Source organism: Pseudoxanthomonas sp. X-1 (assembly GCF_020042665.1).
Taxonomy (GTDB): Bacteria; Pseudomonadota; Gammaproteobacteria; order Xanthomonadales; family Xanthomonadaceae; genus Pseudoxanthomonas_A; species Pseudoxanthomonas_A spadix_A.
Window position 1 is genome coordinate 527,068 of record NZ_CP083376.1, and the last position, 57,671, is coordinate 584,738.

At 64.7% G+C, this 57,671-nt stretch carries 49 protein-coding genes (1 of these 49 running past the window's edge); 28 read left to right on the forward strand and 21 right to left on the reverse strand.

Features of this window, described 5'->3' with window-relative positions; genetic code table 11:
- Positions 1-4 precede the first annotated feature (4 nt).
- Together LAJ50_RS02310 and LAJ50_RS02315 are read left to right on the forward strand one after the other, a co-directional pair.
- Complete coding sequence (locus LAJ50_RS02310; protein WP_138652040.1) at positions 5-682, forward strand: type 1 glutamine amidotransferase domain-containing protein; 678 nt, start codon at positions 5-7, stop codon at positions 680-682.
- Positions 679-984: a putative quinol monooxygenase gene (locus LAJ50_RS02315; protein ID WP_130550412.1), complete on the forward strand. Its 306-nt coding sequence runs from the start codon at positions 679-681 to the stop codon at positions 982-984. Before LAJ50_RS02310 ends, LAJ50_RS02315 begins: the two co-directional genes overlap by 4 nt.
- Positions 985-1,025: 41 nt before the next feature.
- On the opposite strand, the gene LAJ50_RS02320 is transcribed toward LAJ50_RS02315, so the two are convergent.
- The 3 genes from LAJ50_RS02320 to LAJ50_RS02330 form a co-directional block, all read right to left on the reverse strand.
- Positions 1,026-2,399, reverse strand: a complete 1,374-nt coding sequence (locus LAJ50_RS02320) for a sodium-dependent transporter (protein ID WP_138652042.1) — start codon at positions 2,397-2,399, stop codon at positions 1,026-1,028.
- A gap of 4 nt (positions 2,400-2,403) precedes the next feature.
- Positions 2,404-3,795: an aldo/keto reductase gene (locus LAJ50_RS02325; RefSeq protein ID WP_205961512.1), complete on the reverse strand. Its 1,392-nt coding sequence runs from the start codon at positions 3,793-3,795 to the stop codon at positions 2,404-2,406.
- Between the two features lie 171 nt (positions 3,796-3,966).
- Entirely contained in the window at positions 3,967-4,896 is a 930-nt protein-coding gene (locus tag LAJ50_RS02330) for a LysR family transcriptional regulator (RefSeq protein ID WP_165424085.1), read from the reverse strand.
- 1,008 nt (positions 4,897-5,904) lie between these two features.
- On the opposite strand from LAJ50_RS02330, the gene LAJ50_RS02335 reads away from it, so the two are divergent.
- Positions 5,905-6,417: a hypothetical protein gene (locus tag LAJ50_RS02335; RefSeq protein ID WP_138652044.1), complete on the forward strand. Its 513-nt coding sequence runs from the start codon at positions 5,905-5,907 to the stop codon at positions 6,415-6,417.
- Positions 6,417-7,682 carry a DNA sulfur modification protein DndB gene (locus LAJ50_RS02340; RefSeq protein ID WP_138652046.1) on the forward strand — a complete coding sequence of 422 codons (1,266 nt, stop codon included), beginning with the start codon at positions 6,417-6,419 and terminating at the stop codon, positions 7,680-7,682. Before LAJ50_RS02335 ends, LAJ50_RS02340 begins: the two co-directional genes overlap by 1 nt.
- 105 nt (positions 7,683-7,787) lie before the next feature.
- Here the strand turns inward: LAJ50_RS02340 and LAJ50_RS02345 are convergent, their stop codons facing one another.
- The 3 genes from LAJ50_RS02345 to LAJ50_RS02355 form a co-directional block, all read right to left on the reverse strand.
- On the reverse strand, positions 7,788-8,591 hold the full coding sequence (locus LAJ50_RS02345; RefSeq protein WP_138652048.1) for a hypothetical protein: 804 nt from the start codon (positions 8,589-8,591) through the stop codon (positions 7,788-7,790).
- 63 nt (positions 8,592-8,654) lie between these two features.
- Positions 8,655-9,938 (reverse strand): type II toxin-antitoxin system HipA family toxin, encoded by a 1,284-nt coding sequence (locus tag LAJ50_RS02350; protein ID WP_138652050.1) that lies wholly within the window; start codon positions 9,936-9,938, stop codon positions 8,655-8,657.
- Positions 9,935-10,126 (reverse strand): type II toxin-antitoxin system Y4mF family antitoxin, encoded by a 192-nt coding sequence (locus tag LAJ50_RS02355; protein ID WP_205961513.1) that lies wholly within the window; start codon positions 10,124-10,126, stop codon positions 9,935-9,937. The genes LAJ50_RS02350 and LAJ50_RS02355 overlap by 4 nt, the downstream gene beginning before the upstream one ends.
- A gap of 221 nt (positions 10,127-10,347) precedes the next feature.
- Between LAJ50_RS02355 and LAJ50_RS02360 the strand changes: the two genes are divergently transcribed.
- The gene (locus LAJ50_RS02360; protein ID WP_138652054.1) at positions 10,348-12,792 is read left to right on the forward strand and encodes a DEAD/DEAH box helicase family protein; all 2,445 of its coding nucleotides are present in this window, start codon (positions 10,348-10,350) and stop codon (positions 12,790-12,792) included.
- The gene (locus LAJ50_RS02365; RefSeq protein ID WP_138652056.1) at positions 12,785-14,056 is read left to right on the forward strand and encodes a hypothetical protein; all 1,272 of its coding nucleotides are present in this window, start codon (positions 12,785-12,787) and stop codon (positions 14,054-14,056) included. Before LAJ50_RS02360 ends, LAJ50_RS02365 begins: the two co-directional genes overlap by 8 nt.
- A 292-nt stretch (positions 14,057-14,348) precedes the next feature.
- On the opposite strand, the gene LAJ50_RS02370 is transcribed toward LAJ50_RS02365, so the two are convergent.
- The 5 genes from LAJ50_RS02370 to dndB are packed head-to-tail and all read right to left on the reverse strand — an operon-like array spanning position 14,349 to position 20,799.
- Positions 14,349-15,818, reverse strand: a complete 1,470-nt coding sequence (locus tag LAJ50_RS02370) for a DNA phosphorothioation-associated putative methyltransferase (RefSeq protein ID WP_138652058.1) — start codon at positions 15,816-15,818, stop codon at positions 14,349-14,351.
- 9 nt (positions 15,819-15,827) lie between these two features.
- A complete protein-coding gene (gene dndE, locus LAJ50_RS02375; protein WP_138652060.1) occupies positions 15,828-16,208 on the reverse strand; it encodes a DNA sulfur modification protein DndE in 381 nt (126 codons plus the stop codon).
- Positions 16,198-18,192, reverse strand: coding sequence for a DNA sulfur modification protein DndD (dndD, locus tag LAJ50_RS02380; RefSeq protein WP_138652062.1), 1,995 nt, complete (start codon positions 18,190-18,192; stop codon positions 16,198-16,200). Before dndD ends, dndE begins: the two co-directional genes overlap by 11 nt.
- On the reverse strand, positions 18,192-19,751 hold the full coding sequence (gene dndC, locus LAJ50_RS02385) for a DNA phosphorothioation system sulfurtransferase DndC (RefSeq protein WP_138652064.1): 1,560 nt from the start codon (positions 19,749-19,751) through the stop codon (positions 18,192-18,194). Before dndC ends, dndD begins: the two co-directional genes overlap by 1 nt.
- Positions 19,720-20,799, reverse strand: coding sequence for a DNA sulfur modification protein DndB (gene dndB / locus LAJ50_RS02390; RefSeq protein ID WP_138652066.1), 1,080 nt, complete (start codon positions 20,797-20,799; stop codon positions 19,720-19,722). The genes dndC and dndB overlap by 32 nt, the downstream gene beginning before the upstream one ends.
- A 36-nt stretch (positions 20,800-20,835) precedes the next feature.
- Between dndB and dndA the strand changes: the two genes are divergently transcribed.
- The 7 genes from dndA (at position 20,836) to LAJ50_RS02425 (ending at position 29,003) form a co-directional block, all read left to right on the forward strand.
- Positions 20,836-22,041, forward strand: coding sequence for a cysteine desulfurase DndA (gene dndA / locus LAJ50_RS02395; RefSeq protein WP_224096441.1), 1,206 nt, complete (start codon positions 20,836-20,838; stop codon positions 22,039-22,041).
- Positions 22,042-22,669: 628 nt separating this feature from the next.
- Complete coding sequence (locus LAJ50_RS02400) at positions 22,670-23,017, forward strand: DUF2958 domain-containing protein (RefSeq protein WP_138652068.1); 348 nt, start codon at positions 22,670-22,672, stop codon at positions 23,015-23,017.
- A gap of 276 nt (positions 23,018-23,293) precedes the next feature.
- Entirely contained in the window at positions 23,294-23,803 is a 510-nt protein-coding gene (radC, locus tag LAJ50_RS02405; protein ID WP_138652070.1) for a DNA repair protein RadC, read from the forward strand.
- A 280-nt stretch (positions 23,804-24,083) separates the two neighbouring features.
- On the forward strand, positions 24,084-24,479 hold the full coding sequence (locus LAJ50_RS02410) for an ATPase (RefSeq protein WP_138652072.1): 396 nt from the start codon (positions 24,084-24,086) through the stop codon (positions 24,477-24,479).
- Positions 24,480-24,926: 447 nt separating this feature from the next.
- The gene (locus tag LAJ50_RS02415) at positions 24,927-25,754 is read left to right on the forward strand and encodes a DUF932 domain-containing protein (protein WP_138652074.1); all 828 of its coding nucleotides are present in this window, start codon (positions 24,927-24,929) and stop codon (positions 25,752-25,754) included.
- Positions 25,755-25,835: 81 nt separating this feature from the next.
- Positions 25,836-27,857 (forward strand): ParB/RepB/Spo0J family partition protein, encoded by a 2,022-nt coding sequence (locus tag LAJ50_RS02420; protein WP_138652076.1) that lies wholly within the window; start codon positions 25,836-25,838, stop codon positions 27,855-27,857.
- 834 nt (positions 27,858-28,691) lie between these two features.
- Positions 28,692-29,003 (forward strand): DUF736 domain-containing protein, encoded by a 312-nt coding sequence (locus LAJ50_RS02425; protein WP_138652078.1) that lies wholly within the window; start codon positions 28,692-28,694, stop codon positions 29,001-29,003.
- Between the two features lie 65 nt (positions 29,004-29,068).
- Here the strand turns inward: LAJ50_RS02425 and LAJ50_RS02430 are convergent, their stop codons facing one another.
- Positions 29,069-29,488: a hypothetical protein gene (locus tag LAJ50_RS02430; protein WP_138652080.1), complete on the reverse strand. Its 420-nt coding sequence runs from the start codon at positions 29,486-29,488 to the stop codon at positions 29,069-29,071.
- 488 nt (positions 29,489-29,976) lie between these two features.
- Between LAJ50_RS02430 and LAJ50_RS02435 the strand changes: the two genes are divergently transcribed.
- The 8 genes from LAJ50_RS02435 to LAJ50_RS02470 all read left to right on the forward strand — a co-directional run bounded on the left by LAJ50_RS02435 (position 29,977) and on the right by LAJ50_RS02470 (position 36,589).
- A complete protein-coding gene (locus LAJ50_RS02435; protein ID WP_224096442.1) occupies positions 29,977-30,720 on the forward strand; it encodes a DUF2285 domain-containing protein in 744 nt (247 codons plus the stop codon).
- 117 nt (positions 30,721-30,837) lie between these two features.
- On the forward strand, positions 30,838-31,119 hold the full coding sequence (locus LAJ50_RS02440) for a helix-turn-helix domain-containing protein (RefSeq protein ID WP_138652083.1): 282 nt from the start codon (positions 30,838-30,840) through the stop codon (positions 31,117-31,119).
- A complete protein-coding gene (locus LAJ50_RS02445; RefSeq protein WP_224096537.1) occupies positions 31,116-31,964 on the forward strand; it encodes a replication initiator protein A in 849 nt (282 codons plus the stop codon). The genes LAJ50_RS02440 and LAJ50_RS02445 overlap by 4 nt, the downstream gene beginning before the upstream one ends.
- Positions 31,965-32,238: 274 nt before the next feature.
- A complete protein-coding gene (parA, locus tag LAJ50_RS02450; protein WP_138652084.1) occupies positions 32,239-32,877 on the forward strand; it encodes a ParA family partition ATPase in 639 nt (212 codons plus the stop codon).
- Positions 32,874-33,116: a chromosome partitioning protein ParB gene (locus LAJ50_RS02455; protein WP_138652085.1), complete on the forward strand. Its 243-nt coding sequence runs from the start codon at positions 32,874-32,876 to the stop codon at positions 33,114-33,116. Before parA ends, LAJ50_RS02455 begins: the two co-directional genes overlap by 4 nt.
- Positions 33,113-33,646 carry a DUF2840 domain-containing protein gene (locus tag LAJ50_RS02460; RefSeq protein ID WP_138652087.1) on the forward strand — a complete coding sequence of 178 codons (534 nt, stop codon included), beginning with the start codon at positions 33,113-33,115 and terminating at the stop codon, positions 33,644-33,646. The genes LAJ50_RS02455 and LAJ50_RS02460 overlap by 4 nt, the downstream gene beginning before the upstream one ends.
- Positions 33,643-34,173 carry a S26 family signal peptidase gene (locus LAJ50_RS02465; RefSeq protein ID WP_138652088.1) on the forward strand — a complete coding sequence of 177 codons (531 nt, stop codon included), beginning with the start codon at positions 33,643-33,645 and terminating at the stop codon, positions 34,171-34,173. The genes LAJ50_RS02460 and LAJ50_RS02465 overlap by 4 nt, the downstream gene beginning before the upstream one ends.
- Before the next feature lie 436 nt (positions 34,174-34,609).
- Positions 34,610-36,589: a relaxase/mobilization nuclease and DUF3363 domain-containing protein gene (locus LAJ50_RS02470; protein ID WP_138652092.1), complete on the forward strand. Its 1,980-nt coding sequence runs from the start codon at positions 34,610-34,612 to the stop codon at positions 36,587-36,589.
- Between the two features lie 45 nt (positions 36,590-36,634).
- Here the strand turns inward: LAJ50_RS02470 and LAJ50_RS02475 are convergent, their stop codons facing one another.
- The 3 genes from LAJ50_RS02475 to LAJ50_RS02485 form a co-directional block, all read right to left on the reverse strand.
- Positions 36,635-37,099: a hypothetical protein gene (locus tag LAJ50_RS02475; protein ID WP_138652094.1), complete on the reverse strand. Its 465-nt coding sequence runs from the start codon at positions 37,097-37,099 to the stop codon at positions 36,635-36,637.
- A gap of 50 nt (positions 37,100-37,149) precedes the next feature.
- A complete protein-coding gene (locus tag LAJ50_RS02480; RefSeq protein WP_138652096.1) occupies positions 37,150-38,061 on the reverse strand; it encodes a hypothetical protein in 912 nt (303 codons plus the stop codon).
- A gap of 1,048 nt (positions 38,062-39,109) precedes the next feature.
- A complete protein-coding gene (locus LAJ50_RS02485) occupies positions 39,110-40,012 on the reverse strand; it encodes a LysR family transcriptional regulator (RefSeq protein ID WP_138652098.1) in 903 nt (300 codons plus the stop codon).
- 81 nt (positions 40,013-40,093) lie between these two features.
- On the opposite strand from LAJ50_RS02485, the gene LAJ50_RS02490 reads away from it, so the two are divergent.
- Both LAJ50_RS02490 and LAJ50_RS02495 read left to right on the forward strand, forming a co-directional pair.
- Positions 40,094-41,314 carry an MFS transporter gene (locus LAJ50_RS02490; RefSeq protein ID WP_224096443.1) on the forward strand — a complete coding sequence of 407 codons (1,221 nt, stop codon included), beginning with the start codon at positions 40,094-40,096 and terminating at the stop codon, positions 41,312-41,314.
- A 268-nt stretch (positions 41,315-41,582) separates the two neighbouring features.
- Complete coding sequence (locus tag LAJ50_RS02495; RefSeq protein ID WP_138652100.1) at positions 41,583-42,848, forward strand: hypothetical protein; 1,266 nt, start codon at positions 41,583-41,585, stop codon at positions 42,846-42,848.
- Between the two features lie 81 nt (positions 42,849-42,929).
- Here LAJ50_RS02495 and LAJ50_RS02500 read toward each other — a convergent pair whose 3' ends face one another.
- The gene (locus tag LAJ50_RS02500; protein ID WP_138652102.1) at positions 42,930-44,297 is read right to left on the reverse strand and encodes a DUF1566 domain-containing protein; all 1,368 of its coding nucleotides are present in this window, start codon (positions 44,295-44,297) and stop codon (positions 42,930-42,932) included.
- An 89-nt stretch (positions 44,298-44,386) separates the two neighbouring features.
- Positions 44,387-46,402 carry a winged helix-turn-helix domain-containing protein gene (locus tag LAJ50_RS02505; protein WP_138652104.1) on the reverse strand — a complete coding sequence of 672 codons (2,016 nt, stop codon included), beginning with the start codon at positions 46,400-46,402 and terminating at the stop codon, positions 44,387-44,389.
- 470 nt (positions 46,403-46,872) lie between these two features.
- Between LAJ50_RS02505 and LAJ50_RS02510 the strand changes: the two genes are divergently transcribed.
- Positions 46,873-47,910 (forward strand): tyrosine-type recombinase/integrase, encoded by a 1,038-nt coding sequence (locus LAJ50_RS02510; RefSeq protein ID WP_171044555.1) that lies wholly within the window; start codon positions 46,873-46,875, stop codon positions 47,908-47,910.
- Between the two features lie 30 nt (positions 47,911-47,940).
- On the opposite strand, the gene LAJ50_RS02515 is transcribed toward LAJ50_RS02510, so the two are convergent.
- Genes LAJ50_RS02515 through LAJ50_RS02525 form a run of 3 tightly spaced genes read right to left on the reverse strand, consistent with a single transcriptional unit; the run spans position 47,941 to position 49,921 of the window.
- Positions 47,941-48,327 carry a hypothetical protein gene (locus LAJ50_RS02515; RefSeq protein ID WP_138652108.1) on the reverse strand — a complete coding sequence of 129 codons (387 nt, stop codon included), beginning with the start codon at positions 48,325-48,327 and terminating at the stop codon, positions 47,941-47,943.
- A gap of 5 nt (positions 48,328-48,332) precedes the next feature.
- Positions 48,333-49,055, reverse strand: a complete 723-nt coding sequence (locus LAJ50_RS02520) for a hypothetical protein (RefSeq protein ID WP_138652110.1) — start codon at positions 49,053-49,055, stop codon at positions 48,333-48,335.
- Positions 49,052-49,921 carry a transglutaminase family protein gene (locus LAJ50_RS02525; protein ID WP_171044556.1) on the reverse strand — a complete coding sequence of 290 codons (870 nt, stop codon included), beginning with the start codon at positions 49,919-49,921 and terminating at the stop codon, positions 49,052-49,054. The genes LAJ50_RS02520 and LAJ50_RS02525 overlap by 4 nt, the downstream gene beginning before the upstream one ends.
- A 267-nt stretch (positions 49,922-50,188) precedes the next feature.
- Here LAJ50_RS02525 and LAJ50_RS02530 point away from each other — a divergent pair, with 267 nt between their 5' ends.
- From LAJ50_RS02530 to LAJ50_RS02545, 4 genes are all read left to right on the forward strand, one after another.
- On the forward strand, positions 50,189-50,845 hold the full coding sequence (locus LAJ50_RS02530; RefSeq protein ID WP_138652114.1) for an RNA polymerase sigma factor: 657 nt from the start codon (positions 50,189-50,191) through the stop codon (positions 50,843-50,845).
- A gap of 7 nt (positions 50,846-50,852) precedes the next feature.
- The gene (locus LAJ50_RS02535; protein WP_138652116.1) at positions 50,853-51,830 is read left to right on the forward strand and encodes a FecR family protein; all 978 of its coding nucleotides are present in this window, start codon (positions 50,853-50,855) and stop codon (positions 51,828-51,830) included.
- A 106-nt stretch (positions 51,831-51,936) separates the two neighbouring features.
- Positions 51,937-54,597, forward strand: coding sequence for a TonB-dependent receptor (locus LAJ50_RS02540; protein WP_138652118.1), 2,661 nt, complete (start codon positions 51,937-51,939; stop codon positions 54,595-54,597).
- Between the two features lie 87 nt (positions 54,598-54,684).
- Positions 54,685-56,739, forward strand: a complete 2,055-nt coding sequence (locus tag LAJ50_RS02545; RefSeq protein WP_171044557.1) for an Atxe2 family lasso peptide isopeptidase — start codon at positions 54,685-54,687, stop codon at positions 56,737-56,739.
- A 17-nt stretch (positions 56,740-56,756) separates the two neighbouring features.
- Here the strand turns inward: LAJ50_RS02545 and LAJ50_RS02550 are convergent, their stop codons facing one another.
- Positions 56,757-57,671 carry the 3' portion of an asparagine synthase C-terminal domain-containing protein gene (locus LAJ50_RS02550; RefSeq protein WP_138652122.1) on the reverse strand. 831 nt of this gene lie beyond the right edge of the window, so the window shows 915 of its 1,746 coding nt (coding positions 832-1,746); the start codon falls outside the window, past its right edge; the stop codon is at positions 56,757-56,759.

Genomic DNA, 57,671 nt, shown 5'->3' on the forward strand with positions numbered 1-57,671 from the left:
CGCCATGAGCGTCAAGCATGTCCTGTTCGTTATGACAAATGCCGGCGAGATCGGCCCGCATCATCGGCCTACCGGCTATTTCTTTCCGGAAGTGGCGCACCCGTTCGAGGTCTTCGACCAGGCCGGTATCGCCGTCGAGTACGCGTCTCCCGCCGGGGGCGAAGTGCCGGAAGACGGCTACGACGCTTCGGACGCAGCGCAGCTGGCGTTCCGCCAGGCCAAGGCCATCCGCCGCCTGTCCCGCAGCCGCAAGCTGTCCGAGGTTGACGTGCTGGATTACGACGCGGTGTTCGTGCCCGGCGGCCTGGGCCCGATGGTGGACATCACCGGCAACCGCGAAGTGCAGGCGGTGATCAGGCGCGCCTGGGACGCGGGCATGCCCGTCGCGGCGGTCTGCCACGGGCCATCGGCGCTGCTCGGCATCCAGCGCGATGACGGCACACCGTTGCTTGCGGGCAAGCGCGTGACCGGGTTCTCGACCTCAGAGGAAGACGGGTATGCGCGCGCCGATGTGCCCTTCGACCTGGAAACGGCCCTGCGCGGCGAGGGCGCGCTGTACACCTCGGCGTCGGACTGGCAGCCGCATGTCGTCGTCGATGGCCGGTTGATCACCGGGCAGAACCCGGCGTCCGCGGGTCCGCTCGCCCAGGCCGTCGTCGCGGCGCTGGAGGGCCGGGCATGAGCGCGTCCCAGGCGCCGATCGTGGTCGTGGCCCGCTGGACGGTCGCGGCCGCGGCCATCGCCGAGGTGCGTGCACTGCTGCCGCAGCTGCAGCGACAGTCGCTGGCCGAGCCGGGGTGCCTTGGCTACGAGGTGCTGGAGAGCGGCGCTGCGCCGGAAGTGATCGTGCTGATCGAACGCTATCGCGATGCCGCCGCGATCGATGCGCACCGCAACACCGCGCACTACCGCGAACTGGTCGCCTCGCGCATCGTGCCGCTGCTGGTCCAGCGCCAGGTCGATCTGCTGACGTCCGTCGGGTGAGGGGCCCGGCCATGGCCGCCGTCGGCGGCCGTGGCGCGGCTTCAGCCCTGGATCGAGATGAAGATGATCACCAGGCCGATCGGCACCACGTAGCGCACGGCGATGCGCCAGGCGGAAAACAGCGCCGGATGGGTCATGCGCAGCTCCTTGGCCACCACCTCGCGCGACAGCGCCCAGCCGGCGATCAGCGCCACCATCAGTCCGCCCAGCGGCATCAGGATGTTGGAGGTCAGGTAATCGAGCAGGTCGAACGGCGTGCTGGTCGAGGCCACGCCCAGCCAGGTCAGCGGGTGCACGTCCTTCCAGCGGTTGAAGGAGAACACGGTGATGAAGCCGGTCAGCCAGATCGCCAGGCCCGAGAGCCAGGCAAGCCGACGGCGCGAGGCGCCGGTGCGCTCTTCCAGCCAGGCCACGATCGATTCCTGCATCACGATCGTGGCGGTCAGCGCGGCGAAGGACAGCAGCATGAACAACAGCGCGCCGAACACCGCGCCGCCGGGCATCTGCGAAAACGCGACGGGCAGGGTCACGAAGATCAGGCCCGGGCCCTGCGCGGGCGCCAGGTCGAACTGGAACACCAGCGGAAAGATCGACATGCCCGCCAGCAGCGCCACCAGCCCCTGCGCCATCGCCACGGTGACCACGGCCCTGGAGATCGAGTACTCCGACTTCATGTAGGCGCCCATGGTCATCATCACGCCCACGCCGATGCCCAGCGAGAAGAACGCCTGGCCCACCGCGGCGATCACGATGTCCCAGCTGATCAGCGAAAAATCCGGCACGAACAGGAACCGCGCGGCCTTGCCGGCGCTGCCGTAGACCACCGCGAAGACCAGCAGGCCGATCAGGATCAGAAAGCGAAGCGGCGTCAGGATCCCGGCCACGCGCTCGATGCCCTTGTTGACGCCGAAGCTGATCACGAAGGCGGTGGTGGCGACGAAGAAGCCCGAGCACGCCAGCATGGCGATGGGGCTGTCCATCATCGTGGCCTGCATCTGCGTGGCGCTCTCGGCGGTGACGCCGGAAAAACCGCGGGTGATGGACAGCACGAAGTAGTACAGCATCCAGCCGCAGACCACGAAGTAGAAGCTCAGGATCAGGAAGATGCTGATCAGCGCGAGCCAGCCGAACGACTTCCATGCCTTGCCGATGCCATAGCGTTCCACCAGTACCTGCATGTTGCCCACCACGCTGCGCCCGCCGATGCGGCCCAGCAGCATCTCGGCCATCAGGGCCGGGATGGCCAGCACCATCAGCGCGATGAAGTACAGCGCGACGAACAGGCCGCCGCCGTTGACCCCGGCCAGGTAACTGAACTTCCAGACATTGGCGATCCCTGCCTCGGTGCCGATGGCGGCGATCAGGAACAGCAGGTTGGACGACCAGGCGCGGCGTGCGGGGGCGGCGATGCTCATCGGGTCACTTGTGCAGGTCGTACTTCATGATGCGGCCGTGGCGGCCTGCGATGTCGCGCTCCAAGCCGTACACATCGCCCAGCGGTCCGACCCGGCGCGCGGTGACGGCCTGGATCAGGGCGAGGTCGTCGGCATCCAGCGCCACGCTGCCCACCCGGCGATGGGCGTCCAGATGCGCGGCGCTGGTGGCGCCGACGATCGCGGCGGCCACGTTGGGGCGGGTCAGCACGGCGGCGCTGGCGATCGTGGCGATGTCGCAGCCATGCTTGGCGCCGACGGCGGCCAGGGCCTGCAACAGGTCCTGGTACAGCGCCCAGCCGCCGAAGTCCTCGATGATGAGCTTGTACTTGACCAGCGAACGGTTGGCGAAGGTTTCGGTCGGCTCCGGCTTGCCCAGCCAGCGCTCGGACAGGAAGCCGCCGGCGACCGTGCCGTAGCACAGGAAGGCGATGTCGTTGGCCTGGCAGAACGCGGCCATGCCGTGCTCGGGGCGGTGGTCCAGCACCGAGTACTGCACCTGGTGGCTGAGCACGCGCACGCCAGCATCGAGCAGTTCGGCCAGATGCGGCACGTCGAAATTGGTCACGCCGATATGCTGGATCTTGCCGGCGCGCTGCAGGCGCGCCAGTTCCAGCGCGGCTTCCACATAGCCGGGAATCCCGAAGTTCCACCAGTGGAACTGCACCAGGTCCAGCGATTCCTGCTTGAGGCGGCGCAGCGAGCGGTCGATGCTCGATTCGACCAGCGCCGGGTCGACGCGGTCCAGCGCGGCCAGGTCCGGCACGAACTTGGTGTGCACGCGCACCGACTTGGCCAGCGCGGGATAGGCGGCGCGGAAGTCCCCGATCATCTCCTCGACGCCGGTGTAGATGTCGGCGCAGTCGAAGGTGGTGATGCCGGCCTCGACGAAGCTGGCCATGTCCTTGAGCGCCTGGTCGCGATCGATCGCGCCATGGTCGCCGGACAGGTGCCAGCCGCCCTTGATCAGGCGCGAGATGTCATAGCCCGGCGCCAGCGTGGCGCGCGGCACGCCGGTGGCGGCAGGCGCGGACGCGGGCAGGGCGACGGCGGTGGTGTCGGCGCGCCTGAAGGTGCGCTTGCCGGTGCGGGTGATCCTCAGGCGCACCGGGCAGTTGGGATCGGGATTGGCGATTTCCTCGTCGGAGGTCATCCAGTCCAGCGGCGCGGTCTCGCGCTGCTTGGCCGCCAGCAGCGGCAGCACCGCCGACAGCGAGTAGATCGAGAATCCCTGGCCTGGCGGCAGGTAGAGCATCTCGCCCTTCAGCTCGAAGTAGTCGCCCGGCTGCGCGCCGCTGTAGACCTTTGCGCCCGGTGGGGCCACGGCTTCGACCTTGAGGTCGTAGAGTTCAAAGCTGTCGTTGTGTTCTGCAGCCACGGATTCCTGTTGCTCCATTGGGGCGAAAACGCGCCGGTCCCGATGCCCCGGAGCGGGGCGGCGGCGCCATTTCCAAAAGGTGGTTGGGCCAGGAAAGCATCCGTGAATCGGGTTGGCATTAGGGGCTGAGTTAGTTGCCGCGGCTGCAACGTTCTGCCGCCCAGGCGCAGGTCAGGGCGCGATGCGACCCTTGTCCAGCTGCGGCAGGCCGCGCAGGTAGCTTTCCAGCATGGTCATCAGCTGCGCGGGGCCGGGCGGCAGGCGCCGGCCCAGGCGCCGGATCAGCGAGACCGGCGTCTGTTCGCTGAAGGCCGGGTTGTCCAGCGGCAACGCCACGAACTGACCCTTGGCCAGTTCCTTGGACGCGGCCAGGACGGAGAACAGGGTGATGAACTGTCCGGAGTGCAGCAGGTCGCGGATCATGTTGATCGAATTGGAGGTCACGCACGGCTCCAGCGTGATCTGTTCGGCGGCCTCGCCCTGGCGCAGCAGCTGGCGGGTGCGGTTGGACGCCTCGGGCAGGCACAGGTTGTAGCTGGCCAGGTCGGCCAGTCGGACGCTGTCGCGGCTGGCCAGCGGATGGTTGTGTTTCATCACCACGCACAGCGGCTGCGGTACGGCGTGCTGGATACGGATGCGCGGATCGTCGGTCGGCCCGTAGATCAGGCCGAGGTGGGCCTCGTCCTCGGCCACCATGCGGGTGACCTCGTTGGAAGACACCACCATGTGGACGCTCAGGGTGATGCCGGCGTGGCGTTTGGTGAAGGCCGAGACCACCTCGGTCAGGCCCTTGCCGATGAAGCCTTCGCCCAGGGCCAGCTTGACCCGGCCCGAGCGCAGCGACTTCAGGTCGGCCAGCTGCGACTCGAAGTTCTCGCCGTGAGCCAGCTGTTCCTGGTAGAAGCGGACGCCCAGCTCGCCGGCCTCGGTCAGGATGATGTTGCGGCGGCCATGCTCGATCATGGTCACGCCGGCCTCCGCTTCCAGCTGCGCGATCTGGCGGCTGATCGAGGACACCGCCACCCCCAGCTTGTCGGCCGCCGCGCGCATGGAGCCCAGGCGATGGGATTCGTAGAGATAGCGGAAATTGAGGCTGTGCATGGCGGCCGGCGGCGGGGATCGCGACGCCGCTTTTATAGCAGGCACGGATCGCCCGCGCCGGCCCCGGCGCGCGCGGGATGGCCTGGTGCGGCATCCAAGATGGCGGCGCAGTTGTGCTGCCGAAACCTTGGGCAACGGCATGCATTTGTCGTTGCCGACTTGTCCCCCGTGGCGCCTTCCAACCAGGGTCGGATGGACTCATTGTTGGGTGTCCACCTCGCCACCAGATCCTGCAGAGACCTTCCGGCCGCATCGCGCTGGCAACCGGGGTCGAGCTACCCTGTATCAGCGCCGCGGTGCCCGGCCCGGATCGACCGGCTCCCGGCAGCGCTGGCCCCCTTGCGGGCATCTGCATGACGCAGGAAAGCCTCGCTCGCATACGATGGCGCGCGTCGAACCTGGAACTTGCCATCCAAAGAGGAAGCCGGCGATCGTCGCCATTTCGCCTGCGCTCTGGGTGCAAGGGCGCGCCGTAGTGAGGCGTCTGGCGCGGGAACGCGTGCGCGCAGCCTGTTCATGTCATGGATTTCACGAGATAAGCAATTGATGTACCAAGGGAAAACGTTGTCCGTTGCGCCCATGATGGAACGGGGAGAAAATTCTTTGATATCAGTGGCTTACATGGCGACGTGTGCGATTCGTGTGCAGCCATTTGCACACATGACACGTCCGTCGAGCCAGCGCTCAACATTGCGAATCGCCATTGCCGGCAGTGGAATGCAATCAAGTGCGCGCGTCGCGAGCAAGAACATCTGAGGACTGGAACGTGCGGATAGCGTGGATTCGATCCGCATCCGCTCCTCGGCAGAGCAGTCCAATAGAGCAAATTACGTACGCTGCGACGTGACGGAGGGTGGATACTGGACTGAGGCTTGGTGAAGGTAGGGGGCTGACAATACTGGGGGTGCTGTTCCTGCGAGAAAGTGAAATGCTGAAACTAAACTCCTTTTTGGCCCGCTTCTCACGGCCAGAAAACTTGATTCGACCGCGCCATCTGGGGAAGGATGCATGGTTTCGCGAAAGAAGCCGTTTGACATCATAGACGCTACGAAAGAACTCAAGGCAGGCACCTGGAGTTTTTTCTTGGATCTCAAGAGTTGGAAGGCCTTCAGGGATGCCTATGGATTGACTTGGCACAGTGTCCCTTTCACTCCCGCGAACAAGACTAAAGTTCCAAAGGTGCGCGGAATATACGTTTTCAGCGTGGAACTTGGTGACCACAATCTGCCACCGCACGGTTATGTAATGTATGCCGGTGTTTCTGGTCTAAAAGGAAAGGCGCACCTTCATACGCGCTACGGGCAGTACCTAAACGAACACAAACGACGGAAGGCAAGGCCGAGCGTGGTCCTTATGCTTCAGAACTGGAAGGAAGGGCTAACTTTCAGCTACGCGCAAATCACGGATCGCCGTGTAAGTCTGAAGAAGCTCGAAACTTCGTTCTTGAATGCAGTTCAGCCGCCAATCAATCTCATGGATTTTTCCGCCGAGATCACGAAGGTAAGAAAGGTGAGGTTCTAATGAAGAAGGAACCTATGGTGCTCCCAGCCTTACGCGGGCAATTTGGAGATTGGGTGTACTACACATGCCTGTTCCCCATCAGAGAGTTGGGGCTGCGGGTGGACTACGCCCACGACATACACAAGGATAAAGAACTGTCCCGACTGATTCAACGCGTGCTAGAAGGACGTCGCGCCGATCGCATTGCACAGTACCTAACGGAGAACTCAGAAAGATTCTTCAGTTCACTGGTGCTGGCGACTTATGGGGGGGACCCTCATTGGCTGGAAATTGGGCATCTTAAGGCGCACAGTCGAAATAAGATTGTGGACGCGGTTCCAGGTGATGCAACGGACAATTTGGGATTTTTATATCTTACTGGCAAGGAAAGCATGTTTGCCGTAGATGGGCAACATCGTCTTGCGGGCATAAAAAAAATACTGTCTGACAAGCAGGCGATTCATGAAGATTTAGTGCCTGTCATTGTGGTCGGTCATAAGAAGACCCGGGCAGGTCTTCAACGAACACGTCGGCTTTTTACTACGCTCAACAAGACGGCCGTACCGGTAACCAAGCGAGACATTATTGCGCTGGATGAGGACGATGTGATGGCCATCACTGTGCGCAGGCTCGTTGAGGATGAGGCCTGGTTCAGCTCGCCGAAGATCGCTGTCGTGACTAGTCATAACCTGACGGGCGCCCATCGCGGGTCCCTTACGACGATCTCAAATCTATATGACGTGCTCAAGCGAATTTTTGTACATGATCTTGCTCGTGGCAGACTTGGCGAAAGACAAAGAGTCGAAGTGAAGTTGCGCTTCAATAGGCCTAGTGACGAGCGGTTAGATTACTACCGAGAAGTTGCAATGACCTTCTTCGAGGCATTATCAACCACCTTTCGACCGGTTAGGACGCTGTTTGTATCGAAGTCTCCAGAGCGCGTGACGCCACGCTATCGCCACGAACAAGGCGGTCACTTGCTTTTTAGGCCTGTTGGCCTGGAGATCATTACGCGGCTAGCAATCGAGTATGCGCAAGAGCACGATAGCGATTTGCCGACAGCTATAAAGGCATTCTCAGAGTTTCCGGTCGAACTCAGTCAACCACCTTTCCGGGATGTCATCTGGAATCCAAGTCGTGGTGTAATGAATCTTAAAGGGAAGGAGTTGGCGCTGGATTTGGGGAGACACATGATGAGATTGCCCATGAAGAGGCAGCAGTTGCTCGAGCGCTATCGTGCATTCGTCGAGGATCCCCGACGCCGACTACCTAATCCGGTGCTCTAGGTCGACTATTTCGTCTCTGTAGGTCTCTGGGTCAGGCTCAATTCGCATGCAGGCTATGCTGTTCCTGCGGATTGTCGAGTAATGTGATTTCGTATGCGGCGACCACTACAGCTGGAACAGTAGCCACGGAATATCTTCCGCGGTCAGATCGTCGCGATCCCTGAGGTCTTCAATGTTCGCGACTAGCTCAATGTGTCTAGGCGGAATGTCTCGCGTTGTGGAAATGCATTCATGGCTCCCGACCATTCTGTAGTCGCCTGGATTGAAGAAGCGAGTGGTGATTGCTGAGAGCAGAATGTCCTTGGTTAGAGTGGTGATTTGATCGCGGTCCAGCCATGCCCAAGGCAGGTTGCATGCCAAGAGGTATCCGTGTCCGGGCAGTTGCTCCTCGATTCCGCTCCTCATGGCCACGGCTGCGAGAAACTCACCGCCATGCAGGGCGAATGACGGGACCTTCCCCGACCGGTCTTCGTGCGGCGTACCAAGCGCATGCTGAAGCGAAGCGAACGAGTACACTCGGCCACCGCGATGTCGGGGATTGCAGTGCTCGATGGCTATTCCCAGTCGCCTGCCGTCTGCAGCGCCACTGAACCGTTCCAGTGCTTGCTCGGTCAGTTCCTGCTCGGACCACGCCCGCAGTCCATGTTCTCGCACGGAATCTAGGCTAACCAGACGGGTGGCGTGGATAACCTTCACGCCGGCATAGCGACCTCTGACTACCTGCTCAAACAGCGCGACACTATCCAGATGATTCCCGTCGATTTGCGCCTGTCGAAGATCCAGCCAATCGAGCCAATCATGTTCGACGTTCGAATCGAACTGCTCTAGAACTTCGGTATCAAAACGCTCCTCCAGCCAAGTCGCTAAGTCCGGTGCCCAGCGACGCCAGTCATCCAACGCGATGTACATAGGCATTGCCCTCATGTGGCACGAGAAGGGGGTGGCAAGTGAGTAGCCGACACCGGGAGGGAGTCAGTTTGCCGTAGGTCCGGCGATGCGGTCTCGAGTTCGTCGGGCGTTCTCGGCGATGGTATGCGCCGCCCGTTTGACGCGTGCTTCGCCGCCGCCATGCTGGACGATGCTGGCGGCTGAGGTCGATAAATGATTGAGAGTTGCATCGGCCAATTCGACGACACGACGCAGAACGAAGCGCGACCCGTACCCGGCCTGTGAGGCGAAGGCGCGCCAGTCATCCGCGGAAATATCGTCGATGCGTCGTGCCTCGCCGATACGCAGCGCAGGCGTGCGGTCGATCAGGCTCTCCGGTAGAGCAAGCGTCGGCACCAGGTCGTAGAACGGCGCCAGCTGGCGGCGTCCGTTGTTGTCGCAAAGCAGCGCCAGGTTCTTGGCGTGCGCGTCGGCGTTGCCGATCAATGCATTGAACGCAACCCAATCCAACAAGCCCTGCACCGCGATGGGGCCAAGCCCCAACTGCCGAACCAGTCGGGAGCACGCGAGCAGGCCAGGGCCGCCCTGAACTTCGTACTTAAGTTCGCTTGGGTAGCCCAGGGCTTGGCAGAAGTCTTCCTGATGCAGGCGCTGCGTGTCTCCTTCTGGATCAGTCTTCCGATCGTAGCGTTCGATCAGGAGGGCGGGGCGGTTGGCCACCTCGATCGGCACGACATACGCGGCATCAAGGCCGATTGCGCGGGCCAGCGTGAGGCCCAAGGCTTCGAGATCGCGAAGTCCGCGGAACCGGCGGCTATCCGGTTTCAGGATATGCGTACTGGATTCGCCAAGTCGCGGCAGGCGCAGGCGGCCATCCGGTTCCACGATTACGGCGATCTTGTCTTGCGCGCCGGCCAGCGACAGCCGTAGTGGCGTTCCTACCAGCGCCCAGGATCCTTCGCCAGCGTCCTCGCCCTGCAGGTAGAGCAGGGTTTCCAGGTCGGTTTCCTCGTCCTGAAGTCGGACGGGCGCGGCATCCGGGGTGCGAATGCTGACCGCACCCGCGCACTCGCCCCCAATCGCGGCAAGCAGGGCGAAATCGTCGCGATCGGGAATCCTTAGCCGCGCAACGACCGCTTCGCGCACCGCGCCCTCCGGCAACAGATTGCAGAACCAGTTGCGTACGGCGGCGCCGGCATGAGGTTCACGACGCAGCGGTAGAGAGACCGAGAGCGCCACCGGATTGGCCGAGGCGAGGTAGTCCTCGCGATAGGCGAACGTCCAGTCCTCGGGGCTGCGTAGCGGGCCGGAGATCGCAATCGTGCCCGCGGGACGGCCGAACAGCTCAACTTCCAACCGGTTACTCACGGTTCGGCCTCGACGGCTTGCAGGCGCAGCCCGAGCACCGCCAGCACGGCCAGCACCTTGTCCAAGGCGACGTTCGGCTTACCGCGTTCCAGCTCGCTGACGAAGCGCACGCCGGTACCGGCCAAGCCAGCCAGCTGGGATTGGGTCAGGCCATGAGCCTTGCGCACCTGACGCACGACAGCACCCACGACGGCGGCATCGCTTATCTGAGGAATTTTTCCCGTTCGGGAACGACTTGTAGACATTGCCTAGGCTGGCACGAAAATGACACCGATCGGTAAAATTATCGGAGAACCACGCTGAGTGCAAGTGCTTTATTCCCGGTCGGGCACATTGATCCTACCGATTCCGAAAAAACGGAAGTTGACAATTTGATTCCGTTATTACAGGATTCACTCAGAGGTGATGAATGGCCAGGCTCAGTATCAGCAGCGAACAGGTTCGGAAGTTGATTGGCGCGAAGGTGCTGCCTTTGCTGCTGGCCTCCGGCAATGTCGCTGCGTTGGCGAAGCAGCTCAATGATGCGCTTCAGACGTCTGGTCAGGCTGGGCGAATCCACGCCAATCGCCTCCACGCGCTCCTTTCGGACGATCCAGGGCGTTCGCTCAATGAAGCGTCCGTGGCGCTGATCGAGCTGGCTGCCGATGTGGTTCTTGCGACTGACCAATCTATCTCGGGGCGAGCAGCAGAGGCGCTGAAATCGTTGGTGGAGGAAGCAAAGGCTCTGCACACCTTCTCGACGTTGTCAGTCGAGGAAATCGCGGACCGGATGTCGATTCCGCCCGCCCTTGCGGCAAAGCTGCTGGAGTCTCATCAGGCGCCCGCGGCGCCGACCCGGAACTTGGCGTCGCAGGGTGTACCCACTGCTGGGTTCGCTGCGGAACCGCCTGATTGGGCATATCAGGACGTTGCCGTTGCGCGATCTCTGGATGCTTTCAATCGCCGGCCCAACGGGCGGATCGGCTTGATCCTGCCAACGGGGGCCGGAAAGACTCGCACCGCGCTGCGGATCGTTTTGCGGATGCTGGCAGCAAGCGCTAACGTCAAGGCGCCAGCATACTGGGTCACGCATCGTCGCAACCTGCGCGAGCAGGCGTACCGGGAGCTACAGAAACTGATTGCTGCGCAGGACAACGCCGAAGCGGGAATCGACCTGACGGAACTCGCCAATCGGATCAAATTCGTGATGGTGGGTGACCTCGGCTCCGTACTGGCCGATACCGCGACGCGTCCGGTTCTCGTCGTAGTGGACGAGGCGCATCATGCGGCAGCACCCTCGTACCAGCCGATTTTCGACAACCAGTGGGGCGCACCGGTCCTGCTCCTGACGGCGACGCCCAACCGCGGGGATCGCCTTCCGATCGGCATCGATGAAATCGCCTTTACGATCACTTATCGCGAACTTGCGGAACGCCGTGCGGTCCTGACACCGACGTTCGTCGATTTCCCAGTGGAAGACTTCGACTGGTCCGCGGACGCACTCGCCGACTTGGCGGACTTCGTGGTCGATCGAACTGCCGCGGAATTTACCAAGGTACTTGTGCTGGCACCGCGCATTGACCGGGTCAAGGAATTTTACGACGCGCTGATGGACAAGCTTCCAGGCAATCACCCGCTGGATGCAGATGATATCGGGTTCGTCCACGGCGAAGGCAATTCTCTCGATATCGACAACGAGGATTTTCTGGCTCGCTTCGCCAACAAGCCGCGAGCCGTCCTGGTGTCGGCACAGCTGCTCCTGGAGGGGTTCGACGATCCGGGAATCAATGCCGTCGTCCTGACATACCCGTCCACGAGCGTGATACGCCTGATGCAGGCGGCAGGGAGGTGCGTTCGCTTCGCGCCGGACAAGCGCGCGGCCTACGTAGTGCAAGCCAAGAACGAATCCTTGGCGTATCACTTCGATCAACGATGGTTGTATCAGGAAATCGATGATTTCCTGCGTCCGGAACTGCGAGATCTTGATTACGAGAGCAAAGAGGACATGCTCGCCAAGGTCCGCGCAATTCTTGCGTCTCACCGTGTGGACGCACGGCAGGCCAATCGTGTGCTGGCTCGACTCGAGTCATTGCTGCCGGGGGAAACGTGCCGTCTGTTTCTGTATGGATTGCCCTACTACGAGGCGCTCGATCGCTTCCATGACGAGGCGCGGTGGGGAAGCATTCTCGAAACGAGCGAAAACTCGCACCAGATCCGGAGCATCTTCAACGAGTTCTGCGAACTGGGAGCGGATCTTTCCGATCCATCGGATTTCCTGCACAAGCATGGCACTCCGCACGGCTTGGGCAAGGACCTGACCCCGGGGAGCCGATGGATGGAGATGACCGGCTTGCTGACGGCCGCGTACTTCGCCAAGCGCGAAGTGCATGGTCCATCAGCGATCGATGCCGCTGGGCATCGGCCGTACAAGCAGCACGGCGCGACAACCTGGCTCAAGTACGTATCGTTGACCTATCGCCCTGCGGTGCCGGCAGTTCTGGCCGATTTCCTTCGGGATTGTCACAACGCGGTAGAGATCGAAGCGCAGTACCTGCAGTCGCCATCTGCGTTCCATTCCATTGTCAAGGTTCCCCTGCCTCTCTCCGGCTCGGAAGCGTTCCTCTTGGACTCCGATTCGAGCAGAGAGCTGTGGGAACTGCTTGAGGACCTGCGACAGCGCCTCGCACAGGCGTCGCCTAGGGAACAGTTCGGGGTCCTGGCGTCGGCCTTGGCGAGCGAAAGTCGCCAGTGCTTCCCCATCCGGCTTCACCATCGAATCGAGTTCCTACTCGACCCATCTGCCCGTGCATCACGAATCCTCGTCTTGAACAGCAAAAGCGTCTCAGATCCTCCTCAGGAGCTTCCCAATGTCTAGCCCGTCAACGTCCATCAGTGAACTGCAAGATGCGCGGCTCGTGCCTTTCGACTCTATCTTCATCGACCCAAACAACCCGCGGATTGCGCCGGAAACGCCCCCTGGCTACGAGGACGCCGCTGCATTGTTCGACCCGGATATGCAGCGTGCTCTGGAGGAGCGAGTCAGGCAGGTGTACGACGTTGCGAATCTCGAGGAGTCAATCCTGACGCATGGATGGGTGCCGATCGACTCGATCATCGTTTGGGAGCACCCGAAGCGACCGGGAAGCTACGTGGTTGTCGAGGGGAACACGCGAACCGTGGCGCTGCGTACCCTGCGCACTGATCGACTGGAGCGCGAGCGGAAGAAGCTGGATCGGCTGAAAAAGAACCCGAGTCGATTCCAGGAGGAAATGCGTGTACAGCAGGAGACCGTGGATCGCCTTGAATCCATCCTAGAGCAGACAACCCAGCTGCGCGTCTTCCCTGTTGCGGCGAAAGCGCCTGACGATCTGCAGGCGATTCTGCCGCGACTGCTGGGTGTGCGTCACATCACGCATGCGCAGAACTGGAATCCGTACGCCACCAACCTCTATATTCTTTCGCTGTATGAGCGGCTGTTCCGCAAGCGACACGGCGACGAAGGTGCGCTTCGCTTGGAGGACGATTTGGTTAACGAGGTTTCGGCGATGGTGTCCTTGGGCGCGACGAAGACGCGGAGAAACATCCAGGCGGCATCTGCATTCACGCATTTCAAGCGCGACTTCGAGGACCGGTTGCCTGAAGGCGAGAGCTTCTCCGATGAGGACCACTACTTCTTCGAATTGATTCTCCAGAACGCGTATCCGAAGGAGCAGTTGGGCGTAAGCAAGGATAGCCTGCGTCTCCCAAAGGAGTCGGAAGAAGTACTGTTTCAGTGGGCTTTCTCGCAGCCAAGGTCGGGCAAGGAAGAGGACAATGAGAATGTCTTCTACAAGGCGGAGAGCATCCGGCTGTGGAATCAGATGGCGACCTATGACGGGAAGTCCGGTACCAACTTTGCCAAGCAACTGGACGTCAATGCACCGGACGAGGCGCGCCCGATTCGAGTGATCGAGGCCGAATTCCTGCAGCACAAGACGCAGAGGACGCCGATTGATGCACTAACTGCCTTGCTGAAGGCGCTGCAGGATCTCAAGGTGGATACGCTGGTGTCTCAGCAGGAGCACCTGGTACCTATTCTTGCGAAGATCGGGCAGCATATTTCCAGCTATCAAAAGATGATGGATGCGGTCAAACAATAGCGATACGTTCCGATACGCGGTTCAACTACGTCAATGGGGAATGAGATGACTTTAGTGGAAGCCATCAAAACCGTAATGAGAGAGGCAGGAGACCCACTGACCGCCAAAGAGGCGTACGCAAGGATCGTGGCCAAGTCGCTGTACGCCTTTCGAGCCGAGAATCCGTAGCACGTCGTGACGACGCAAATCCGTCGGCACTGCATGGGAATTGATTTGCCCGCTGCATCATTGGTGAAGCACTTCCGAGCACAAGGACAGAATAAGTTCAGCCCGCTCGATGCGCCGGTAAGGATCAGCTCCCCGAAGTCGGAATAGCTCTTCGCTTGATCAGTCTGTGCCCGCGCAATGCCAGCCCGTGTTCCCGTAGGGTCAACAGCCAGCCGTCGCGCGTGCCGATTCTCGCGGTGTCTTCAAGGAGCCCCTTGGCCTCTTCGGCTTTGGTGAGCTTGGCGTACTTCTGCCAGTGGGGGTGGTCGGTTGCGAGAAAGGTCTCCTTGCGATGGAGAACAGGTGGATTCCGAAAGCCGGTGTAGGTTCTGAGCTTGCTTCGAAACGTCTGAAGGTGGACGCCGTAAGCAGCCGCAAGGGCTGGGTGCGGATCCTTGTCGAACGTCGGATAACTCAGATAGGTGATCCTTGGTTCGTTTCGTACGAGCTTGACCAGTGTTGCGCCGGGGACCTCACCGAGATATCCGCGTGCACAGCCCTCGTAGAGTCGTAACAGCAACGGCAATTTTGGTACGGCCGACACATGGGCGTACAGCGCCGTCGGCAGGATCTTTCCCAAGGGCGAAGCGGCGCATGCCTCGTTGACGCGGTCAGGATGCCCGAGGGAGAACAGCAGGTCGTCCGCTCTGCGGCATGCTTCGGTGTAGGTGCCGAAGAAGGCTTTGACATCGAGTTGCATGTCCAAGGGCAGTTCGGCGAACTTTGGTCGTCCGTCGAATCGGGAGAGGGCCACGAAGACCAGCAGATCCTCAGTGCGGGACACCTGCGCCTGCTCCCAGACCATGGGGTCGCTGGACTGACGAAGTAACCGGAATGCCTTCTTCAGGCTGCCTAGGGCGTCCTTGAGCGCACGTGCGGCGGGCAGCTCCTCGAAGGCCGGCAGGCGCCCGCGCTGGCAAATGAAATTGGCCAACTGCTCAAAGAGCTCCCGGTGCTCAGTGAGCAGGCGCTCGCCGGCGCGCAAGCGGGGAGGTGCGGTGCTGCGCCGAAAGCGCGATGCCAGGAACTCCGCGCGCTCCGCGGCATCGCGAAAGACATAGAAGATGCCGGGGGCAGCGGCAATGCAGGGCGTTTCCAGCACCTGCTCTATCCAGGTACGAAGCTCCTGCTGTTCGAAAAACTTCTGGAACGTACCGAGTCGCGTCACGATGCCGTCACCGTACCTCCGACTGGAGGCAGCATCCGGCGCTTCGTCCGTCAGCCTGGCCGATACCACCAGCGTTCGCCTGGTGAGAGCCCAAGCCCTGGTCAGGGTGTCGCGCCTTTCTCTTGGGTTCTCGATGACATTGACGACGTAGCCGAGATTGACGACATCTGCATCCTGCAGTTCGCCTTTGGGGGCGTGGACAGGATCCCACCCCGAGCAGGAGATGCCGGCATCGGACAGCAGGCGGACATCCTTGCCGCGCCCGCAGCCATAGTCCAAAAGCGTCCGGTCGGCATTGAGAAGGCCGTCAGCCATCGTTCGCTGCAGGGGACGGGACAGTCCACTTCGGCTGATGGCCGTCTTGTGGCGGGGGATCTCGGCAGCCACGTGTCGCGCTTACCGGATGGCTTGGGAGACAAACGCCCCGATGCCATCACGTTGCTTTCGGTCGTTTGCCAGATACGCAATGCCGCGGTGCAAATGGAGACGGAACTGGGTGGCCAGAACATCGTCCTCGATCCCGAGTCCATCCTTCAGGCATCGTTCCTTCAGTAGCGCTAGATAGATTTCCTGGTATCGGCCGCCGAACACGCGCCAAGTCAGTTCGACATTGCTGTCCGCAGGGATCTTGGTCGGAGGCGGCATGGTGGGTTCGGCAAGCGACCGGCAAAAGGCCCAGCGACACAACACGTTCCAGTGCTCGATTCCGGTGTAACGTTTCAGCCGGATGAGCTGTTCCCTGGCCTGCTTGGAGAGACGAATGTGCTCAATGAACATTGTCTTGTTCCTTGCCCAGATAGCCAGGTTCGATCACGGTGCGGTTCTGCTGTTCGTCGAATCGGAGGTGGTAGGTTCTGCCGACCGATTGACTTAGGGCATCGTAATAGGGCCCCGTAATCTCCTCATCCGTGGACAGCAGGAGAACCTGGTGGCTGGCCTGAGGGAAGTAGCGCTTGACCAGATGGCCACGATGCACCGAATCCAGTCGTCCCAGCGGTGTATCGATCACCGTGGGCAGCGGACGCCCGGATGCTTTGCCCAAGCCCCACAGGATGGCGATGGCCAGCAGCTGGCGCTCACCGGCGGACAGCCGATCCGGCGTGGTCGGATTATCGTTGCCGTCGCGGATGTCCAACGCGAATGTCTTGGGATCAATCCGAATCCCTCCGATCAGGTCTCGCTTGCGTATGAGCTGGTGGAAGCTCTCGAGTACCAACTTCTCGATCCGTGCGACGTGGCGTTCCACGACCGCTTCCCGAAACTTGGTCAGCGTGTCCCGGACCTTCGCCGAGTGAGCCAAGATTCTCCGGGTATCGTCGCTGGCAAACTCTTCGCGCGCCCGCGCTTCGGCCATCCGGGCCTCACGTTCCCTCAGTTGAGCGAGCTCGCGATCACATCGAACGAGTTCCTGCTCTCGCGCATCCTGCTCATGGCGAAGGCGGGCGATCTCTGCGTGGGCTACGTCGCGCGCGGCAGACACATCGGCGATGACGTCGTAGGTGGGAGAAGAAGCCAGCAGACTCTGAACATGCGCCAGGGATGCGGAGGCATGCTGCTCGCGCTCTACCGCTGACTTCAGCTGCTCATTTGTAAGGTCGAGTTCCGAGGAGATCAGACTGGCGAGAAGAGATCTGGCCTCCGGATGCAGGTCAAGGCATATAGGCCGCGCTGCCTGCGAGGCTCGCTGCTCCAGCCGATTCCTCAGCGTGGATTGGATCTTCCGGCGCAGCGGTTGCGGGACTTCACCCAGGGCGGGCAGCGCCAGGATGGCCTCGTATTCTTCGGCGATGGCAGCCGACGTATCCCGGTTCCGGCGTGCGGCCTCCTCGTCTCGATCGCGCACGACGATCGAACTGACGAGGTCGGGCACGAGCAGGAGCGGAGCACTATCGGCGGCAAGCTCACGTAGTTCCCGCTGCGCTGCGGCGAGCTGCTGTTCGTGGGCGGCAGCACTGCGTTCCAGGTCTGTTCTCTGCTCGAAGATGCTTCCACCTTCACGGCGGAATCTCTCTTCGATGGCAGCAAGCTCCCGCTCTCGGCGATCAAGTACGTTGGTTGCGCTGGACTTATCCCGCAGCAGCTGCTGGCGCGAGCGGCTCAGCGATTCGATTCTGTCCCGTAGCTCATCGTCCTCCTTGCTCTGGGCAGGAGTGCTCGATTCCGAACGCTTCCTGCGTTCGAGTACTGAAAGATCCGTAGCCAGACGTTCGACGATGTCGAGCCCGAGCAGGTTCTGAACTGCTGTGGCGATCAGAGCAGGCGCGCTATCCAGCTCCGCGTAGCCCTCGATCTTCTCGCCATCAAACAGAAACAGATGCGCGATACGCGCCGGAATGAACTCCTCGACGTGCTCCGCCCAATGCTCCGTGGCAAGCTTGTCCATCTGGCCGTCGCGCAGAACGTGGAATCGTTCGCGGCAACCCGAATCCGTTACCTTCCAGGAGCGGTGGATGCGGTATTGCTGCTCTTCCCCATCGACGGTGTGCCGAAATACGAGTTCAATAGCCGCTTCTCGAGAGTCGGCGTCCCGATGAATGCATTTCGTCAGATAGTCGTTGTAGGCAAGCCCGTTTCGATTCGAGCAACGTGCGGCGTTGCCGAACAGGCAGAGCTGCAGTGCATCGAGTAAGGTGGTCTTGCCCCCACCGTTGAGTCCGCCGAACAGGATGATGGGCCGATTGGGATGGGTCGGCGTGAGTGTGACGGACTGTCGCCCTCCATAAACGCCAAAATTGTGAAGTACGAGTTCATCGAGCACCATTAGCTAATCGCTCCGGGAACGGATTCGTCCTCGCGCTCGTCGATAAGCTTCAGGTTCAACAAATCGTGTTCCTCGTCGTTGCTGCGGGCGCTCTTGAGAATTTCCTGTCGCCTCAAGGCGCGTTGTTCCGCATCCTCGGCGCTGTCGTAGAATCCCCTGCGGAATGCCTTCTCCAGTGACTTAAATAGCCCTGCGCGGCGAGCCATCGTTCGACTTTGCCGCTCGATATCCAACAGCTCCCGCGTCAGCTCGAAATGGATCTGGTCGTCGCCACAGATCTCCTTCAGAACACGCATCTCGTCCGCCCCAAGCACCAGATTGTCATCGAGGCGCGGGCCGGGGTAGGGGGCGCCCACGGCCTGCTCGTAGATGGCAGGCAGGTTGTCCTCGAGCTCGTGCTTCTCGAGAACCCACAGGCGCCGGATCTCCGCCAGTTCTGGCAATGTGATGAGCTCGATCGAACGAACGATGTCGGGGCCGTGTTCGCGGATATGCTTTTGCGCCTGCAGGACCTTGCGCAGCCAATGTTCCCGCGCCTGCTGCGTGTACGGCCCTGGGATTACCCGGTCCTTGAAGAGCTGCACTGCGCCATTCATTCGCCTGAAATCACGCAGCTTGCGATCGTCTGCATCGAGCTCGTTGCGCAGTTCCAGCAAGGGGAGCATCCACTCCTTCTCCTGATCGTTCTGGATCATGGCGTGCATCGACTTGTCTTTCTCCACAAGCGTGCAAACCCAGCATCCGAAACGACTGTCTCCGCAGCTGGGCGTCGACGAATCGATCACCAAGGGGCACTCGCCATCGGCTGAGGCGCCTTGGTACATGGTGAGTAGGTCCTTGTTCGGAAACCCCCAGGGGTTCTTGACCTGCATGAGGAACGTCCAGACGTCATCGTTGGTCCAGGTTTCCACGGGCGTGTAGACGTAGGAGTTCTGCAGGTTCGCGTTCGGCGACAGGCGCTCGCGGATGCGCTGACCCTCCAGGCGGTCCATCACGCGCGCGCGCGCATGGCTCTCGGCCTTGCGCATGCCCAAGACGAGAATCGCCTCGCCGCTTCTCTTCACGACGTCGGAAATGAATCGGTTCGAAGGATGGATCTTGAGCCGCTCCGTGCACCATCGGAACTTCGGGCGGGGCGCGGGATAGCCACGGCCGATCAAGTTCACCCAGAACGTGTTCGTCGGGTCCGGGGTCAGGCGATGCGTGGTGAATGGCAGCCCTTCGGCTGCGGCGCGGTCGGCCATGTGATCGAGGGATCGCGCCACCCAAGCGGCGACGATGGGATTCTCGACCAGCGTATCGGTGCTGATCACATACACGGGCTTCGTGCGCTCTTCTGCCGGCAGCTTGGACAACGCCAACCAAACCAACTGCAAGGTGGCAGTGGAGTCCTTGCCCCCACTGTAGCCGACGACCCAGGGAATGGAGTCGGCCCGATAGAGCGCGGTGATCTCTTCTAGCAGCAAAGAAATGGTTTGCTTGAAGCCTAGCTCCGCAAACGCACTCGCTACCTTCGCTGTCTTGGCCTTAGGCTGCACGGTGTCCCCTTGCGTGCGCATCCTCGTGCCGCTGCTCTTCTGGTGTGAGTTTCATACCCATTTTGGTTTTTATGAGGTTGGTGGTGAGGACCACGTTCTGGAACGACTTCGACACATTGCCGCCGATCGTGGCGCGGCCTTCCCATTCAGAGCTGGTCCGCTGCCAGTCAATCTGCCGTAAGCCCTTCAGCTTCGTTTTCCATGAGCCGCGCTGGGGCAGCATGTGGCCTGCGACACGGCCGAGCGCATGCAGCACGACGCCGTGCGCATGCAGGTACTGGTTTCGAAAGGCACCGGACGTCATGCTGCCTTGCTGGACGGCCTGCCATTCCGGGAACTGCGCGTAGATTTCTTGCCAGAACGAGACGACGAGCTCCTCGCGCTCCTGGGTGTCCAGGTCGTGATTGGCCAGCATCGCTCCAGTCGCGGTGGAGAGCGCGCTCAGCGTGAACAATGCCTTGGACCCAGGGGACAGGCTGGAGCGTTCCAACTCGATCAGAGGTTTCAGTTCGGGCAGCCGCTCGACCACAAGCTTGGCCAACAGCGCTTTCTCGTCGCGGTGGTCGTAGAGGACATTGAGGGAACGTGATGGCCGGATCGCATAACGATTGAGATCTGCGAACATTTGTTGGCACCGTGCTAGCCCACGATCCATAAAGAAGACGACGGCGATGCTCTCGTCCGCCAATTCCGGGCTTTCCTGGAGGGCCATCTCGATGGCAGCGCGGCGGTGCTGTCCGTCGTTGATGATGAATCGGGCCTTCATGGGGACGTGCAGCACGCCGAGGTCATCGCCATTGGGAGCGGCGTCGAAGCGGACATCGCCATCGAGCGAAGCGGTGATGGCAGAGAACACGTAACTGTCGCGGTTGCCGGAGATGTACTTGGCGATCTCTGGAAGACGTGCGCGATTCAACTGCCTCTGGGCACGAAGCTCAGGGACGAGCTCGGCTTCATTGAACAGGAACAGCTTGGGCAGAAGCCTGAGGGGGCACATCGAGACGTAGAACTCGCGCCCGGCCTGGATGCCGCGGATCGCAGGAAAGACGTACTCGAAGGCGCGGTCCATGGGATAGACTTTGTGGCTAGGGGCGCCCAATACTGTATGATCGGTGCCAAACTACGTCAAGGAAAGAAACGTAGTTTGTTACCAAGAGGCGACACAATGATGGAGAGGCCCCTGTACCTGGACTGCGCGGCAACGACGCCGGCCGACCCGCGCGTTGCGGAGGTCGTCGCACGCCTGCTGGTCGAGGAATTCGGCAATGCGGGCAGCCGCACGCACGAGTACGGGCTGATGGCCCATCGCGAAGTGGGACGGGCGCGAGATCGGGTCGCCGGGACATTGGATGCCGCCCCGGACGAGGTGATCTTCACCAGCGGTGCAACGGAAAGCAACAACATCGCCATTCTGGGTCTAGCCGCACCCGGTGTTGCCCGCAGCAAGCGCCACATCGTCAGTACTGCCATCGAGCACAAGGCCGTACTGGAGCCGCTGGCGCATCTTGCTGAAAACGGGTTCGATGTCACGCTCGTGAAGCCCGACCGGGCGGGACACGTCGACGCCGATGCATTGTTGGCCGCCATCCGTCCGGACACGCTGCTGATATCGGTGATGCACGGCAACAATGAGACAGGCGCGCTGCAGCCCATCACGGCGATAGCCGACGGTCTGCCTGAGGACGGTCCTTATTTCCATGTCGATGCTGCGCAGACCTATGGGAAGGAAACGCCTGCGCTGCGCCATAAGCGGATCGAGCTGATCAGTGTGAGTGGCCACAAGGTGTTCGGACCCAAGGGAGTAGGCGCGCTGCTGGTGCGGCGCCGTCGCGGGAATCGAATTCCCATACAGCCCTTGATGTGGGGTGGGGGGCAGGAACGGGGTCTTCGCCCCGGCACCCAGCCGGTGGCATTGATCGCCGGTCTAGGCCTGGCTGCGGAACTGGCGGAGAAAGAAAGAACCCGTCGGATGGAGATCTGCCAGCGCATGCGCAAGCAGGCCATCGCCGAGCTATCGCCGCTGGCTCCTACCATCCATGGCGATCCCCAGCGCGGTGTCCTCCCCCACATTCTGAGCATCGCGCTGCCCGGCATCGATTCTGAGGCGATCATGGTCGCGCTCAAGCACGTGGTGGCGGTCTCGAATGGATCTGCTTGCACATCGGCAAGCTATCAGCCGAGCCATGTTCTTGAGGCGATGGAGCTTTCGGAGGATGAGGTCGCCGGCACTGTTCGGCTTTCCTGGAGTCACCTCACCGGTGAGGTGCCATGGAACACGATTGTTTCAATCCTCGCTGACTTGCGTCTTTGAGTGCCGGATGGCCAACGCGGTATCGGTGGTAGGACGATCGGCGTTGCGCGTGTGACCTCCCATGAAGAGCGAGATCCGCCCCCCGTTCGCTGACTGGGTCATCCTTTAGATCCGGCGGTGATGCGGAAACTTTAGTACTGAGCACACACCTTCCGACCGGTTGAGCGCCGTCATCGTGGCGCCGATCGTTCCTCGCGGCGCCGAGTACGAGCTAGGTGCGAACTGAGCGATTCGCGCGCTGACGCTGGCAAGGTCTTGCCGAATGCGCACACGGACGCTGCCGCTCTCGTCGCCAAGCACGCGGGTCAAAAATGCGCAACGTCTGCAATAGCGTCCCGGCGTGCCGCCGTCGGGCTCGCGGGCTGCGCCCCACGCCTCGTGCCGAGTCGCGGCCATACGGCTTTGATCCCTGACGCCTTCGGCCCTAGTGGGCCTGCGCGCTCCCCTTGCCGCAGTGGGGTATGGGGCGGTCTTGCTGGTCCCTGCACCGTACCACGGCGTGCTCGCCGTCAAGGGCTACGCGTGCTCGCACGCTGGCGGCCTGCGGCCGTCTTCGACCCCTGACGGCTTGCGCTGCGCCGTGCTGGACCGACGCCGGGCAATTCCGCCCGAGCAACCGGAGACCCTCATGAGCGCATTCATTACCGACGAGCAGCGCTGCCTGCTGTTGGCCAATGGCCGCGAATCCCTTCAAAACCCGAGCTTTGACCCGAAACCCGTGGTCAAGCTTTTCACGCCGGATGCCAGCGCGACATGGCTGCTGTCCGAGATCGATCCGGACGATGATGATCGCGCATTTGGCCTGTGCGACCTCGGTCTGGGCAGGCCCGAACTCGGCTGGGTCAGCTTGCAGGAGCTGGCGGCGGTCCACGGACGGCTTCGCCTGCCGATCGAAGTGGACGTGTACTTCCGTCCGAATAAGCCGTTGAGCATCTACGCGCGTGATGCGCAAACACTAGGACGAATCGTCGTGTGAAAACTCGCGAGCGCGTCGTCCTTGGGCGGCGCGCTTGCCTCTGCTGTCTGGCCAGACTGCGAATTAGCCCTACTTCTAAGCAGGTGACATCGAGATTGTGTGAGTGAACGATGGCGGTCTTGCTGGTTGTTGCAGCCTACCACGGCGTTCTCGCCGTCAAGGGCTGCGCGTGCTCCCACGCTGGCGGCCTGCGGCCGTCTTCGACCCCTGACCGCTTGCGCTGCGCCGTTCTGGCCCGGTGCCGGGCAATTCCGCCCGAGCAACCGGAGCACGAAGATGTCGCACGAATCCATTTCGCTGACTGCCTTGCTGATGGTGCGGGACGCACGAGGCCGTCGCTATCGTCCGGCGACCGATGAGCAGATCCTCGAAGCGGCGCGCCAGGTGGTCGACCGCAAGATGCAGCGCGGCCTTGCGTTCAAGTCGCCGGCGGACGTCCAGGCGTATTTGCGGACCAAGCTGGCCAGCTTGGAGCACGAAGTGTTCGCGGTGTTGTTCCTCGATCAGAAGCATCGACTGATCGAGTACGTCGAGATGTTCCGCGGCACGATACATGAGGCGGTCGTGCACCCGCGCGAAGTCGTCAAGATGGCGTTGCGGCTCAACGCGGCGGCGGTGATCGTCAGTCACAACCATCCGAGCGGTGACCCGAGCCCGAGTGGCGCGGACCAATCAGTCACCTGCCGCCTCAAGGACGCGCTAGAACTCGTGGACGTGCGGCTGCTCGATCACATCATCGTCGGCGGTCGGTCTTCGGTGTCCATGGCCCAGCGTGGCCTGACCTGACCAGAGGGGGCTCCGGCCCCCTTTTTTTTTGCTTCGCCCTTTGCGGACGGGCGATTCGCCTTGGGAGCCGACACACGCTACGTGCGTGCCAACGGTGCGGATCGTGAGCGGCATGGGGCGATCTTGCTGGTTCCTTTACCGTATCACGTCGTTCTCGCCGTCAAGGGCCGCGCGTCTCGCACGCTGGCGGCCTCCGGCCGTCTTCGACCCTATGACGGCTTGCGCTGCGCCGTGCTGGCGCCGGTGCCGGGCAATTCCGCCCGAGCAACTGGAGAACGTCATGAACGACAAATCGCACGTCTCGCTCGAGCAGCGCGTCTGCCTTGTCTGCGGGGTCTCATTCGACACCGGGAGTGTGTTGTTGGACCTGCGGGTGCGCGCGCGTTTGGAGCATCGCACGACGACCGGCTGGGGGATGTGCATCGAGCACCAGCGGCTGGCCGATGAGGGCTACGTCGCGTTGGTCGAGTGCGATCCGGAGCGCAGTGGATTGTCGACGAGTGAGGATCGGGTCATGCCCGGTGACGCGTATCGGACCGGGCGCGTGGCCCATCTCAAGCGCGAGGTGTTCGCCAGGGTGTTCGCGAGGCCGCTCGCGCCGGACCAACCGTGCGTGTTCGTCGACGCGCGAGTGATCGAGCGATTGCAGTCGCTGGTGGCGCTGACGCCGAACTGACTGCGTTCCGTGCCTGCGGTGCGTCGCCCTTGCGGGCGGCGCACCTTCTTCTTTCTGCTGCGTCCTTGGGCGGGGCCTCCGCGCCTTCGGCGCTGCGCGCTTCGCTTGCGGGGGACGGCGCCATGTGCAGCCGTTGCCGACCGCGCCGTCTTTCCTGACTCCATCACCTTGTCGCGACTGTAGCGCGCGGCCACGCGCCATCAAGGCCCGCGCCGGGGCCGTGTCCTCGGCTGCGCCTGCGGGCCGCACCACCCCGTCGCTTTCCGCCTTGACGGCGCGCGGCCGCGCGCTCCTGGCCGTCGCGGGCGATGAACTCAGGAAAGACGGGGCAACGAGGCCGAGCCCGGGTCTCCGCGCCGACCCCACCGGACAACCGCGAAAAGCGGGCTCCGAATCTAGGAATCCGGTGGCGGTGTTTCGACAGCCAACCACGTCAGGAGAACCTTCATGCAACTGGCATCCCGCTTCGCTTCCCACTCTCCCGCGCTGCGCTCGGACGATCCGCTGTCCGATGACCAAATCCGTGCCGTGGTGCCTTCGATCTTCGCCGAGGCACCGCACGAAAGCCGCTCGCACCGCTACCGCTACATCCCCACGGCCGCCGTTCTCGCCAAGCTGCGCGGCGAAGGCTTTCAGCCCTTCATGGTCTGCCAGACCCGCGTGCGCAGCCATGACCGGCGCGACTACACCAAGCACCTGATCCGGCTGCGCCATGCCAGCCAGATCGCCGCCAGCGGCGAAGCCAGCGAAATCATCCTGCTGAACTCCCATGACGGCACGAGCAGCTACCAGATGCTCGCCGGGATGTACCGGTTCGTCTGCCAGAACGGTCTGGTCTGCGGCAACACCGTGGCCGACGTGCGTGTGCCGCACAAGGGCGACGTGGCCGGGCAGGTCATCGAAGGCGCTTACCAAGTCCTGCACGGCTTCGAGCGCGCCGAGACCTCGCGCGATGCGATGCGGGCCATCACCCTCGATGCCGGCGAGTCCGACGTGTTCGCGCGCGCCGCGCTGGCACTCAAGTACGACGCAGACGCACGGCCACCCATCACCGAGCGCCAAGTCCTGACGCCACGCCGCCACGAGGACGACCGCCGTGACCTGTGGAGCGTGTTCAACCGCGTGCAGGAACACCTGACCAAGGGCGGCCTGTCCGGCCGCAGCGCCAATGGCCGCCGCCAGACGACCCGGCCGGTGCAGGGCATCGATCAGAACGTGCGGTTGAACCGCGCGCTGTGGCTGCTCGCCGACGGCTTGCGCCAGCTGAAAGCCTGAAAAACCCCATGCGGCAGGGGCCAGCAGCCGCCCTTGCCGCTCTTCCCATGGCTGCATCCCCTGAACCGAAAGGAGCCATCCATGAACGCCATCACCCAAACCGAAGCCCGTGCCATCGAAACGGCCGCTCCGCTGGAAGTCGCCGACCCGACCCGTAACCTGATCCTCGTTCCGCTCTCGCAATTGCTGCCGCGCCGGTCCGCGCGCAACGCGCGCAAGACCGCGCGCGTGTCGATCCCGGAACTGGCTGCCAGCATCGCCCGCATTGGCTTACTCCAGAACCTCATCGTCATCCTCGCCGCAGATGGCGAACACTATGAGGTCGTGGCCGGAGACCGCCGCCTGACCGCATTGAAGCTGCTGGCAAAGAAGAAGCGTATCGGCACCGACCATGAGGTGCCGTGCCTGCTGGTCGCGGACGGTAGCGCCCGCACCATCAGTCTCGCTGAAAACCTGCTGCGCGAGCAGATGCATCCGGCTGACCAGTTCGAGGCGTTCGCCGCACTGGTCAAGGAAGGTCGGCCCGTCGAGGACATCGCGGCCGATTTCGGCGTGACGCCGCTGGTGGTGCAGCGGCGCTTGAAGCTCGCCAATGTCTCTCCGCGCCTGCTGACCGACTACCGCGCAGGTGACGTGACGCTGGAACAGCTGATGGCGCTGGCCGTGACTGACGACCATGCCGCCCAGGATGCCGCCTACTACGATGCGCCGACATGGCAGCGCGATGCGACCGCGCTGCGGGAGCGTCTGACCGGCGGCGAAATCAACGCCGCGCGCGACCCGCTGGCGCGCTTCGTCGGCGTCGATGCGTACGAGCAGGGTGGCGGCATCGTGCGACGCGACCTGTTCCGCGAGGACGTCTACCTCGCCGATGCCGCCCTGCTGGAATCGCTTGCGCGTGACCGGCTCACCGATGTGGCCGAGAAAGTCCGCGCAGAGGGGTGGGCATGGGTCGATGTCGCGCCGCGCGTCACGCATGCCGACTTGCAGGCGTTCCGTCGCGCCACGCGCGAGCAGCGCGAGCCGAAGCCGGCCGAGGCCAAGCGCATTGCCAAGCTGGAAGCGCGGGCGCAGGTTATCGAGACGCAGCTGGATGCCGAGGAGGACATGGACGAGGTGGCTGCGCAGGCACTGTACGACGAGCACGACCGCATCAGCGCTGCGCTCGCCGCCATCGCCGACTCCTTGCAGACCTACAGCGCGAAAGTGCGCGCGTTCGCCGGTGCCGTCGTCTCCGTCGATACGCAGGGCGATGTCGTCGTGCATCGCGGGCTACTGCAGGAGGATGTTGCTAAGGTGCTGCGCACGCTCGAACGCGATGGCGCTTCGCCCGAGGACGTGGCCGACGCTGCGCATGCAGCGAGCGCCGCCGCTCCGGCCAAGGGCGGCATGTCGGAGGCGCTGGCGCGCCGTCTCAGCGCGCACCGCACGGCGGCGTTGCAGGTCGAGTTGGCACGCAGGCCGCAAGTCGCGCTGGCCGCGCTGGTGTCCGAGCTGGCAGGAAGCCTGCTGCTGGACGGCGAAGGCACCGGCCTGCCCATCGGCGTGCGGGCCAGCGAGCCGGCCGCGCTTACGCGGGTCGCCGACGATCTTGCGCAGTCCGACGCGCTGCGCACATTCGACGCCTTGCGCGAGCGCTGGCGGCAGCGTCTGCCGGAGGACGGCGACGGTCTGTTCGACGTGCTGCTGGCGATGTCGGCCGAGCAGCTGGTCGAGCTGCTGGCGTTGTGCGTGGCGGCCACGGTCAACGTGGTCACGCCGAACGAGCACAGCGACAACGCCGACGTGCTGGCCCGCGCGGTCGCGCTGGACATGCGCGCATGGTGGACTGCCACGGCCGAGGGCTACTTCAAACACATTCCGAAGGCGGCCATCGTGACGGCGGCACCGCAGTTCGCCCCGAACTACGGGGCGCGACTGTCGGTGCTCAGGAAGGGCGAGTTGGCGGCCACCGCCGAGCGGTTGGCGGCTGGCACGGGCTGGCTGCCGCCGATGTTCGCGCGGCAGTCCGCGTGGATCGATCCGCCGCCAGCAGAAGGCGATGGCGACGAGAGACCGGAGGTCGAGGCCGCCCCGGATACGCCGCACGCGCTGGCCGCGTGAGTCCCGCAGCAATAAGCGCCCCGGCAGCGATGCCGGGGCGTTTTCGTTGTAGGGCGGCGGCGCGCCGCGGTCGGTCCCTGCGCGAGGCGCCGGGGGCGTGGCCGGACGCCGGGCGGAGCGCCGAGTCACCGCGCCCGGCTTGAATGCGCAAAGAAAAATCCGCCACGTCGCCGCCCGTGATCGGGCGGCGACGTGGCGTCCGCGCAAGTGCCTTGCGCGCGGTAGGGCGATCGGTGCCCGCCAACGCGGGCAGGATCTCGACGCGCACCGCCGCCGTGGGCGGGGCGCGTGGTGCGGTCTACGCCCCGCTGCGCTGTGACAGGTTGTGCGCGCCTTCACTGCCCTCGACGCTGGTGGGCGTGGCCGTCGATCGCGAAGGCCACGCCACCGACAGGTAGGGCCGCACTGCTAGTTATGGAACTTCCACGCCGCGCCTGGTACCGGATGCCGTGGACTGCGGCATGGGCGTCCTCGCTGCCCTTGTCGTTGGGGCACGGCCCTTGACCGCGTCAGGGAGCGAGCCGGCCAAGCCGATGCGCGGTGATGCCTAGTTCGCCACCGGTCCTTCCGGGAAGGAAGGCGTCGCACCCATGCGTCCTTTCAGCGTTGTGCATCCTGGCAGCGGATCGCTGCGCTTCGGTCCTCATGGCCGCAACCCTGCGCCGCAAACAATGTCCTCGGCGCTGCGCGCCTCATCGCCAACACATTCTTTGCGTCTCCAGGTCCTCCACTGCGTTGCGGTCGCTACGCGATGCAGCCGGCCCGACCCCTGCCTGCCGGATCACAACAAGGACGCAATGTCGCGGCCTTGTTCAACCCGAAAGGAGAAACGTCATGGCCAACATCGGCACCTTCACCAAGAGCGGCAACGGCTTCGCCGGCACCGTCCGCACCCTGAGCCTCAACGCCAAGGTCAAGCTCATCGTCAACGACAAGACCAGCGAGAACGCCCCGGACTTTCGCATCCAGACCGCGGGCGGATACGACCTCGGCGCGGCGTGGAAGAAGACCAGCGAAGCCGGCCGCGATTACCTGTCGGTGACGCTCGACGATCCCTCGCTGCCGACGACGATCTACGCCGGCCTGTTCGAGGACGATGAGGGCAAGTACACCCTGATCTGGTCGCGCAGCAAGTCGGCGGGCTGACCCGCCTCACGCGCCCCGCCCACGGCGGCGGGGCGCTTCGCTGTTGGGCGTATCGAACGCGGCAGCTACGCCGCTGCCGCCATCTGCGGTGCACGCGCTTGCGCGCACACCTGATCGAGCTGTTCTTCGACCAGCTCAAGGAGATCGACCACCTGCTCATCACTCAGCTCACTGGCGCGATCGGCGGTGGTGTAGTGGAGGGCCAGCAGGCCCACGAGCGCGCGTGCGCGCGATGCGTTGACGTCAATTTTCTCGAATCGCTCGATCACGGTGGATGGCAGCATCGCAGCAGTACCTTTGTCATGACGTGAGGCCGCGGCCGAGCGCCGCGGCGACGCGACTATACGCAGCTGATCGCCTCGACTGTAGCGCTGCCCGTTTCGGCCGCCGAGCCGCCATCGACGGGGCTCCTTGCCGGCAACCCACGCACGAGCTTTTGCCGTTGATCCGCTTTTGCGGATCGGCGTAAAGCCGGCGATCCGCATTCGTGCCTTTCCTGCATCGCGTAAGGCCGGCATTGCGGATACGTGTCTTTGCGGATTCCGTCGATTGCGGTTTTACGATTGCACATGCATGCGCGAATGCGGATCGCCAGCTGCGTGCATCGGCGAATCGACGGCAAAGATCGCCTCGTACTCGATCTCGGCCAAGCGCGATCAGGCGCATTGAGACCGGCTGGGTCTTACTCAAGACCGCGTGCGTCTTAATCAGGTTTCCGAAATGTTGCAGCGCCATGAAAACTGCAAAATCGATCCATGAACGGACGTGCGTTTTGTTGCAAGCTGACTCTGCCGTGCAGCGCATGCGGAAGCGCGGCCGTCGCATTCGGACGAATCCTGCAACGCTTCGGAGCCAATCGGTCTTGATCCTGCGCTTTCATCCAGTCCCCCCGAACGATCCGCCATGAAGCTGTAGCCCTCAACGCCCGCTGTGACGTGTCCTGCTGCTGATGACAGGAGGTTGCGTCGTGGGTGTGAGCATCGCGTTCTGCATTCCCATCGCTGCATATCTGTACGCGCTACACCTGGACGGGCCAGGGCTGGCGTGGGAGTACCTGCGTCGGCATCCGGACTACCGCCGTGACTGGCAGCGCCGCCGCCGACGCGTGGAAGCCGCGTGCCGCTGGGGCCTGCGTCTGCTCGAGGACCCTGATCTGGACGCACGCGAAGCGCATCCGGCCTGGTGCTCAGATCCCGCCTCGGTGCTGCTGCAGGCCGACGCCGATCCGCCGGCCGACGCGACCGCTTTTGGACTTTGGCAGCTCCCCGGCAGCAAGCAACTGCTCCACGACGGCTGCCGCTTGCTGCTGACTACGCGCTGGCCTGGCGGCCAGGTGCGCCTGGTCGTCGCACCGGGGCTGGACGACGGCATGGCCTACGTCTACGCGCTCCGCAGTTCGGCCGATAGTGGCGAACGCGCGCGCACGCTCGCTGGCGAACTCGCCAAGCTCGCCGCTGGCACCGAAGGTGTGTCGGCGGCCATCTCCCGGCCACGGCCGACCGCCGCCGCGCTGCTGGAATTGCACACGCTACAGGCGCTCGACGCCACCCTGGCGGGGGCGTCCTCGCGCGAGGTCGCCGAAGGCCTGTTCGGCGCCGAGGCCGTGGCCGAGGGCTGGCACGCCGATGGCGGGCTGCGCTCGCGCGTGCGCCGCCTGATACGGCGTGGCTGTGCGCTGATGCGCGGCGGCTACCGCCGCCTCGCCCAGCTTCGCTAGGGCCGTTTTGCCGGGTGCGCGAAACGACCCTGCGCAGGCCGCGCTGCATTTCTGACATTGCCTCCACTCGGCTGCACTGCTGCGGCCGGGGCTCCCGACCGATGGAGGCTCCCTCTCATGAGACCGGCTCCCTTGCGGCCTGCTGCCGCCGCCGCGGCTGCGCCCGCGCAACCCCCGCGCTACCTCAACAACGACGAAGCAGCCGCGTATCTGCGGCTGTCGCCGCGAACGCTCGAGAAGCAGCGCGTGATTGGAGGCGGCCCGCGCTTTCGCAAGTTCGGCCGCCGCGTCATGTACGCCGTCATCGACCTCGACGCCTGGGCTGATTCGCGCAGTTTCGAGGCCACGTCCGATCCCGAATATGCAGAGCATCACTCTGCCGACGGCCGTGCGCGCTGACCGGCGCGGGGCCGGAGCCGGTCTTGGGACGCCGCGAACAACTGGACCTGTTCCAAGCGCTGCCCGGCGACATGGCGCCGCGCGACAGCCAGGACCTCATGGCGTATCCCTTTTTCTCGCTGGCCAAGTCGCGGCGCACGGCGCCGATCGACTTCCGCAGCGGCGGCGTGACGGTGCGCGTGGAGGGTACCGCGGAGCACGGCATCGCATCGATTTGGGACGCCGACGTGCTGATCTGGGCAGCATCGCAGATCGTCGAAGCGCGCGATGCAGGCATTCCGACGTCGCGGCTGATGCGCGCGACGCCGCACGAGATCCTGCGCTTCATAGGGCGCGGGGTGTCGGTGCGCGACTATCAGCGCCTGAAGGCCGCGCTCGACCGGTTGCAGTCGACGACGGTCGCGACCTCGATCCGCGAGACCACCGGGCGGCGCCTGCATCGGTTCTCGTGGATCAACGAGTGGCGCGAGCGCGCCGATGCGCGCGGCATGCCGCTCGGCATCGAGCTGATCGTGCCGGACTGGTTCTACGCCGGCGTGCTCGACGCCGCCCTCGTGCTGACGATCGATCCTGCGTACTTCAGATTGACGGGCGGCATCGAGCGCTGGCTGTATCGCTTGGTGCGCAAGCACGGCGGGCGCCAGGCGCACGGCTGGCAGTTCGAGTTCGCTCATCTGCATCGCAAGTCCGGCAGCACGGCCAAGCCCCACGACTTTGCGTGCGATCTGCGCGCGCTGGTCGCGCGGCAGTCGCTGCCGGGCTACGTCCTCGGCATCGAGCGGATGCCGGGCAGTGGCGCCGAGTTGCTGACGTTCCGGCCCGTGCCGCCGACGGCACGGGGATAACCGGGGGACAGGCTGTGGACGGCATCGTGCTATCAGGCGTGCGAAGGCTCGTGCTATCAGGCGTGTCCGACTCGTGCTATCAGGCGTGCCGATGCCCCGTAAAGCAAGTAGCGGCGCGGGTTTGCGAGCCCTCTAACGTATCTAACTCAAAAGCTCTAACTTTTGGTGGAGCCGCGCCGGGCCGGTGGACAACTGCCGGACGGCGCCCGCAACGGCAACAGCGACAGCGGATGACACGCCGTTGCGCCAGGCGCGAGCCTGCGCGAGGTGCGCCGTGATCGTCGCCGTTCTGAACCAGAAGGGTGGCGTCGGCAAGACCACACTGGCCACCCATATCGCCGGTGAGCTGGCGCTGCGCGGCCAGCAGGTCATTTTGCTCGACGCCGACCCGCAAGGCTCGGCGCTCGATTGGACACAGCGTCGCGCCCAGCAGGGCTTGCCGCGGCTGTTCGGCGCCGTCGGCCTCGCCCGCGAGACCGTGCACCAGGAGGCGCCGGAGCTGGCCCGCCGCGCCGATCACGTCGTGATCGACGGCCCGCCGCGCATCGCCGCATTGGCACGCTCGGCGCTCCTCGCGGCCGAGCGCGTGCTGATACCGGTGCAGCCCAGTCCCTACGACGTATGGGCGTCCGCGGAGATGGTCGCGCTGGTCCGCGAGGCGCAGGTGTTCCGACCCACACTGCGTGCGGCCTTCGTGGTGAATCGACGCGTCGTGCGCACGGTCATCGGGCGCGAGGCACGCGGCGCGCTCGCCGATCAGCCGCTGCCCGCGCTGCGCGCCGAGGTGCGTCAGCGCATCGTCTTCGCCGACAGCGTGGCCGCGGGCCGTCTCGTGCGGGAGAGCGCGCCCGACAGCGCCGCCGCGCGCGAGATCACAGCGCTGGTCGACGAGCTGCTGCGGTGGCCGTCATGAGCGGCAAGCGCATCGGCATCGGCGCGCGCCCGCCGACGAATCCGCACGCCGAGGCGTGGATTCGGGAGGGCGATGGCGCCGCATTGCAGAAGGCCGACGTCTACACGGCGCGGCTGACGCTCGACATCACGCCGGCGCTGCGCGCGCGCATCAAGGTCTCGGCGTTCACGCAGGGCGTAACCGTCGCCGAACTTCTGCGCGGGCTGCTCGAGCGTGCGTTCCCGGAGGACAGGCCATGATCGCTTCCGCAGTCACGATGACCGACGCACCGATGCCGGCGCTTGCCGCGCTCGCCGGCCAGGGCGGCGAGACGCCGCTGACGCGCGTCTCGCTGGCCTATTACGACCAGCGGCTCAAGGTCTATCTGCGTTTCGGCGAGCCGCTGCACATCACCAGGATCGACCGCTGGCGCCGCGTCGCCGTGTTCGCGCCGCGCGCGGTGCTCGCGCGCGTGCGCTGGCAGGCCAACGCGTACGGCACCGTGCGCTGGCAGCTGATGGTGTTGCACACCTGTAGGCCGGACGAGATTGCGCAGCGCATCGCCGGCGTGGTGCCAGGCGCACGCCTGCTGCTGCATGTCGAGGGGGATGCCGCCGTGCGCGCCGTGCTTGCGCAGATCGACTCGATCGAGGCACTCGGCATCGCGCCGGCGGACGCGGCGCCGATGTACTGGCGCACGCTCGGCAACCGCCTCACCGCGCGTTTGCCGCTGCCGGCCTACACGACCGAGCGACACGCGGCCTGGCTCGCCGGGAAGGCGCTGCGATGACCGCCCGCATGCACGGCCGCCTGCTCGTCGCGCTGCTGGCCGCCGCGGGCCTCGCTGCGCTCGCCTGGGCGGCGTTCGTGCCGCCGGTCGCGCACCTGGTCTACAACCCGACGCCGAGCGTGGCGACCGGCTGGTACCGCATCGCGCCCGCCGACCTCACGGCACTGCGCGCCGGCGACGTCGTGCTGGTACGGCTGCCGCCTGCCGTCGCAGCGCTGGCCGAACGACGAGCCTATCTGCCGTCGAATGTGCCATTGCTCAAGCGCGTCGGTGCCGTCGCGCCGCAGCGCGTGTGTGTGCTCGGCGATAGTGTCAACATCGACGGCGTGCCGGCTGCCGCGGTGCTGCGCTCCGACCGGCGTGGCCGGCCGCTGCCGGCCTGGCGTCAGTGCCGCGCGTTGCAGGACGGCGAGGTGTATCTGCTCGGCACACATCCGGCTTCATTCGACAGCCGCTACTTCGGCCCGATCGATGCGTCCGCCGTGCTTGGGCGTGCGCAGCCGTTGTGGGTGGACGCGCCGCTATGAGCGCGGCCGACGCGCTGCGCGTCGTCGTGCCGCGCCACCGTGCAGCGCCGTGTCGACGCGCGTGCAGTTCGGGCGCCGCGGCGGCGCATGGCGCGCTGCCGCCGAGGCTGGTGTCCCGCGTGCAGGCCGCATGCCTCGCACGTGCCCGGCCGATGGCCGCGGCCGCGCTCGCCGGCGGTCCGGCAGTGCGATGCACAGCGCCGCCGGTCCGCCGTGGTCGACAGCGAAGGGCAGGGGCGAAGGCGAGAGCAACGGCGGAAGGCAAGACAAAAGGGGGCGGCACGCCGCCGCCCGCAAAGGCTGTCTGCACGTGGGGTAGATGCGGCACGTCGCGGCTACGCCGCCGTGCCGCGTCCGGCGCGCAGGGCGCGCCCGCACAGCGCAAATCACGTGCTTTGCACGCCGGAGCACGCCGCAGCGCGCCTTGGTGCGGGCCGTGAGCCGGCGCCGCGACGACGAGTTCCGGCCGCGCCCGAGCGCGCCGAAGGACCGCGGCCAGGCGTTCGTGACGCGGGTACTCGAGCAGGTCGGGCGCGCCGGCGGCAAGACCGCGGTACGCACGCCGGCGCTCGGGAAGGGGCGAGCTTCCGGTACCGGTCGGCGCCCCGGTTCGCGCCTCGGACGCGGGCATACCGCCGCCCGCTTCGCCGGCACCTCGCTGACGCCTAACGCCCGCCGCGTGGTCATCCAGACGCTGCTGGTCAACCAGCGGCTGGCGAGCCCGCAATCGCTCGCCAAGCACCTGCGCTACATCGAGCGCGACGGCGCCGGCCGCGACGGCGAGCCGGGCCGTGCCTACGGGCCGCACACGGACGACGCGGACCTCGATGCCTTCAAGGCGAGGTGCGCGGAGGACCGGCACCATTTCCGCTTCATCGTCTCGGCCGAGGACGGGGAACAGCTCGAGGATCTGCGCACTTACACCCGGCACTTGGTCACGCGCATGGAGGCGGACCTGGGCACGCGTCTGGACTGGGTAGCAGTCGATCACTGGAACACCGACAACCCGCACACGCACCTGGTGGTGCGCGGCCGCGACGACACCGGCAAGGACCTCATCATCGCCGGCGACTACATCGCCCATGGCTTCCGCCACCGGGCCGCCGAGCTGGCGACCGAATGGCTCGGCCCTCGTACCGAGCTGGAAATCCAGCGGACCTGGCAGCGCGAAGTCGAGCAGGAACGCTGGACCGGCCTGGATCGCACGCTGCATCGCGCGGCCATCGAGGGGCACGTCGCGATCGAACGGCTCAACGAACCGGCGCTCGCGCGTCAGCGGCAGCCGTTGCTGGGGCGCCTGCAGCAGCTGCAGCGGCTCGGTCTAGCCGACCAGCCGCAGCCCGGCGTCTGGCGGTTGTCGGCCGACGCCGAAAAGACACTGCGCGCGCTCGGTGAGCGTGGCGACATCATCCGCACGATGCAGCGGGCGATGCGCGGCCAGCCGCGCGAGCTGGCCGTGTTCGCGCCGGGCGATGGCGGCCCCGGCCTGATCGGCCGCGTGGCTGCCCGAGGCGTCGCCGACGAGCTGCGCGACAGCGGCTATCTGGTCGTTGATGGCCTCGACGGCAAGGCCCACTACGTCGCGCTGCCACCCCGGTCGGAACTGGCGCAGTACCCGGCCGGCGCGATCGTCGACGTCCGGGGCGCGACCGAGGTGCGGGCCGCCGACCGCACCGTCGCCGCGCTGGCGGCCGATGGGCTCTACCGCACCGATCATCACCTGGCGATCGCCCAGGGCCAAGCCGCTCCCGGCCGCGACGCGCACGAGGTGGTCGCCGCGCACGTCCGGCGGCTCGAAGCGCTGCGCCGCGCCGGCATCGTGGAGCGCGTGGCCGACGGGCTGTGGAAGGTGCCGGACGACTTGCCCGAACAGGGCCGCCGCTACGACGCGCAGCGGCTGGGCGGCGTGACCGTCGAGCTGCAAACGCACCTGCCGATCGAGCGGCAGACGCGGGTCATTGGCGCGACCTGGCTGGACCGGCAATTGATCGGCGGCGCGGAAGGCTTCGGCGATGCCGGATTCGCCGGCGAGGTCCACCAGGCGCTCGCCCAGCGCGCCGATTTTCTGGTCGAGCAGGGACTGGCCCAGCGGCGCGGCCAGCGCGTCATCCTGGCGCGCAACCTGCTGGCGACGCTGCGCGGCCGCGAACTGGCCGCCGAGGCGCAGCGGATCGCCGCCGAGACCGGCCTGGTGCACCGGCCCGTGGCCGACGGCGAGCGCGTCAGCGGCATCTACCGGCGCAGCGTGCAGCTGGCGAGCGGACGGTTCGCGATGCTCGACGACGGCATGGGCTTCGCGTTGGTCCCGTGGAAGCCGGCTATCGAGCAGCGGCTGGGACAGACACTGGCCGCGACGATGCGCGGCGGCGGGGCCACGTGGGAGTTCGGACGCCAGCGCGGGGCAAGCGTTGGTTGACTGAGGGCCGCTCAGGAAACCTAGCTTGTCCCGCGCGGCGACACCCTATAGTGCGGACAGTCTGGAAGTCGGCGTGAACCTGATGTCACCCAGGCACGCTTTGCGCTTCGCCTCGTCCGCTTCGTTTAAGACGCACTCGCGAACAGCCTGCGCCGTTGGGTCGAGACGACCGGCAAAATCCGGATCAGCGCTCAGCTTCCCCTTGGCGAATATGGCCATCTGCGAGTGCAAGATGGACCTCAAACGATCCGAGCGGATCGAGCCGTACAGACGTCCCGCAGCAATGGTGAGCTGGTCGACGACGAACACATGCGCCGCATAGGATTTCTCGGGGGACTTGCGCTGCCCGTCGTCGTCGAGAATCGAAGAAGTGAACTGCACCAGCTCCTCGACGGCGTTCTCTGCTGGTGTCGATATAACCAAGGCCGCCAAAGTCAGCCCTGCAGCGAGAGCAACGAACGCGCCAACGAAGAATCCCGTAACGAACCTATACTTTTTGAGCAAATTCATCGCAATCTCCAATCGACCTGATTCCTGGATTAACGAAAGACAATGAAGGGTTACCCGGGCACAAATTCCACGTAGCAGCCGATCAGTTCGCCTCCGACAAATGAACAGACCAGCCAGTGCGAGCCAGTCGTGTAGCTGACCTGGTTCGATCCGGGGTGCGGCGTGACCGTGACGCCCCCATTGTTGTTCGGAATGCCATTGGCTTCTTGTAGTGGGTTTCCATCCCTGTCCTTCGCGGTTCCTTCGAGGTACCTGCAGCCAGATGTGACGAGAGGGTTCAACTGAAAGCTGGCGACGTCCCCGTTGTTGAAAACCACATGCACCGTCGGACCTCGACCGAAGTAGTAAGCAAGCACGCTCATGAGGTTGCCCATCGATGCTGGTCCGATCTCTCCCGCCTGCCACGCGGGATTCAGCGCGCCCATTGCGTTGTTGCCGAGCGCACACACGGCGGGCTGCAGTCTTTCTGCGAAAGAATCGAATCCGGCATTCTTAGGGCCAGGCGCGATAATGGGTTGCTTCCCGTGCGTCATCACAACAGCGGCGAACTGGTCTTGTACTGCCTGCGGCTCTTGCATGGAGTAATTGACGGTTGCATACGCCGATGGCGTGCTGTCTCCATCCACAACCGCTTTAGGAGTCTCAACGGGCACACCCAGCACTATGTATCCCTCGACATTCTGGACGCTGACGCCTTCGTCCGTACCTGTGGGATTACTGGGATACTGGTTGTTGGTCACCGATACGCGATAAACCTTGGAAGTGTTGACGTTGCCAATTTCCACCTCGAATGTTCCGAGGCGGTTGCCCACCCACGCAACCGCAGCGTTCTCGAATTGAGTTTGCGTTGAGCAATTGTTGCAAAGTGCCCACGACTCGACAGTGGTGGCGCGCGCTGCGGCGCAGTGAATTCCTAAGTGCATCGTCAGCAGGATGGTCGTGAGCTTCACAAATGCTTTCATTTCCGGGTTCCTTGTCATGGTGCCAACTAACCGCAGCAGCGGCGATGAAGTACAAGGGCCTTTTACCGGCCTGTTTCTGTTACCCGAACGTGAGGTTTCTCCCTAATAACTCGACAAAATTTCGGCTTATCCGATGATGAGGTTCGCTGGATAGGCGTACGCGTACGCCCTCTCGGAATCTTGAGGTACTAGAACGCCGGCGTCGGCGCGTGGCGCCAGCGCATCGGTAACGTCCTTTAGCTTGCCGGGAACCGGCTTTTGACGATCACGGATTTCCTTGTTCGTCAACGTGCCTGAGCGCGCGACGCCTGCCGAGGCGATTGAGGGCGAGTCCTGCCTCTCGGGCGAGCTTGGAGTCTGAGTAGTCGGCGGCTGCGTAGGCGGCTCGACCGTTGGTGGCTGGCTTTGTGCACGATCCTTGGTTGCAACAACACCGACAGCGCCCAAAATCATCGCTGCCACGAGCATCAACCATGTCCAACGTCTCACGCTACCACTCCTGCGGCGCTTGTCGTTGCAGCAAGTTGCGCCCGATGCATCTCGCATCCATAGATCGGCGCAGTTAGTTCAGACGCGCTTCGCCCAATTCTCGGCGTGTTTCCCCTGAAAGCTGCTCATGCAGCTGGGACGAAGGCTGTGTTGCAGCGTACGGAACGCGACAACGATGTCAACGGAAAACTTGTAAAGTTTCGCTTTCAATCCGTACGCGGCGGAAGCAAGACTGGCGTGCTGCTTCTAACGAGGCAAGCTGGCGAAAGTCCGGCATCAAGCGCAGACCAGAAAAGAGATGCCCCGCTCGCCGCTTGGCTTCCAGCCGGGCGAGCGGATCCTTCCGCACGCGAGAACGCTGACTGACGGGGCGGGATCAGGATCGCGTCTTCCCCGTTTGCCCACAATGGCAAATCGTCTCGTCGGCGTGTAAGAAATTTCTTACAAGAGACCGGGAACTTTCCCGGCAATCAGTCACCGGTCGTCAGTCGCCTATCCGGCTGTCCTCCCGTCAGTGTGGCGCCGGCCAACAGACGAGGCAGCGCGTTGCCGTCGAATATCAGGCAGCCGCCTCAGAAGTCGGAAACACGCGCGCGGCAAGGAAATCGACCAGCACCCGCACCTTCGGTGAGGGATACCTGCTGGCTGGCCACAGTACGTGGAACTCACCCGTGCGCTCGACGTGATCGGGCAGTACCGGCAGCAGCTTGCCGTCGGCCAGCGGCTCACGGATTGCGAAGTCGGGGAGGCAGGCGATGCCGCGGCCCCGCAGTGCGAAACACACACGCGTCTCGATGTTGTTGCAGATCATCGTCGTCGGCAGCGGCAGTTCCTGTTCGCCGGGCGCGCGGCGCAGTGGCCAGGCTTCCAGCTTGCCGCTGTTCGGATAACGGTAGTGCAGGCAGGCGTGTTCGAGCAGATCATCAGGCGTTCGCGGCACGCCGCGTTGCGCCAGGTAGTCGGGCGAGGCGACCAGCAGCGAGCGAAAAGCGCCCAGCCGGCGTGCCGTGAGGCGCGAGTCGGCCGGGCTCCCCGTCCTGACGACGGCGTCGAAGCCTTCCTCGATCACGTCGACCATGCGGTCGGTGAAATCCAGGTCCAGCTCGATCTCGGGATAGGCGGCCATGAAGTCGCCCAGCACCGGCAGCACCAGCGAACTGACCAGCGGCAGGCTGACGCGCAATCTGCCGCGCGGCATGGCGGAGGCCTGCGACAGTTCCTGTTCGGCCGCCTCGATCTCGGTCAGGATGCGGCGGCTGCGTTCCAGAAACAGCGTGCCCTCGGCCGTCAGCGTGACGCTGCGCGTGTTGCGGTGGACCAGGCGCACACCTAGCTTTTCTTCGAGCCGCGCCACCCGCTTGCCCACAGCCGAGGCCGACACGCCCAGCAGCCGGCCGGCCGCGACGAAGCTGCGCGTCTCGGCCACCTGCACGAAGACGGTGAAGCCGCTCAGGCTATCCATGCGGGATCTCGATTACGGACGCAGGTGTCCGCTTAGTCAGGAACTCTAGCCTACTTTTTCCGCAGTCGAGCGGTTCCTATCGTGGCGGCCAGTCACGTCTGGAGACGCCGCTTTGTCCATTTTTTCATCTCCCAACGGAGCGAATGCGGCCGGTGGCGGCCGCGCCCTGTTCTTCATTGCGCTGGGCCTGTTCGGGCTGTATGCAGTCGAGTTCGGCGTGGTCGGCATTCTGCCGTCGATCATCGAGCGCTATGGCATCACGGTCGCCGGGCGGGCTGGCTGGTCGGACTGTTCGCATTGGTGGTTGCCGTCTGCGGACCGGCGATGGTGCTATGGCCGTCGCGCTTCGACCGGCGCAAAGTGCTGGCCGGCGCACTGCTGGCGTTCGCGCTGTGCAGCCTGCTGTCGGCATGGGCGCCGGACTTTGGCGTGCTGATGGCGCTGCGCGTACCCTTGGCGCTGCTGCATCCGGTGTTCTTCTCGGTGGCCTTCGCCGCGGCGGTTTCGCTGTATCCGCGCGAGCGCGCCACGCATGCCACGGCGATGGCCTTCGTAGGCACCAGCATGGGGCTGGTGTTGGGCGTGCCGCTGACGGCGTGGATCGAGGCCCAGGTCTCCTATGAGGCGTCCTTCTACTTCTGCGCGATCGTCAACCTGGCGGCCGCGGCCGGCGTGTGGATCATGCTGCCGCCGCGGGACGTCACGGAGGCAGGCGGCCGAGGGCAGCCGTTCGCGGTTCTGCGCAAGCCGGTGCTGTGGCTGTCGATCGGCATGGCGGTCTGTGTGTTCGGCGCGATGTTCTCGGTATACAGCTACACGGCCGAATACCTGGCGCGCGAAACCGGCCTCGGCGGCGAGGCGATCAGCGTGCTGCTGGTGGTCTTCGGCGTCGGCGGTGTGCTCGGCAACCTGCTCGCCGGCCGGTGGCTGGGTCGCAACCTGGTCGGCACCGTACTCGGCTATCCCATCGCGCTGGCCCTGGCCTACGCGGTGCTGCAGGTCTTAGGCTCCCCGTCGTTTGCGGCGATGCTGCCGGTCTGCCTGCTCTGGGGCGCGGCCCATACCAGCGGCCTGATCGTAAGCCAGGTCTGGATGGCCTCATCGGCTCCGGAGGCGCCGGAGTTCGTCACCAGCCTCTACGTTTCCGCAGCCAACTTCGGCGTGGTGTTCGGTTCGGCCGTCGGCGGTGGCCTCATCACCTGGGCCGGCATGCCCGGCGCGATCTGGAGCGGATGGCTGTTCGCCACGCTCGCAGTGATGTTCGTCGTTGCACGACGCGGCCTTGGCGAACAGGCTGAGTAGTGCGGGGTGGGGTAAGAATTTTGCTCGTCTCCTTGTAGGAAATTTCCTACGCGCCATGGATCGCAGCCCCACGGCCACAGGTGGCGAGGCCATCGATGAGGACCGTTCGTCGGCTGCATTCTCCGCAGCGCGATAGTGCTCCCACTTTAAGAATCTGGCGCCGATGAATAGGCGCGAATGTCACATGACGGTAACAAATGCTCGCCTAGGTTCGGGCGTGCGCGCACTCACGCGCGTATATCACGGACTATGTCCAAGGAGCATGAAGATGAACGCCAAGCATTCAGTTTTGGCGGTGGCCTGCGTCGTCCTGACCGCAGGCATCTCAGGGGCGACCGCTTCCGACCTGCCGGGTTCAAGCCCGGCTAATCCGCTGTCGGCAGAGCAGGCCTTCGAGGTCGATGTCCAGGGTGTGGCGAAGGCATTGCAGATTTCGCCCGACGCGGCGCGAAGCCGCCTCAACGTGGAACGCAATCTTCGTCCGATTCTCAAGCGGGTACGCAGCCAGTACGCGAACCGGCTCGCCGGCGTCTACATCGAGCACGAGCCGACGTCGCGACTGGTCGTGCGCCTGACCGGTTACGAGGCGGTGCGACCAGAGTTCCACCAGTTCGGAGCCGATCGGCTGGAGGTCAGCTACGAGCTGGGCGCCGACCACACGCTCGCCGACCTGCAGCGCACGTTCGACGCGAAGTTCCCGGCGCTGATCGAGCGTGTGCCGGGCGTGCAGGGCGGCTACGTCGATCAGCGGACTGGTGAGGTCGTCGTGGATGTGCTGAAGGATTCCCGACTCGGCAAGCTCGCCGACGTCCAGCGGCTCGCAGTGGGCCACTTCGACTTCAAAGCCCCTGTGCGGATCGAGACGATGGACGCGCCGCTGGTCAACCAGGTCGTGAAGGGTAGCGGCAGCCTGACGTTCACGCAGGCCAGCACGTCGGGAGTCCAATGCACAGGCGCCTTCACGGTGCGCACCACCGCGTCGCCGATCAGCTACGGCACGTTGACGGCCGGCCATTGCCAGCCGGACAGCAGCACCAGCTTCAACTATGCTGAAGCGCTGACATCCACGACGATCCACACGCTCACGTTGCAAGGGGTCAACTTCACGTCATCGGCCGACGTCGGCTGGGCGCGCGTATCCAACAGCGCGAGCGACGTGTCGAATGAGTTCTATGTCGGCACCTGGCGTGAACTCGAAGGAGCGATCCTAAAGGAGGATCTGGCGCCGAATATGTCGTTGTGCCGCTACGGGCGCAACGGCGGCGCTGGTTGCGGCTTGGTGCAAGCGACGAACTACAACCCCGGCAGTACCTGTGGCCCGGGTCTGGCGATCGGCACTGGTACCAGCTCGTGTTCGTCGACCTATGTGGACGTGCAAACTGCGTCGGGCCTGTGTGTAAGCGGGGACAGTGGTGGGCCGTGGATCAACAGCGAAAACCTCGCAGCCGGTGTCCATAAGGCGGGTTCCGGCACGCGTTGTGTGTTCACGGCAATCGATGAAATTGCTGCGCTTGGCGTGCAGTTGGTCCTGTAGGTTTCGCGGTTTCTCGCCGCAACGCGCGATCGGCCGGGTCTTCTGGCCGATCGCCATCTGGAGCACGGAAACCCACGTCCTTCAATTCGAGGGAGGTGAGCCCTCGAAGTCTGCGGTCAGCAAGTGCTCACTCACGCCATCGAACGCGGTTAATCCATCGCCCCTACGCACGAGCCTGACACGGCTGCGATCAGGGGTGGGCGCGACAGGGGAAGGGACTTTGCGGATGTAGGTGACGACGCCACTATCGAACCTCACATTCCATGCGTAGTTCCCGTTGGTTGGGGAGGCCAACCATCCTGATGAAGACGTCCAATAGTAGGCGGGCGGAGTGTTCGGAAAGACCGCGGTGTCTATCGCAGGGTTAGTGGCGTCGGGATCGACAAGGGACTCCAGTTCGCGCGCGTTGGGAACGCGCCAATCATAGTAGCCTTTGTAGCGCTGCTCATTCGCGATCCGTGCGACTTGAATCGCGTCCGCCCACGCTTGGAAGATGATGCCGTCGCCGTCGCCGTCGCAGTCCTTGCCCGCTTGCCCCCACGTGCAATGGTCCCACACAAGCCCGGTGGCGCGATCCTCGACTACTCCTTGGCCGGCATGTACCTCGAAGCGGTCACGTCCTTCTTGGGAGGCTTCCGATGCCCGCCATTCGCCGTTGACCAATACCACGCGGGAGAGCCACATGCTGGCTGGACCGTCGCACAAGGTTCCCGCAACAGCTTGCCTACATTGATAGGTTCCACCGCTGCTCACGCCGTCGTAGCAGGTAACATGATTCATGATGGGATTGCTTGCGCGAACGGTCGAACTCCAATAGCAGGGGCTGCCCTGCATGTTCGAAAGGACCGGGAAGTACGCCGGATCGATGGAGGGAGCCGACCTTGCGAAGTGCTTTATTGACGCGCCCTCGCGCCTTGTAGGCAAACGCCAACCCGAGGCAAGACCACAGCGCATGGTCGCGTTAGCGTGGCCAATGAAGCTTCCGTCGTCAGTACGACTAGCTTCATCCCATCCCGCATCTGCGAGGTTCCCTAGCGCCCAGGTGAGACCCGTTACGTTGTCACGCACGCAAGCCCAATCGGTTGGCTGCGGATTCTCGACATCCTCGGGCTTGGGCGGAGGCGACGGGCAATCGCCTTCACCTTCGGCCATTCCGGACATGCATAGACGTGTGAAATCAAAACCGAACTCGCCGCCACCGATCTTTGCGATCCGACCCATCGCTACCGCGGCGTCGCGACCATACCGTGCGTCTTGCCGAGGCAACGGAGAGCCGTCGCCGGAAGTCGCTTCCTCACAGGGAGTCGGAGCGTTGCCAGTCGTGTAGCAATCGGCTTGCCCGGTGTCGTTCAGTAGGCCGATGGCTTCGCCGGCATTTGCGATGCCCGCGATCCAGGCGGTCACTGCAAGCGCCGCGAACAACGCGGCACGGTGTGCGGAAATGGTCACGATCTTGCTCCCCTTGACTGGCTTGCCGTGGAGCTTCGAGTCTGCGTACAGCGCAACCTCCACGCTCTTACCCGACCATTACGGGAGCTTTACCAGCGATTTACGGCCGCCAAATCAATGCCTTTCGCGTCCCCGTACTTCGTCGGCGGCTTCGCCAGCGCGTCGGGAACAGTGCGCTCGCCGGCCAGGCGGCGGGCGCGTGCAAGCGTGGTCCGCCAGGCATCGGCGTTGGTAGCGTGGTAGACGCCGAGCTGGACAAGGGCCGCGGTGTAGTCCTGATCGGCCCAATGCGCGATGCGGCTGGCGAGCCGGGCGGCCGCTTCCATGTCGCCTTGGCGCACCAAGAACTGCGCGTAGGCGGTGATGACCTGGATCAGGTCGAACGGCATGCGATTGGCCTCGGCCTGTGCCAGGGCGGTCTCAAACCCGCTTCGGGCGCCGGCGTCGTCGCCCTGTCCGGCCGCCGCGGCTGCCTGTGTGAGCGCGGCATACAGCCCGATCGTCGCGTCGTTCGGAAAGGCGTGGGCTTGCGCCTCGGCTGCGGTGGCGACCTCGACCACGCCCTGCACGTCCCCGACGCGCTGGCGTGCCGCCAACAGCCGCCAGCGCGCGATGGCGGCCATGCTGTTGTCCGGGGTGTTCCAATCGGAGGCAAGTGCGGACCGGATGCGGCTGGACCCGGCCTCCCATGCGGCGCGCTCGAAATCCAGCTCGGAGGCGACCAGTTCGCGCACGGCCATCAACGCCGGATCGGCCGGCGTCGGCCGGCCGGCGAGCGCATGCAGGAGTACGTCGGCCTCGCGCAGCCGGCCGTTCGCCAGCAACACGCGGGCGCGGAGTAGATCGATGTGCGCCGCTTCCACCGGGTCGCCGATGCGCTCGCGCAGCGCGCGCAATCGCGGCTCGAACGCGAGCGCTGCGGCCGGTTGCAGCAGGGCCAGATGCGTGGTGGCGAGGTTCATCGTCGCACCGACTTCGCCGCTCGCGTCGCCCGCGCGCGCCGATAGCTCGGCAGCGGCTTCAAGGCGCGGAATGGCCTCGGCCTGGCGATACTGCCACGCCAGCATCAGCGCGACGTTGCTTTCGAGCCGGGCCAGGGCGGCCGGATCGTTCGCGGCTTCGAGCGCGATGCGCGCCTGTGCGAATGCCCGTTCGGCGTGCTCGAAGTCGAGCGTGGCGACGAACCGGCCACCCAATCCATTCCAGACACGGCCGAGCGCAGCGCGCGTCTCGACATCCGTGTCGGCGCCGGGACCGAGTGCCGCGATGGCCTGCTCGTAGTAGCGCTGTGCCTGGTCGAAGTCCCCGAGTCGGAAAGCGGCCTGGCCGGCGCCGTGCGCGGTCTTGCCGGTCAACAGCACGTTGCCACGACCGTCGAGGTCGGCCAGGAGTGCGGTGAACGCCGTCAGGGCGCCATCGGCGCGGCCTTCCTTGAGCGCCAAAGTGGCTTCCTCGTAGCGGATTTCCGGCAGCAGCCGATCCGCGTCCGGCAGGGCGGCGAGCACCGAACGGGCCGTCTCGAGTCGATCGGCGGCGAGCGCGGCACGAAGCTGCACCAGCGGCGGCGCATCCGGTGCGGTGACTGCGGCGTCGCCGAGCGGCGACCGACTGCCGCCGGCGAAGAAGGCCAGCGCCGCCACGCCGGCGACGCTCGCGCTGACGGCCAGCACCAGCGCGGCCATACGTGCAGGACGGCGACGTGGCGCGGTGCGCGGTTGCGGATGAGCGAGGGGTGTATCGGCTGGTGCACCGGCTGATTCCATGCGGGCGCCGGCGTCGATCGTCGAAACCGCGACCTCGGGCAGCCAGCGAAAGCCAAAGCGCGGCACGGTACGGATCGCCTGCTGCGCTTCGCCAGAGTCCCCGACGATGCGCCGTGCGCGGCCGATGATCTGGCCGAGCACGTTGTCTGTGACGTCCACGCGCCCCCACACCGCGGAGATCAGCTCGTCGTAGCCGACCGCGCGATCGCGGTGCTCGATCAGATATGTCAGTGCATCCAGCACCTTCGGCTGGACGGTCATCAGCTGATCGGCGCGCCACAGTTCGCGGCGCGAGGGAATCAAGCAGAAGTCGCAGAAGCGATAACAGGTGGATTCGTTCACGGCCAACTACCTACACCAGGCCAGCGATCGACAGTGCGCGATCGCGCGGGCATCGCCCGTCGGCTATCGGCTGGGAGCCGCCGCGTGTGGTCAGCGGGACGCCGAACGAGACTCAAATACCTGCGCGTCGAGAATACCATCGCTGTCACGCGATGGTGTCTTTCCAGCTGCAAGCCCGACATGCTGACGCAGCCGCTGCGGGGTGATCCGCAGCATTAAGGGTTTACACACACCGGGTAAAGCGCCCGTAAGGGTCTGGTGCACGCGACGGGGCGTCGCGCCGCGCAGACTTCCGGCGCCGCGGGAAGCCGCGGATTTCAGCTGGCGCAGTACGCATGGCCAGCGCATCACTGCCGCATAGGCAGCCTGTGAGAAACCCTGCGCGGAACGCAGAGGCGCGTGGTCGTCGCGAAGGAGCGCGTGGATTGAAACAAGCAAATCAATGCGTCACCTGGTGCGGATCGGAGCTGATGCTGGAACTGGAACAAGGACCCGAACAGGACCTGACACCGCAGCTGGAAGCGGAACCGGCTCCGACCGCTCCCCTCATCGAACACGTTCTGTCCACATACCGAAAGGATCGCGCGCCCGTCGTCGTCCAGATTGGCCGGATCGACCATGCGATCGCGCTTCTGACCCGCTCGAATCTGGCGGGCATGGACGTCACCGCGATCACGCGCAGCGACATCGCGGACTACCGAGCCGCACGAGAGGCCATCGGCATCCTGCCGCAGACGGTCCACCGCGAGCTCAGTACGCTGCGCGCCGCCGTGCGTCTGGCGCACCGCGAAGGTGTCATCGCGAAGATCCCGCCGATCCCGATGCCACCACGCGGCAGTCCGCCATCGCGCGCGCTGACAGCGGACGAAACGCGGCGCTTGCTCCGAGCCGCGCGTATGAAGGGACCGCGCTGCGAGCTGTTCGTGCGTCTGTTCCTTGCAACCGGTGCCCGGCCCGCCGCCATTGTCGAACTGGAGTGGTCCCGCGTCGATCTTGACCAGCAGATCATCGACCTGCGCAGCTCAAGCCCGCTTGCGCCCCGGATGAAGCACCGGGCCGTCGTGCCGATCACGCGAGAGATGGCCGTGTACCTGCGCGCCTGTCGAGATCGACCGCCGGCGCCCCGAACGCGCGGCCGACGGTCCACTCTGCCGCCGTCGCGCGTGGTCGGCGTCACGCTCGGTACCGCGCGCCAACAGTTCACCGAGGCCGCGGCCGCGGCCGGTCTCGCCGGCGTGACGCCGCGGACGCTCCGTCACACCGTCGCGACGCATCTGCTCCGCAACGTGCCGCTGGTGATCGCATCGCGCATGCTCGGGCACAGCTCGGTCAGCGTTACGTCTGACATCTACGGCCATCTGCTGACGCGAGACCTTGAGCCGGCCGCGGATGCACTGGATCAACTGGTCCGCACGGCGTTTACGTCGGGAGCTTGGTCGGACGAAAGCGAACCAGCGCAGGAGGTCCGCCCGCTCCGCGTGGCGGTGCCCGGCACGACGCTGCATTGAGGACCGGTCGCGGCAGTGCAACCCGCGCCGTCATGCGCGTGGGGCCGCCGTTCCAGAGCGCCGCTTCCACATGAGCCGAAATTGCGTGGCGATCACCAACAGGGCAATGCTCACCAGTGTCACTCCAAAGCCCGATAGCGTGATCTCGCGGCCCTGGAGCGGCCGCGCATCGCTGGCGAAGATCAGGTGTGGGAAGTACAGGCCGAACAAGCCGACCGCCCCGACGGCGATGCGCGAAGGGAACAGGACCCACAGCGCAATGATCGCCGCCGCCACGCCGGCATAGATGCCGCGCAGGAGGTGCGCTTGTTCGATCTGCACGTACCACAGGTAGGTCATTTCAAACATGACGTAGTGAACGGCCAGCGCGAGCGCGGCGCTGACCAGGAAGAGCACCAGGGCGGTTCGCTTGCTCATTACGCTCACCGCGCTCCGTTGATGATCTCTTGATGGTTCTGCTGCCACACCTTCTGGACCTGTGGACCCCAACCGATCCCCGGGATGTTCTCCAGCGCGGGATTCTGCCGCCAGTTGTTGCCTTCCCCGTAGCTGCGCAGGACGGTGCCGCCCTCGCCAATCTCGCCGTAGCGCATCACGAAGCCTTCGGCCAGGCCGTGCTCGCCCGCGATGGTGTAGTTCACGGTGACGTCGGTATACCGGGCCGGGTCCGGCGAGGCCACGGTGAACGAGCGAACGTAGTTGCTGTCGCCCGCCGTCGGAATGGGGCCGACGTTGTTGCGCGTTCCGTTGGGACTGGCCGGGCTGTCGTTGCCGGGTGTCGGGTTGTTCTTGAACCCCTCGCCAGCCTGAGCACCTGACAGCGAACTATTCGTCTGCACGTTGTAGGTGTGGAAAGATCGATCCGACGGGCCGACGCCGGTCGCGCCCACCGTGTTCGGGAATGGCGAAATGGCGGGCACGGACTTGTTCTCGGGCTGGATGTAGATTTGCCCGTCCTTGACGACGGATCGGCGGCCGTCCGGATCGATGAACTTGTACGGGTTGTTGTTGCCGTAGTGGTAGCGATTGAAGCTCTGACCGGTCTTGGGATCGGCTTTCACCGGGTCCACCGAGACGAAGCGTGCGTGTGCAGCACCCGTCGTCAGACACGCCACGATCCCTGCTGCCGCGATAGCCGTCTTCATAGCTGCCCCCTGGTGTCCTTTTCCTGGTCGATGGATTGCAGATAGCGCGTCCGGTTCTGTGCCGTCGGCGGATGCCATCCGAGCGCTTCGGCCTTCGTGAACCATTCGAGGTTCGCTCGGCTGCGCATCGCGTAGTCGGCCTGCAGCCCGGGCGGGATGTCGGTCGGTCGCGCATAGCGGCTGTTGTAGCGCTGCTGGAGTTGCAGGTAGTAGGCGTTGGCCTTCTGGATGATGGCGACCACGTCGGTTGGATTGGCCGCCAGCACCATGTCCGCAACCGCCATCAGATCGTCGGCGCGGCCCTGGGCGGCCAGCGCTTCCATCAGCGTGCTGGCCATCACGCCGACCGCCTCACGCGGCGCCAGCGGCCGCAGGTAGATTTCGGTCTCGAGCGCGCGTGTGCTGATGTCCAGGTCGCGCTCGTAGCTGCTATCCCATTTGTAGCCGCCGGCGGTCGCCTCGACGTTCAGCCAGCTCTCGCCGTCGGCGAACTTGGTCATCACGTGCTCGGGGCCGGTCGCCAGCGTGACCACCAGGCCGAGCCGCTGGCCCAGGATCGTCACCAGGACCGGCATCGATACGCAGTTGCCCTTGCGCGTGCGCAGGTAGGTGGAGAGCAGCTTGTTCTCGCGCCGGCGACCCATCGGGTCGTCGAGGTCGTAGCGGAAGGGACGATGGTCGTTCCAGTCGCCGGCGGTGTAGAGCGTGGACAGCAGCACGTCCATGCGGGCGCGTGGCGTCAGGCCGGCGGGGGTGCGGGAGACGACGGCGCGGGTCAGCCGGTCCAGCTCACGGCCAACGGCCGCCGCATCGACGTTCGGATCGATCAGACGATCAATCGCGATCTTGGCCGCCGCGAAGTCCACGGCTTCATCGGGCTGGACGAGGTGCCGCTGCAGATCGGCAAGGGCCGAACCAGGCGCGGCCTGAGCGGCGCAGGCACACAGAAGCAGGAGGCCAACCCCCCCGAGCGTCCGAGCGAAAGATCGCTTCCCCATGCCGTCGTCCCTGGCAACCCTCAAGCCACCATAACCCGGGGCCGAGCCGCCGGGCAATCGCTGAAAGCACCACACCACGCGTGTAGGGTCGCTCCACCTGCCTGCATTGCAAGTTTATCATTTAAAAACAGTCACTTGATCTTCACTTTCTGGTTGCAAAAACGTGCGCGCCGGGTCGAAGATGGCCGTGCCATCCGGGCGTCAGACAGGGCGTACATGGCCCACGGCCAAGACAGCTTCCTTCCATTGCCGCCGGTACTCGCCGACGAGGAATCCTGCGCTGACGCGCGGGACTTCGACGCCTTCATGCGCCAATCGCGAGGGGCCTTGGTCAAACACCTGCGCGCGCATCTGCCGTCGGACGCCGACGCACAGGACGCGGCCCAGGAAAGCCTGCTGCGGTTGCTGCGCTACCGCGGCGAAGCGCCCGGCGCCTGGCGGCCGTTGCTGTACCGGATCGCCACCAATGTGATCGGCGAGTTCTACCGCCGCCGCGGCACGCACCGGGCGGCACACCATGTGCCGCTGGACACCGTCCCGCTGGTCTCCGAGGCGGTCGAGCACGAGGAACGCATCGAACGCAGCCAGCGGCAGGCGCTGCTGCGCGCGGCCATCCTGGCGCTGCCGGCGCGCAGCCGGCAGATTTACCTGCTCAGCCGCGTCGACGGCCTGTCCTACGCGCAGATCGCCGCGCGGTGCGGGATCACGGTCAAGGCGGTCGAGGTGAGCCTGTCGCGCGCGCTGGGCGCGATTGCCGCGCATGTAGGGGCCGGGAGCGGTCGTGCATCCTAATCATCGCATGGACGACACCGACGATATGTCAGGTCAACAGGCTCATCACTGGTTCGCGCGATTGCGCGCGCCCGATTGCAGCGCCGAGGACCGCGCGGCCTTCGAGCGATGGCGGGACGACCCGCAGCATGCGGCCGCCTACGCGAACCTGGAGGACCTGTGGGCGATCACCGGCGATCTGGCGCAGGAAGACCCGGACATCGCCGCCGCCGTGCGCGAAGCACGGCGCGCCGACGCGCGGTCGTGGCGGTCGCGCTGGCGCTGGCCGCTGCTGGCAACGGCGGCGTCGGTGCTGCTGGCCTTGTTCCTCTTCCTGTCGCTGCCGCCTGCGCAAGGCCCGGCCCACGCGTACGCGACCGCGACCGGCGAACAGCGCACCGTCACGCTGGAGGACGGTTCGCGCGTGGTGCTCGACACCGCGACCCGGCTCGACGTGCAGTACGGCCGGCACGAGCGCCGCCTGGTGCTGCGGCAGGGGCGGGCCGACTTCCACGTCAGCAAGGACCCGGCGCGGCCGTTCACCGTCCGGGCCGGCGCCTCCGCCGTCACGGCGACCGGCACGCAGTTTCAGGTGCGGCTCGACGGCGCTGCCGGGGAGGTGACGCTGCTGGAAGGCCGGGTCGTGGTCGCATCGCGGCTTACGGCCGGCGAAGCTGCCTTGTCGCCGGGAGAGCGCGTGGCTGTGCTTGCAGGCGGCACGCTCGGGACGGTCCAGCGCTTGAGTGACGCCGACCGGGCCAGCGCGGAAGGCTGGACCAGCGGACAGCTGGTGGTGCAAGCGTGGCCGGTGGCGGCCCTGGTCGCCGAGGTCAACCGCTACGGCGGCACGCCGTTGCGCCTGGGCGACGCGGCCGTGGGCCGCATGCCGGTTAGCGGCACGTTCGATCCGAAGGCGCCGGAAGCACTGGCGCTTGCCTTGGAGCACGTCTGGCCGGTGCGCGTGGAGCACAGCGCCGGCGAAATCGTGCTCTACGAAAAAAAGTGACGCGAGTCTGTAGGGGACACGCTTCTCGCTGCATCGGTTGTTGTGATGGCCCATGACCGTCCGCTGACGGTGGCATGGCGGCCAGCCCACCACTAGGGGACACACGATGATCGAGGGACGCAACAACCGGGGACGCCAGACGTTGGCGAGGCGACCGCTCTACGCAGCCTGCTTTCTGGCGTTGACGGCCTGGGGCGGCATCGGCCCGGTCCATGCGCAAAGCAGCGAGGCGCCGCGCGTCTATGCGATCGATGCCGGCACGCTGGAGGGCGCGCTGAACCAGCTTTCGCGCCAGAGCCAGGTGCAGATCGTGTTCCGGCCGGACCTCGTGGCCGGCAAGCGGGCCGCCGCGATCTCCGGACAGCTGACTTGGCGGCAGGCGCTCGAACGGCTGCTGCTCGGAAGCGGGCTGGAGTACCGGCAGGTCGCCGATAAGACGATCGTCATCCAGGCTTCGGAACCGCGGCCGGCGCCGCCCGCGCCATCCGTTCGGGCGCCGAAGGCGGCGCCGGCGCCAGCCGTGCGTGCCGACGCGCCCGTGGCGGATCTCGAGCGTCTGACGGTCACCGGCACGCGTATCCGTGGCGGGACGACACCCTCGCCGGTCACGACTATCGGTTCGGAGCAAATCGAGGAAGAAGGCTTCAACGATCTCGGCGAAGTCGTCCGTTCGGTTCCCCAGAACTTCACTGGCGGCCAGAACCCGGGCGTTTTCATGGGGAACGTCACCGGCGGCGGCATGGCCAACCAGAACGTGACCGGCGGTTCCAGCCTTAACCTGCGCGGTCTCGGCCCGGATGCCTCGCTGACGCTGCTGAACGGGAAGCGATTGGCGTACAGCGGCTTCGTGCAGGCCGTCGACATCGCGGCCATTCCGGTGGATGCCGTCGATCGAGTTGAGATCGTCGCAGATGGTGCCTCAGCGATCTACGGTTCCGATGCCGTGGGCGGCGTCGCCAACGTCATGCTTCGTCGAGACTACGAGGGCGTTGCGGTCGGTGCGCGCTACGGCAGTGCGACCGACGGCGGTTTATCGACGAGGGAATACCACGCCACGGCGGGCGCTGTGTGGGCGACCGGTGGCTTGATAGCGACGTTCAAGGACGCCTCGGCCGATCCGATCTATGCCGCGGAACGCTCCTACAGCGATCACCTGATCGATCCGACCACCATCTACGCGGGCAGCGAACTGCGTAGCGGGCTGGTAAGCGCTCATCAGTCGCTTGGCGATCTCGTCGAACTGCGCCTGGACGCGCTGCGCACCGAGCGTGAGCAAACCTACAACTACTACGCCGGCAGCCTATCCATCTACAACGCAATGAGGCCCGAAACCACGACCTCGTTCCTGGCGCCGAGCCTCGATTTCACATTGCCGAACGACTGGGCACTCTCGTTCGGAGGTGCCTGGGGCAAGGACGAGTTCTTCACCGACCATGTTCGAGTCGACACTGGCACGAACGTCGCTACGCCGCTCTTCTACGAATGCCACTGCAACGAGAGCAGGGTCTACGAGACATCGGCTGAAGGTCCGTTGTTCCGGACGAACGCGGGCGACGCCCGTCTCGCGGTCGGCGCGGGCTACCGTAGGAACGAGTATTCCTGGAACGATCATCTGGCAGGCGCGACGAAGGCACGGGGCACGGAGAGCAGCCGCTTCGGTTACATGGAAATCAATCTGCCGCTGGTTGGCGCTCAATCGAACGTCGCGGGCATCGAGCGGCTGATCGTGACGGCTGCTGTGCGCAGTGAAGACTACGACAGCTTCGGCCGTGTCACGACGCCGACATTCGGCGCGATCTACGGCCCCAGCGCCGACTTCACTGTGAAAGCGACATGGGGAAAGTCCTTCAAAGCGCCTACGCTGTTCCAGCGCAACTACGCGATGATGGCCCACCTATTCGACCCGAGCGCTTTCGGTGCGACCGACTACGCTGAGGGCGACACGCTGCTGTACTTGAACGGCGGCAATCCGGATCTGGACCCGGAGCGAGCCAGGACGTGGACGGCCTCGCTCGCGTTTCACCCCGAGTCGCTGCCGGGTCTGGACGCTGAACTGACCTTGTTCCGCGTCGACTATACCAGCCGTGTCATTGAGCCCAACGCGGGCTACGGCGCCTTAGACAATCCCATCTATGCGGAATTCGTCGACCGCTCCCCAACGACGGAGCGGCTGGCCGACATCATTTCTCGCGTCGATGCGTTCTACAACTATACGGCGGCGCCTTACGACCCGGCGAGCGTGATGGCGATTCTGGACGTGCGGTACGTCAACGCCAATCGCCAGCGCGTCAAAGGCGTGGATCTGTCCGGGTCGTACAGATTCGATCTCGGTCCGGGCCGATTGACGATACGCGGTGCCGCCAGTTGGCTCGACAGCACACAACAGACCAAAGGCATGCCCGATCCGTACGACCTGGCCGGTACCCTTTTCAATCCTGCGAAGGTCAACGGCCGCATCGGGGCGGTCTGGAGTCAGGGCGGGTTCACCGCTTCAACCTTCGCGAACTACACGGGTGGCGTCACCAACACCCTGGACAACGTGAAGTCCGCATCGTTCACGACGTTCGATGCCACGCTGCGTTACGACACCGGGGAGCGCGGCGACGTCTGGTCTGGACTGGAGTTCGCACTCGCAGCACAGAACCTCCTGGATCGTGCGCCCCCGTTGTACGCAATCGACACGCCCCTCTATGTGGCGCCCTACGACTCAACGAACTACTCGGCCATCGGCCGATTCTGGAGCCTGTCGGTGACAAAGCGCTGGTGACGCCGCTGGAACGTGCGCCATTTGAGACACCGACGACATCGGAGCGAACGTGTGGCAATAGTTTGGACGACGAAGACCGCAAGATGCGTGCTGGCCCTGACCGTACTGAGCGCGGCGTTGGTCTGCACTCCCGAGACTCACGCCATCTCGCCGCGACAGCTGCTGCAAGTGGCCGATCTCGGGAGCCCGGCGATATCACCGGACGGACGCTACGTTGCGTTCCGTCTCGAACAGGCGTCGGTCGAGCGCAACACCTACGACAGTGTGTGGTACGTGCAAAGCATGGATGGTGCCTCGCCTCCTATTCGTGTCGCGGACGGCGGCGTCCCGTTGCGCAACTCCGCAGGCATCTCGCTGCCGGCGGTCGCAACGTGGTCGCCGGACGGACGGTCGATCTACTACCGGGTACTCATCGACGGCCGGATCGAGGTCTGGCGCGCCTTTGCGGACGGCTCGGGCGCCGAGCCAATTGCGATCGATCCTGCGGATGTTCGCGAATTCTCTCTCAGTCGTGACGGCCGCGTTCTGACATACAGCGTCGGAGCATCGCGCGAAGACGTGATCGCGGCGGAACAAGCCGAGTACGACAGCGGAATCCACATCGACCAGAGCGTGCCGGTCGGACAAGGCTTGTTCCGCTCCGGCAACTTGGAAGGACGGCTAGCGACGCAACGCTACGTGGGAAGCTGGTTTGATCGGGGATCGCTGCTGTCAGACGCCCCGGTCGGTTGGCGGGCCGTCGATCTAGCCACACGAACACGGCGAGAACTTGCCGCCGGCGAGGCGCTGCCGGCGTCGCCTGCTGCATCCGATCTTCCGTCGAGGCTGGGCCAGGTATGGAAGCTGGCGCCGCGAGAGCTCGATGGGCAGATCGCATTGGTCACACGCGACGATGAGTCTGGCCAACCATCGGAAGCACCCAGCAGTCGGTTGTACGTGCTGGCGAGCCCGAGGGATCGAAAGCCCGCCGTGTGCCGGGCCGAACTATGCAATGGCAAGGCCATCAGCGGCGTCACGTGGCGACCGGACAGCAACGACGTGCTCTATACGGTGACGGACCCAACGGAAGGGTTGGCCCAGTCGGTATTTCGTTGGTCAGTGGGCACTGATCAGGTCCAAACTGTCGTGCGCTCGACGGGGCTCATTAGCGGCGGGCGTGACCCCTACACCGAATGCGGCGTGTCGCACGACGCGCTTGCCTGCGTGGCCTCGGAGGCTGATCGGCCGCCACGTCTGGAGCGGATCGACATCATCACCGGAGAACGTCGCGTCCTTTTTGACCCGAACGCCGCGCTAGCGCGGGAATTGGAGCGGGGAATGCGGGCTCGCCTCCTACGCTGGTCGGACGCGAGCGGGCACGCGTTCACAGGCCAGTTCTTCCCGGCCAAGCTCGATGGCACCGGTCCGGCGCCATTGTTCGTGACCTACTACAGTTGCGACGGGTTCCTGCGCGGCGGCTTGGGCGACCAATGGCCGTTGGCGTCGATGGCGTCGGCAGGCATCGCCGCACTGTGCATCAACCGCGCGCCTGGGCGCATTCTGGATGCGGTCCAGCGCTACGATCTGGGACGCTCTGCGGTCGAGAGCGCTGCCCAGTTGCTGGCCGACAGTGGTGAGATCGACCACGAACGGGTCGGGATGGGAGGGCTCAGCTTCGGCAGTGAGGTCACCATGTGGACGGCCGCGCACTCGGACCTGCTCGCTGCCGCATCGATAACATCCCCGCAGATTTCCCCAACCTACTACCTGATCGGCAGCCTCAAGGGCGACGCGTTCCTCGCCGGATTGCGGGAATCGTGGCAGCTCGGCGCACCAGGGGAGACGATGGACCGCTGGCGGCTGCTTTCACCTGCGTTCTACCTCGATGAAATCCGCATCCCGGTCCTGATGCAGATGCCCGAGCAGGAGTATCTGTATGCGATCGACTACGCTATTCCGTTGATGCGCGCCCATCGGGCTGACCTGTACGTGTTTCCGCACGAGCCGCACCAGATGTTCCAGCCGCGGCACAAAATCGCTGCATATCAGAGAAACCTTGACTGGTTCCTGTTCTGGCTCAAGGGTGTCGAGGATGCAGATCCCGCCAAGGCCGCGCAGTACGCCCACTGGCGCTCCATGAGGCAGGCAGCGAGCCCGGAGTAGGATGGGCGCGCGGATCGCTAGGATTGCTGGCGAACCCAGTTCTCCACCATGCACAGGTCGTAGATTCGCTGTAGCGACTGATCGCCCGAGCGCAGATCGGTCGCGAAGAACGCCTTCAGCGCGTCGGTATCCAGCATGCCGTGCTCCCGCAACACGCCGGTAAGCAGGAATTCCCGTATGCGGTCCTTGCCTCGGCGGTAGATGCCGCCGGAGAAGTTGACGAATGTGCCCTTGCTTCTGCGTTCGAGGATGTCCCTGGGCAGCATGTCTGCAAACGCGGCCCGAGCGACGGCGCGATTGAGGCCGTCGCGAATCCACATCCAGGTGGGGACTCGAAGGCAGGCTTCGACAACAGGTTGAGACAACAACGGCATGCGTAGCGGCCGACGCATGCCCCGCGGCAGGTAATCTCGGAAGGCCTGGGTGCCGGCTAGATCGAAGATTCGCTCTCGGTCGCCAGGCAGGGCGTCGGCCGGGGCGGCGGCAAACCAGGGATGATCTTGCGCGTCGAGCGAAATCCTGGCTCGATTGAGGAACGATCCGTCCGGTCTATCGAGGTTCCTCCGCCGCCTTGCGAGCTTGCGCGCCGTCAGCCGGGCCGCCTTCCAGAAGGTGCATTCGTGCAGGGCGGAAAGGTCCCGCACCGCGGCAACGCCTGCCGAAAGGCCACATTCTCTGACCGCATCCGCGGCAGGCGCCGCGGTTCCCAGAAACGCGAACACTGTGTCGCCGCCGCCGCCGGAGTAGAAGCTGCCCGTATCAAGACTGTCGCCCATCGCATCGAATGCAGAATCCGTGGCGTGCTGCAGAGCGGTGATGCTTGGGTTCGCCAGGTGGGCCGGGGACGCGAAGTCGAAGCGTGCGTCTTCATACTTCAGTTCCACTGCGTGAAGGTTGACGCCGAGACGATTGGCGATCTGCTCAGCGTAGTG

What these genes read in the sequence shown, in the direction of transcription:
- dndA (WP_224096441.1), top strand. Translation starts at nt 20,836, where the DNA reads ATGATCGGTGCCAAACTACGTCAAGGAAAGAAACGTAGTTTGTTACCA.
- LAJ50_RS02400 (WP_138652068.1), top strand. Translation starts at nt 22,670, where the DNA reads ATGAGCGCATTCATTACCGACGAGCAGCGCTGCCTGCTGTTGGCCAAT.
- LAJ50_RS02475 (WP_138652094.1), bottom strand. Translation starts at nt 37,099, where the DNA reads ATGAATTTGCTCAAAAAGTATAGGTTCGTTACGGGATTCTTCGTTGGC.
- LAJ50_RS02410 (WP_138652072.1), top strand. Translation starts at nt 24,084, where the DNA reads ATGAACGACAAATCGCACGTCTCGCTCGAGCAGCGCGTCTGCCTTGTC.
- LAJ50_RS02540 (WP_138652118.1), top strand. Translation starts at nt 51,937, where the DNA reads ATGATCGAGGGACGCAACAACCGGGGACGCCAGACGTTGGCGAGGCGA.
- LAJ50_RS02440 (WP_138652083.1), top strand. Translation starts at nt 30,838, where the DNA reads ATGAGACCGGCTCCCTTGCGGCCTGCTGCCGCCGCCGCGGCTGCGCCC.
- LAJ50_RS02480 (WP_138652096.1), bottom strand. Translation starts at nt 38,061, where the DNA reads ATGAAAGCATTTGTGAAGCTCACGACCATCCTGCTGACGATGCACTTA.
- dndE (WP_138652060.1), bottom strand. Translation starts at nt 16,208, where the DNA reads ATGTTCATTGAGCACATTCGTCTCTCCAAGCAGGCCAGGGAACAGCTC.
- LAJ50_RS02430 (WP_138652080.1), bottom strand. Translation starts at nt 29,488, where the DNA reads ATGCGGATCGCCGGCTTTACGCCGATCCGCAAAAGCGGATCAACGGCA.
- LAJ50_RS02535 (WP_138652116.1), top strand. Translation starts at nt 50,853, where the DNA reads ATGGACGACACCGACGATATGTCAGGTCAACAGGCTCATCACTGGTTC.
- LAJ50_RS02485 (WP_138652098.1), bottom strand. Translation starts at nt 40,012, where the DNA reads ATGGATAGCCTGAGCGGCTTCACCGTCTTCGTGCAGGTGGCCGAGACG.
- LAJ50_RS02510 (WP_171044555.1), top strand. Translation starts at nt 46,873, where the DNA reads ATGCTGGAACTGGAACAAGGACCCGAACAGGACCTGACACCGCAGCTG.
- LAJ50_RS02335 (WP_138652044.1), top strand. Translation starts at nt 5,905, where the DNA reads ATGGTTTCGCGAAAGAAGCCGTTTGACATCATAGACGCTACGAAAGAA.
- LAJ50_RS02365 (WP_138652056.1), top strand. Translation starts at nt 12,785, where the DNA reads ATGTCTAGCCCGTCAACGTCCATCAGTGAACTGCAAGATGCGCGGCTC.
- LAJ50_RS02310 (WP_138652040.1), top strand. Translation starts at nt 5, where the DNA reads ATGAGCGTCAAGCATGTCCTGTTCGTTATGACAAATGCCGGCGAGATC.
- LAJ50_RS02460 (WP_138652087.1), top strand. Translation starts at nt 33,113, where the DNA reads ATGATCGCTTCCGCAGTCACGATGACCGACGCACCGATGCCGGCGCTT.
- dndD (WP_138652062.1), bottom strand. Translation starts at nt 18,192, where the DNA reads ATGGTGCTCGATGAACTCGTACTTCACAATTTTGGCGTTTATGGAGGG.
- LAJ50_RS02465 (WP_138652088.1), top strand. Translation starts at nt 33,643, where the DNA reads ATGACCGCCCGCATGCACGGCCGCCTGCTCGTCGCGCTGCTGGCCGCC.
- LAJ50_RS02455 (WP_138652085.1), top strand. Translation starts at nt 32,874, where the DNA reads ATGAGCGGCAAGCGCATCGGCATCGGCGCGCGCCCGCCGACGAATCCG.
- LAJ50_RS02415 (WP_138652074.1), top strand. Translation starts at nt 24,927, where the DNA reads ATGCAACTGGCATCCCGCTTCGCTTCCCACTCTCCCGCGCTGCGCTCG.
- LAJ50_RS02495 (WP_138652100.1), top strand. Translation starts at nt 41,583, where the DNA reads ATGAACGCCAAGCATTCAGTTTTGGCGGTGGCCTGCGTCGTCCTGACC.
- LAJ50_RS02320 (WP_138652042.1), bottom strand. Translation starts at nt 2,399, where the DNA reads ATGAGCATCGCCGCCCCCGCACGCCGCGCCTGGTCGTCCAACCTGCTG.
- LAJ50_RS02425 (WP_138652078.1), top strand. Translation starts at nt 28,692, where the DNA reads ATGGCCAACATCGGCACCTTCACCAAGAGCGGCAACGGCTTCGCCGGC.
- LAJ50_RS02340 (WP_138652046.1), top strand. Translation starts at nt 6,417, where the DNA reads ATGAAGAAGGAACCTATGGTGCTCCCAGCCTTACGCGGGCAATTTGGA.
- LAJ50_RS02345 (WP_138652048.1), bottom strand. Translation starts at nt 8,591, where the DNA reads ATGTACATCGCGTTGGATGACTGGCGTCGCTGGGCACCGGACTTAGCG.
- LAJ50_RS02315 (WP_130550412.1), top strand. Translation starts at nt 679, where the DNA reads ATGAGCGCGTCCCAGGCGCCGATCGTGGTCGTGGCCCGCTGGACGGTC.
- LAJ50_RS02420 (WP_138652076.1), top strand. Translation starts at nt 25,836, where the DNA reads ATGAACGCCATCACCCAAACCGAAGCCCGTGCCATCGAAACGGCCGCT.
- radC (WP_138652070.1), top strand. Translation starts at nt 23,294, where the DNA reads ATGTCGCACGAATCCATTTCGCTGACTGCCTTGCTGATGGTGCGGGAC.
- dndB (WP_138652066.1), bottom strand. Translation starts at nt 20,799, where the DNA reads ATGGACCGCGCCTTCGAGTACGTCTTTCCTGCGATCCGCGGCATCCAG.
- LAJ50_RS02360 (WP_138652054.1), top strand. Translation starts at nt 10,348, where the DNA reads ATGGCCAGGCTCAGTATCAGCAGCGAACAGGTTCGGAAGTTGATTGGC.
- LAJ50_RS02515 (WP_138652108.1), bottom strand. Translation starts at nt 48,327, where the DNA reads ATGAGCAAGCGAACCGCCCTGGTGCTCTTCCTGGTCAGCGCCGCGCTC.
- LAJ50_RS02520 (WP_138652110.1), bottom strand. Translation starts at nt 49,055, where the DNA reads ATGAAGACGGCTATCGCGGCAGCAGGGATCGTGGCGTGTCTGACGACG.
- LAJ50_RS02330 (WP_165424085.1), bottom strand. Translation starts at nt 4,896, where the DNA reads ATGCACAGCCTCAATTTCCGCTATCTCTACGAATCCCATCGCCTGGGC.
- dndC (WP_138652064.1), bottom strand. Translation starts at nt 19,751, where the DNA reads ATGCGCACGCAAGGGGACACCGTGCAGCCTAAGGCCAAGACAGCGAAG.